Origin of the sequence: Paraburkholderia sp. BL21I4N1, assembly GCF_002973525.1 — a bacterium.
In the GTDB taxonomy this organism is placed as follows: domain Bacteria; phylum Pseudomonadota; class Gammaproteobacteria; order Burkholderiales; family Burkholderiaceae; genus Paraburkholderia.
Map to the genome: position 1 here is coordinate 56,710 of NZ_PVEN01000022.1, position 45,312 is coordinate 102,021.

Sequence of the window (45,312 nt, forward strand, 5' to 3'; positions counted from 1 at the left end):
TCGGCGGGTGCGTCGGTGAGACGCAGCAGCGCGCGGATCTCGTCGTGGGTCATGTCGAGCGCGCGGCAGTTGCGGATGAAGCGCAGCCGCTCGACGTGCTTGCCGGTGTAGCTACGGTAATTGGCCTCGGTGCGGTCCGCTTCGGGCAACAGGCCCTCTTTTTCGTAGAAACGGATCGTTTCGGTCGTGCAATGGGCGATTTTCGCCAGTTCGCCGATTTTCATGGACCCTCCGGATAGCGGCCTTGACCTTGTAGTGGCTTCAAGGTGTTTACTAGACCACAAATCGAACCAGGAAGCCACCATGTCTCACGCCGACCACGCCGAAGCAGACCGTCCCGACCAGGCCAAAGCCTGTGCCCACGGGCACGCCGGGCATGACCACGCTCATGGGAAGACCGCGAAACACGAGCACGAGCACGACGGTCATGACGCGCACGGCCATGACCATGACGGACACGACCACGCCGCGCACGACCACACAGGCCATGACCACGCAAGTCACGCCCACCAACACGCCGACGCAGGCTGCTGCGGCTCGACCGCCGCCACGCTGGCCGCGCCGATCCGCTTGCCGCAATCCGAAGCCGTCGGCAGCGACGTGCGCACCGCCATCCGCATCATGCAGATGGACTGCCCGACCGAAGAAGCGCTGATCCGCAAGAAATTCAGCCGCATGCCGTACGTGCGCAGCATGGACTTCAACCTGATGCAGCGGGTTTTGACCGTCGTGCATGCGCCGGACGCGCTCGAATCGATCCTCGCCGCGCTGCGTTCGCTCGACTTTACGCCCGAACTCGCGGACGCTGGCTCGAACGGTTCACCTGCAACCGCTGCGGCGGCACCCGCCAAGCCGTGGTGGCCGCTCGCCCTCGCCGGCGTCGCTGCGGTGGGCTCAGAGGCCGCTGGCTGGCTCGGCGCGCCGGCCTGGATGGCCGCGGGTCTGGCGGTGATCGCGATCCTCTCCTGCGGCCTCACGACCTACAAGAAAGGCTGGCTCGCGATCCGCAACGGCAACCTGAACATCAACGCGTTGATGAGCATTGCCGTCACTGGGGCGCTGGTCTTGCGCCAATGGCCGGAAGCGGCCATGGTGATGGTGCTCTTCACGATCGCCGAACTGATCGAGGCCAAGTCGCTCGACCGCGCCCGCAACGCGATCCAGGGCTTGATGCAACTCACGCCCGAACAGGCGAGCGTCCAGCAGCCCGACGGCAGCTGGCAAGCCACGGATCTGAAAGCGATCGCGCTCGACGCGGTGGTTCGCGTGAAGCCGGGCGAGCGGATCGCGCTGGATGGTGAGATCGTCGCGGGCCGTTCGAGCGTGGATCAGGCGCCGATCACCGGTGAAAGCCTGCCGGTCGACAAGACCGTGGGCGACGCCGTGTTCGCCGGCACGATCAACCAGGCCGGGTCGTTCGACTATCGGGTCACGGCCGCGGCCAGCAATACGACGCTCGCGCGCATCATCCACGCGGTCGAGGAAGCGCAAGGCACCAAGGCGCCGACACAACGTTTCGTCGATCAGTTCGCTCGGGTGTATACGCCGATCGTGTTCGCCGTGGCGCTGGCGGTGGCGATCGTGCCGCCGCTGCTGTTCAGCGGCGCGTGGCACGAGTGGGTCTACAAGGCGTTGGTCATGCTGGTGATCGCCTGCCCGTGCGCGCTCGTGATCTCGACGCCGGTGACGATCGTCAGCGGGCTTGCGGCGGCCGCCCGCAAAGGCATTCTGATCAAAGGCGGCGCTTATCTGGAGCAAGGCCGCAAGCTGCGCCGCCTCGCGCTCGACAAAACCGGCACGCTGACCCACGGCAAACCGGTGCAAACCGAACTGGCCATCCTCGCCGATGTCGACGACGCCCGTTGCCGCTCGCTCGCGGCGAGTCTTGCGGGACGTTCGGATCATCCGGTGTCGATGGCGATTGCGGCAGCGGCGAAGACCGACGGCGTCGCCAGCATCGCGGTCGACGCGTTCGAAGCCCTCGCGGGACGCGGCGTGCGCGGCGAGATCGACGGCCTCTCTTACTGGCTCGGCAATCATCGGCTGGTCGAGGAACTCGGGCGTTGCTCGGCGTCGCTCGAAGCCCGGCTCGACGCATTGGAGCGGCAAGGCAAAACCGTCGTGATGCTGGTCGACGCGGAGCGCGTGCTCGCGCTGTTCGCCGTCGCCGACACGGTGAAGGAGACGAGCCGCGCCGCCATCGCCGAATTGCAGCGCCTCGGCGTCGCCACGACCATGCTGACCGGCGACAACCCCCACACCGCCGCCGCGATCGCCCAACAAGTCGGGATCGACGAGGCGCGCGGCGATCAGTTGCCGGAAGACAAGCTCAACGCGGTGGCACAGTGGTCGACGGAAGGTGCGACGGTCGGCATGGTCGGCGACGGCATCAACGACGCCCCCGCGCTGGCGCGCGCCGACATCGGTTTCGCGATGGGCGCGATGGGCACCGACACCGCGATCGAAACCGCCGACGTCGCGCTGATGGACGACGATCTGCGCAAGATCCCGTCGTTCATCCGGCTCTCGAAGGCGACGCATGCGGTGCTGGTGCAGAACATCGCGCTGGCGCTCGGCATCAAGAGCGTGTTCCTCGTGCTGACAGTGATGGGGCTCGGCACGATGTGGATGGCCGTGTTCGCGGATGTAGGCGCGAGCCTGCTGGTGGTGGCGAACGGGTTGCGGTTGTTGCGCAAGTAAACCGGCAGCGGCCGATTGTCGCGAGACGATGCGTGACGTGCTTCGTTTGCGGCGTGTCGCTCCAGGCGTCACGCGCCGCCGTCCGCCACTCGCCGTCAATGAGCGAAGGAACGCTTCCCCGCGACGGCCGGTGTCCCCACTGCGGCTTTCAACGTCTCCGACGGCCGCATACCGAACAGCTTGCGGTAATCCGTCGCGAACTGGCTTAGATGCCAGAACCCCCACGCCGCCGCAACGTCTTGCACCGAGCGTGATTCACGTGCCGCATTGGAAAGATCGCGGCGCGCGCCGTTCAGGCGAATCGCGCGGAGATACGTGGCGGGGGCCATTCCCAGCACATCCTGAAAGCAGTACTGCAGCGTGCGCCGGCTCACATGCAGCCGCTCGCATAACTCCGGCACGCTGATCGCCCGGTCGCGATTGACCAGCAGATACTCGCGCGCTTCCGATACGATCGACTGACGGCGCGGACGCGCCGGCATCGGCATCGGCTCCGACGCCGGCAACGCGCCGACATCGAACAGCGAAGCGAGCACCGACGCCTGCAGATTGTTGCGCGCGAACGGCGACAGCGGCGTGCCGCGCGCCGCGCCGTCGTCGAGCAGTTGCCGGAGCGACGCGCACAAGCGCTCCTTGCGTGCCCGGCCGATCGACACCACTTCCGTGTGCGGCACATGATCGGCCAGCCCGACGCGCTCGACATCCGCCGCGTAACGACGCAGCACGTCCCCTTTGACCACCACGCCAAAAATCTCGTAGCCGGCCGACGTCAGCAGTTCAAATTCGACGCCGCCCGGACGGAACGCCAGCGCATCGCCCGCGATCACTTGCGCGTCGATGCGGCCCGAGCCCGCAGGGCACGTCGGAATGCCGAACCAGTAGGCGTCTTTTTGCACCTCGCAGGTTTGCCGCAACGTGTGGCTGGTCGTTTCGACGAACACCTGCATGTGATCGAGGCACAACTCGGTCAGGCCGCCGACGAAACTGCCCGCAGTCAACTGGTCGTAGAGCTGGTTCCAGCCGTGCAGGTTGCGCGCCTGTTCATCGGCGTCGTGCGCGACGCAGGTCTGCACGCGGAAGCTCGGCTGCGGTGTGAGCATCGCACGGGTCTCGCTATCGGATGGGATGTCGATCGTCATACCGGATCTGCGTAAACGGGTATCGAAGCGGGAGAGGAACGCAATTCCCATGCCGAACGGTTTCGCGGGCCGCCCCGCTCTGCCTGAGCGGCTTCGCGTGCGCCACGCTCCTGTTCAATTACTGAACAGCCTTGCACAGGCTGATCAGAAACGGGACGTTCCCGCCTTGCCACCTGAACAGCGCCGCGCCGCACGGCGTGCGCGAGTGCTTGCTGCGCGTGCACGGATCCCCAGCGCGGTGCATTGGCACACTTCTGGCTGTAGCCTCTCGCGGCCAAGCGAAATATCGCGCCGAATATAGCCCATTCAAACATTCACCATGTGAGGAGCACACAGATGAATCACGCAGAAATGCAATTTCTGACCACCGAATTCCCGTACAAAAAGCAGTATGCGAATTTTATCGGCGGCGAATGGGTCAAGCCCGTGGGTGGTGAGTACTTCGACAACGTATCGCCGATCACCGGCGAGGCGTTTACGTCGATCCCGCGTTCGCGCGAGGCCGATATCGAACTTGCGCTCGACGCCGCGCATCGCGCGAAAACGGCTTGGGGAAAAACCTCCACCACCGACCGCTCGAACATCCTGAACCGCATTGCCGACCGGATGGAAGCGAACCTGCAACGTCTCGCGGTCGCCGAAACGATCGACAACGGCAAGCCGCTGCGCGAAACCATGGCGGCCGACATTCCGCTCGCGATCGACCACTTCCGCTATTTCGCCGGCGCCGTGCGCGCACAGGAAGGCTCGATCTCCGAGATCGATCACGACACGGTCGCGTATCACTTTCATGAACCGCTCGGCGTGGTCGGCCAGATCATTCCGTGGAATTTCCCGATTCTGATGGCCGTGTGGAAACTCGCGCCCGCACTCGCCGCCGGCAATTGCGTGGTGCTCAAGCCGGCCGAGCAAACGCCCGCGTCGATTCTCGTGCTGGTCGAACTGATTCACGACCTGCTGCCCGCGGGCGTGCTGAACGTGGTTAACGGCTTCGGCCTCGAAGCCGGCAAGCCGCTCGCGTCGAACAAGCGGATCGCCAAGATCGCGTTTACCGGCGAGACCACCACGGGCCGCCTCATCATGCAGTACGCGAGCCAGAACATCATTCCGGTCACGCTCGAACTGGGCGGCAAGAGCCCGAACATTTTCTTCGACGACGTGATGAACGCCGACGACAGCTATTTCGACAAGGCGCTCGAAGGCTTCACGATGTTCGCGCTGAATCAGGGTGAAGTATGTACGTGTCCGTCGCGCGTGCTGATCGACGAGAAGATCTACGACCGTTTCATGGAACGTGCGTTGAAGCGCGTCGCGGCGATCACGCAAGGGCATCCGCTCGACAGCAAGACGATGATCGGCGCGCAGGCGTCCCAGGAGCAACTGGAGAAGATCCTGTCGTATGTCGACCTCGGCAAGCAGGAGGGTGCCGAATGTTTGATCGGTGGCGAGCGCAATCAACTCGACGGTGAATTGAGCAAAGGCTATTACGTGAAGCCGACCGTGTTCCGCGGCCACAACAAGATGCGCATCTTCCAGGAGGAAATCTTCGGACCGGTGGTGTCGGTCACGACGTTCAAGACCGAAGAAGAAGCGCTCGAGATCGCCAACGACACGTTGTACGGTCTCGGCGCCGGCGTCTGGACGCGCGACGGCACGCGCGCCTATCGCTTCGGCCGTCAGATCCAGGCGGGCCGCGTGTGGACCAACTGCTACCACGCGTATCCGGCGCATGCGGCATTTGGCGGCTACAAGCAATCGGGCATTGGCCGCGAGAATCACAAGATGATGCTCGACCACTATCAGCAGACCAAGAACCTGCTGGTCAGCTATAGCGACAAGCCGCTCGGCTTCTTCTAGGCCTCACGATCCTGTTCGCACGAGCCGCCTTGCGCGGCTCGCGCTTTTTTCAGCGAGGCATGGGATGGTTGACGAGAAAGAAGTGGCCCGCGTAGTCGCGACACCGGCCGCCGTCGAGTTGATCGACAAACTGCGCGCCGAACATGGCGCCGTGCTGTTTCATCAATCGGGTGGCTGCTGCGACGGCAGTGCACCGATGATGTTTCCGCAAGGCGAGTTCATGGTCGGTTCGTCGGACGTGAAACTCGGCACGATTGCCAATGTGCCGTTCTACATGAGCGAATCGCAATTCGAGTACTGGCAGCACACGCAGTTGATTATCGACGCGGTGCCGGGCAATGGCGGCATGTTTTCTTTGGAACGCCCCAGCGGCTTGCGGTTTTTAACGCGCTCGCGACTCTTTGAAGATGCCGAGAACGCGTGGCTGGCAACGCATCCGGTGGAACGCGCCGATACGTGATGGATTTACGTCGCCGCCGTGCCTGATGGATTTGAATTGTCGCTAACGGCGGGCGTTGCCGGCGCACTTTCCAGCAGCGCGTCGCTGTCGTCTTTCAGGCCGACGCCCGTGAGACCCAAACGTCTTGCGTGCGTCAGCAGGTAGTGCAACTTGTGCGCGGCGTGCGGGTAGTCTAGTCCTTCGGGACGCACGTTGGAAATGCAGTTGCGCTGCGCGTCGCTGCAACCGACTTTCGGTGCGTAGGTCAGGTAGATACCGAGACTGTCCGGTGAACTCAGTCCGGGTCTCTCGCCGATCAACATGACCACCAGCCGGCTATTGAGCAACTCGCCGATCTCATCGCCGAGCGCGACCCGCGCCTGGCGCGCAATCACGACCGGCCCAATTTTCCAGTCGGTGAGTTTCGCGCACACGGCCTGTAGCAACGGAATGGATTGCTTCGCCGCGGCGAACGCCGACAGCCCGTCGCCGATCACGAACACCACTTCCGGCGAATCGTTCCGCACCTGCGCAAGCGCTGTGCGGCTCTCTTCCGATAAACGTCGCCCCAAATCGGGACGCCGCAAATAATGCTCGCGATCGGGCGCGGCGCTGTGCGCATCTAGCGTCGTGAAGTTCAGCGCGCGCAGCTGTTCGTGCAGCGCCTCGGCATCGAGCGGATGATGCACGGCGTCGCGCGCTTGCGCATGCGACAGATTGAACGCGAGCAGCGGCGCCGTCGGCAAACTGTTGCCCGCGCGGCCCAACGCAATGCGCGCGTTGGTGAACTGGCGCAACGCGTTCCACGGATTCTTTTCGAGGAACTCGCTCATGCGATTCCCATCCAGTCGTTCGCCCCTTCCAGCAGCGGTTGTTGCGGCGATGCGCTCAGCAATGCGCCGCGCGCGTCGGTGATCTGCATCGACTCCAGCCATTCCTCGAATTCCGGCGCGCGACGCAGGCCGAGCACATCGCGCACGTACAGCGCGTCATGGAACGAGGTGCTTTGATAGTTGAGCATCACGTCGTCCGCGCCCGGAATGCCCATGATGAAATTGATGCCCGCCACACCGAGCAGCGTGAGCAGATTGTCCATGTCGTCCTGATCCGCTTCGGCATGGTTCGTGTAGCAGATGTCGCAACCCATCGGCACGCCGAGCAGCTTGCCGCAGAAGTGATCTTCCAGTCCGGCGCGCGTGATCTGTTTACCGTCGTACAGGTACTCCGGTCCGATGAAACCCACCACCGTATTGACCAGGAATGGGTTGAATTTGCGCGCCACGGCATAGGCGCGCACTTCGCAAGTCTGTTGGTCGACGCCGAAATGCGCGTCCGCCGACAATGCGCTGCCTTGCCCCGTTTCAAAGTACATCAGGTTATTGCCGACGGTGCCGCGCCTTAGCGATAGCCCCGCTTCATACGCCTCCTGCAGCAACGTGAGCGAAATACCGAAGCCCGCGTTCGCCTTCTCCGTGCCTGCAATCGATTGAAACACCAGATCGACGGGCGCGCCTTTTTCGATGGCGGCGATCGTGTTGGTGACGTGCGTCAGCACGCAAGATTGCGTCGGCACCTGATAGCGCAGGCGGAAGTCGTCGATCATTAGCAGCAGTTTCGTGATCGCGGCGAGATTGTCGCTGGCCGGATTGATGCCGATCATCGCGTCGCCGCAACCGTACATCAGGCCGTCGAGCATCGAGGCAGCGATGCCTTTGACGTCGTCGGTCGGATGATTCGGTTGCAGGCGCACCGACATGCGGCCCGGTAAGCCCACCGTATTGCGAAAGCGCGTAATCACCGGGCGTTTGCGCGCCGCCGCGATCAGATCCTGATTGCGCATCAGCTTCGAGACCGCCGCGACCATTTCCGGCGTGAGTCCCGCCGTGATGCGGGTGAGCGCGTCGGCGTCGGTCGTGCTGCTCAGCAGCCAGTTGCGAAAATCGCCCACCGTCAGATGCGAGATCTCGGCGAAGGCTTGCGGCGAGTGGTCGTCGATCACGAGACGCGTGACCTCGTCGCTCTCGTACGGAATCAGCGCTTCGTTGAGAAACGTGTTCAGCGGCACCTGCGCGAGCGCCATCTTGGCGGCGACGCGCTCTTCCTCGCTCGCCGCCGCCACGCCCGCGAGCTGGTCGCCGGAGCGCTGCGGACTGGCCTTCGCCATCAAGGTCTTCAGATCGGCAAAGCGATACGTGCGGCTGCCGATCGTTTCGGTGTAGCTCATCGTTACGACTCCCTCGCCGCGGCCTGCGCAGCGGACCGATCCGTCATTCTTCGAGCAGGGCGTCTGACGGCGCCGCTTCGCGTTGATGGCGCGTCAGCAAAAAGTAGACGTAGCCCAGCGCGAGGAAAATGGCGAACACGACCGCCACCAGGAAATTGAAGTAAACCATCGTGGCCAGACAAATGACAGCGGCCACCAGTGCAAACGCCGGAAAGAACGGAAACAGCGGCGCGCGGAACGGGCGCTCCATGTCCGGCTCGGTACGGCGCAGCTTGAACAGCGACAGCATGCTGATGATATACATCACGATAGCGCCAAATACCGACATCGTCACGATGTTCGCGGTCAGCGTCTGGCCGCCGAACTGGATCAGCTCGTCGCTGTAGATCGCCGCTATGCCGACCACGCCGCCCGCCAGGATCGCGCGATGCGGCGTCTTGAAACGCGGATGCACCTTGGCCAGCCATTCCGGCAGATAGCCCGCGCGAGCCAGCGCGAAAATTTGCCGCGAATAACCGAGGATGATGCCGTGAAACGACGCTACCAGCCCAAACAGCCCGAGCCACACGAGCATATGCATCCAGCCGCTGTGTTCGCCGACGATGAACTTCATGGCTTGCGGCAGGGGGTCGTTGATGTTCGCCAGCTTGGTCCAGTCACCGGCCGCACCGGCAAACACCATCACGCCGATGGCGAGCACGACCAGCGTCAGAATGCCCATGATGTAGGCGATCGGAATGGAACGCTTCGGGTTTTTGGCTTCTTCGGCGGCCATCGCGACGCCTTCGATCGCGAGGAAAAACCAGATCGCGAACGGAATCGCCGCGAACATGCCGTGAAACGAACCCATGCTGAAGGTATCCGCGCCCGACCAGCCGCCCTTCGTGAAGTTCGCCCATTCAAACCCGGGCGACACCACCCCCATGAAGACCAGTAGTTCGAAGATCGCGAGCAGGGTCACGCACAGCTCGAACGCCGCGGCGATCTGCACGCCGACGATATTCAACGCCATGAAGACGAGATACGCGCCCATCGCGGCATGTTTCGGCTCGAGCCCGGGAAACTGCACGTGCAGATACGCGCCGATCGCCAGCGCAATGGCCGGCGGCGCAAACACGAATTCGACCAGCGTGGCGGCTCCCGCCAGATAACCGCCAGTCGAGCCGAACGCATGACGCGCGTAGGCGAACGGGCCGCCAGCGTGCGGAATCGACGTGGTGAGTTCGGTGAAACTGAAAATGAAAGTCGTATACATCGCGGCAATGAACACCGCCGTGATGACGAACCCGAGCGTACCGGCGCTTGCCCAGCCGTAACTCCAGCCGAAATATTCGCCGGAGATCACGAGGCCGACCGCAATGCCCCACAGTTGCCACGTGCCGAGCGTCTGCTTCAACTCGTGATGGGTGACTTTGCCGACGTGCTGACTGTTGGATTCTGATTTCATCGGAGCTCCCTGATATGGCCGCTTGCTCGACGCCGCAAGGCTTTGCGGTGCATGGGCGGACAGGTTTCAACCGATGGTAGTGAGCCATTATTCGAGGTGTTATCGAAATTCGGCAAAGTTCTAGGTGGTCGTCTGCGGGCGCTCTCCGCAGGCGAACGGTGAAGTCCGCAGGATTTGGTAAATGGGCTCGTGGTACTTTCATAGGCATTCAACCAGCCCATTTCATTTTTGGCGTCGTTATGAACGAATCAGCCCATCGGGCGCGCTACGAAACCCGGCTCGGCCGCGTGCTCGATCATATTTACGACCACCTCGACGAACCGCTCGATATCGATCGACTCGCGGAAATCGCGTGTTTGTCGCCATATCACTGGCATCGGATTTATCAGGCCATGTATGGCGAGACGGTCGCGACGACGGTGCGACGTTTGCGCCTGCATCGCGCGGGCGGTTTTCTCGCGAACGGTTCAATGCCGATCACCGAGATTGCTGAGCGCGCCGGCTATAGCAGTTTGCAATCTTTCTCGCGCACGTTTCGCGCGGCGTTCGGCGTGCCGCCGGCGCAGTATCGCAAGCAAGGCACGCATAGCCGGTTTCGTCCGGCACTTTCTGGAGACAATCAAATGACCCTGCGCGAAGTCACGATTCGACACGTGGAGCCAATGGATGTGTTGTCGATCGATCATGTAGGACCGTATATGCAGATCGGCAAAGCGTTCGATGCGCTATTCGGCTGGCTGTCGCAACACAATCTGCTAGCCGGAGAGATGCGCATGATCGGGATTTACTACGACGACCCCGGCGTGGTCGACGAAAACGCATTGCGTTCGAAGGCCGGCGTGTTGTTACCGCATCCGGTTCAGGCTTCGGTGACGGTGAGCCCACCGGCTTCGATCGCGCATGTGAAGGGCGGTGAGTACGCGGTGCTGCGGCACCAGGGCCCGTATAGCGATATGCGTGCTGCGTATGAATGGCTGTACGGGACGTGGCTCGTGCAGTCCGGGCGCGAAGCGGCGGATGCACCGGTGTTCGAGGAATATCTGAACAGCCCGAAGGAGACGGCGCCTGCGGATCTGATTACCGAGATCTGTTTACCGCTGGTTTGAGGCGCCGCGATTGCATTGCCGTTGCACTGCTATTGCGTGGCGGTTTGCCGTTGCTTTGCCTGCTTCGTGCTTGCTTGTGCAGCGCGCTTCGCGGCGACCTCTCTGGTTTTTATAGTCTTTGTATATGTATACGTAGTAATAGTTAACAAGCCTCGCATCCCGCTGTGGATAACTTGAAACTTCGTTTACGGATCAACGCGCTGCGGAATCCATAACCCTGCGGAGCGTGAGCGGACAGCCTGGCGGAGCCTGGGAAAACTTTTGGGCGGCACAGCGTCGCGGCATCTTTATCAAGGTTTCGCCCACAACGTGTCCGATGGCTTTTACAAAGGTTGTCCAGAAGGGGCTGTGGATAAGTTGAAGGGTTTTTGGGCGATGCCTCGACGTTGACAAGGCGCGGCCCGCTCGCTTATTGTCGGCTCGCGGGACGGCTGGTCAAGCACGCCTGAGTTCGGGCAGCCTACGTTCCAGGCACCACGGGGCTACCCCGTGGATTAGCATGATCTCCGCAGTTCGTCGCATGAGCGTCACTTGCGCTTTGCGCAACACGGCTCACGCAGCACAAGACGCGTTGACTGGTCGGCCCGCCCCTCTTCTCTATGCCTTCCTCTTACCTGCAGTACGTTGCCAATGCGATTGCCGACGCCATGCTGGCCGGTCCCGCTCAGCCCGCGTCGATCGTCGAGCGGATGACGCTCGCGTTGGGTGCGCCGGCCGACTGGATGAGCGGATTGGCGCGGCGAATTTCGCGACGATTCGGCAAGCGGTGGGATAGCGTCGGTCGTCATGAACTGTCGGCGGTGATTGCCGAACATGCGCTGTTCGTCGCCGCGTGGCAGAGTGAAAACCGTCCGCGCGTGGTGCGTGTGCTGACGCGACCGCCGGTTCAGCGCCAGGCGCCGCCTTGGTTGCACGGCGTCACGTTGCCCCAGTTGCCCACGCTTGCGGATCTGGCCGACTGGCTGGAAGTCGAGCCGGAGGAACTGGACTGGTTCGCGGATCGCTGGCGGGCACCGTCTCACGCCGCGGCAACACCACTGCACCACTATTCGTACAAGGCGATCGAGAAGCGCGACGGTCGATGCCGAATCATCGAAATTCCGAAATCGCGTTTGCGGACTGTGCAGCGGAAGGTGCTGCATGGCTTGCTCGACCGCATTCCGGTACACGATGCGGCGCATGGGTTCCGGCGCGGCAGGAATACGCTGAGCTTCGCTTCGCCTCATGCGGCGAAAGCGGTGGTGATTCGCTTCGATCTGACGGATTTTTTTGCGTCGGTTCATGCCGGTCGCGTTTACTCAGCGTTTCGTGATTTTGGTTATCCATTGGCAGTTGCTCGCTCACTGACCGCGTTGTGTACCAACCGTGTGCCGAGTGGTCGCCTGCTTGAAGCCGACGTGCGTGAGCGGATCGATTGGCTTGAGCGGCAGCGCTACCGGAACCGACATTTGCCGCAAGGCGCGCCGACCTCGCCTGCGTTGGCGAACCTGTGCGCCTATCGACTCGACCTTCGGCTTGCGGGGCTCGCGCGATCCGTCGGTGCGACTTACACGCGCTATGCCGACGATCTCGCCTTTTCCGGCGATGAAGATCTCGCACGAATTGCCGAGCGCTTATCGATCCGCGTTGCAGCGATTGCGATCGAAGAAGGCTTTTCGCTTAACTTCAGGAAGACGCGCTTAATGCGTCGTGGGGCACGGCAACATCTGGCCGGGGTGGTGGTGAATCGCCATCCGAATCTCGCGCGGCCAACGTTCGATACGCTGAAGGCGATTCTCACCAATTGTGTGAGGCATGGGCCGGAGTCGCAGAACCGTGAGGCGCATGCGGATTTTCGGGCGCATCTCGCGGGACGTGTCGCGCATCTGACGATGCTGAATGCGGGGAGAGGTGCGAAATTGATGGCGATATTCGAGCGGATTGTTTGGGAGCGGGGTGAAGATGGGCCGGTAGTGCGTGAACCGAATGCCTGAAATCAGTGGTTGCAAGCTCCTAATCCCGCCGGCCACGCGAGTACTTCCCGACTTGACTACGATAATTAGATGGGTCGCTGGCGTCTAGCTGCTTGCGACGCAGATCATTGTTTCCTCCGGCCTGCTGTCGAGACCTCAGCAAACCGATCTCGCCATCGTCTATGGTAACAAGGTTCATGTGGACGCCAGCACGTCGTCGCGGCTAGCAGCGCGACTTGACGAGGCGCGTCTGTGCTACGAGAAAGGGCCGTGTCGCGAGATCGTGTTGAATGGCGGCATCGACAAACACGGCACCGATGAAGCGCTCGCCATGAAGCGTGATCTCGTCAGCCTGAGAGTTCCTAGCTTTCGTACAATCGAAAACGCATTAAAGCACCATGATTAATGCGACAGCGAAGAGCAGTGGCGAACAAACTAGCTGTCCAAGGAAATACCTTACCGGCGAACGAAGGCTCAAGCGTGGGCCGACTGCTACGCGAACCACCTTGGCCATATGTGTCGATGATTCCTGAACCGAAGTGGGCAGACGGCGCAGAATCGTAAGATGTCGATTCCTCACGGACAACGACTACCCGCGCTACGGCGATATCCACACTCAAAATTCGTCTGTGCGACGGCGAAACGTTGCATTCCGTGCAATCGAGCGTGCCACGAAGAGCATCGATTCCCGTGTATGTTCGCCGCTTCTTTCAGCATCGCGCCAACGCTCCTGCTCCTTATGCTTTGCAGCATGGAGGTACTCGTCCTTCAGCGCGTCGTCGGCTTGATTTTCCAAGATGAGGACCGGGCCGGAAAGGCGGGTGGATCTACGTCAATGATGCGACACTATCTTCGTCTAGTAGGTCGAGGTGCGTGTCGAACGAGCGCTGTGCTGACCCGGCGATCATGCTAGATGCTCCGATATCTAGTGTCCGCGTACAAGAAACACTACGGGAGGCAATATAGACAGCAAGATGAATGCGAGTAGGCGTAACCGCAGATCGATGCTTCCTACATGGCGTAGAAATCCGTCATCCTCGTTTGTTGATCGCATCAAGCTTGCGAAGCACCAAAGTGAAAAATTGAGCACGAACAGTTCGAGCATAAGTAGAGCGATGCCGGTGCCAGTGAGCCAAGCCGTCCACAACTCGAGTTTTGACAGTGAAGACGGCAGCTGAGCTCCAATTTTTCCGATCAAAAGGCCGATGGCTAAACCACCCATCCCGTAAGTGTTGATCAAAACTTGATATGCCCCGGTAGCAATAAATTTGATCTTCGGGAACAGCACTGCTAGACCGAAAAGTACTAAACCGAGCATACCCACCACGTTCCATATATGTGGACCTATTCCATCAGAAATAGCGGCTTCCAGATAACTAGCGGGTAGTTGGTTTTTGAAGCGTATGATAAACAACACGGCGACCGTAGCCGGTGCCGCCCACCAAAATGCAACCCTCAATCCCTCTATCGGTACGATTGCGGCCCAAAAAAATGAGCGGTTGAACGGGGCCAATTGAGCCTTGAGGTACGAGCGAGCGTTAGATAGCTGGTGCGTGAAGTTTTGCATGCGACGTATGAGAGTTGAGAGCAGCCGTAAAGATCCATCGTATAAGGTTTGAATCGCACCGGGAATCGTGGAGGCCCGCTGGTTTAAGTTAATGCGGGCACGTCAACGATGCTTCTTAGTTGCTCATGGTAGTTTGCCTCAGCTTCAGCGGGCGGGATATAGCTCAGCGGCTCCATCAATCGATGATGGTTGTACCAGGTCACCCATTCCAACGTGGCAAGCTCGACGGATTCCCGCGTTTTCCATGGGGCACGCCGATGAATCAGTTCCGTCTTGTACAGGCCGTTGATCGTTTCAGCCAGCGCGTTGTCGTACTTGTCGCCACGACTGCCGACCGCAGGCTCGATGCCAGCTTCGACCAAACGTTCGCTGTAGCGAATGCTGACCGTATTGGGAACCCTTGGTCGGAATGGTGTATCAACGTCCCGTCCTCGCCTGGTTGCCGCGCATACAGCGCCTGTTCAAGTGCATCCAGAACGAAGTCTGTGGTCATCTACGAAATGACTCGCCAGCCAACGATACGGCGAGCGAACACGTCGATCACGAACGCCACGTAAACCAGCCTTGCCACGTTGAAACGTACGTGAAGTCCGACACTCAGAGCTGATTCGGTCGCTGCGCCTCGAATTGCCGGTTGACCCGGTCCAGCGGGCGCGGTGCGCTCCTGTCGGCAATCGTGGTGCGAATCCGCTTGCCGCGAACTGCGCCACGCAGACCTTGCAGTTTCATTAGTCGACCCACGGTGCAGCGTGCAACCGCAATGCCCTCCCGGTTCATCTGCTTCTAGACCTTCGGCACGCCATAGACCTGCATGTTGGCCTGTCAGACACGACTGATCTCGGGTTGCAGAATCTCATCGCGTTTCGCGCGGGCACAGAGTCTGGACGGATCGAGAAGCTGTGCTGCATGACGTCGGCAGCCCGACGGGGCAATCCGCAAGACCTTGCAGATCGGCTCAACCCCGAAGGTGGCGCGATGCTGATCGACAAAGGCCTTCAGGACTTGAAACGGCGGTCGAGCTCCGCCTTGGCGAAAAACGCGCTTGCGACCTTGAGAATCTCGTTGGGACGACGCAACAGTCCCAACAGATGCCCGCCGCGGCACCTCGAGTAGAAGGCCCCGTTCCCCTAATCGGCCACAAACACTGGCTTGCGATGTTCCCTCTCCAGCTTTCTCGGTAAGCTGACCATCACGAGATAGATGCGAACGAGCAGACCAACAAACCAAAGCGACACTGGCATACCCAGCACCGCCAAGGCGAACAGCACGCCGTCCGGCCCAAAGTTTGACGACAGTAGCCGATCCAGTATCAGATAGAACGGAGCGATACCGAAGACGATATAAGAATAGATTTTTGGAAACGGCGAACGCTCTTTATTGAGCCGCTCGAACTGTGCCATTCCGGCTTGGGTTCGATAACGAAAGTCAGATGCGTTCTCTTCAAAGGCCCGTTTGACGAAAGAGGTTTTCGTGATCGTATGCATCACCATTTGCCTCGACATGACGACCCAGTACAGCGTCAACGCAATCCCGCCCAGAAGGCCCGGCCAACGCAAAACGGATGACATCGGTGCAAACACGAAATAGTAGAAGTAGGCAAATATGCCAAAGAAGAAATACATGGAAATTGTCGCAATCGATAATATCAGACCGCATACCCACAGCAGGTTCGAACGGCGGTACATCATCGAGACGGTCAACGGTAAGAAGAGGCAAACCAGCGTAACCAGTAGTCCGATTTTCCACGGCCATCCGGATACCGCAAAATCGTCAGCATATGCGGCGTACGAAACACCGGTGCCGAGCAAAGGCAGCAACAGGTTCACCGGTGTGGCCCTCTTCGTCATCTCCCAGATCAAATCTTTCGGTTCTACCGGCAACTTCGTTGTCGATGTTAATGTCCGCATCGAAGGTCACTTTCCCGTAGATACACCGAAACGGCATGTACTTCACCCGATAGGCATCGTGGTCCTTGTGTACCCGCTGTTCCAGGTACGTGACCGACACATGTTCTGTAGACTTGCCCCACTCTATACCTATTCAATCAGGACAACGGGCTTGCCCTGCAAACGCTCAAGCGTCAATGGCAAATGAACCATAACCAGGTATTGCCTTACCAGCAGTCCGGCGACCCAAAGTGAGACAGGAAACATGATGACGGCTCCCACGAACAGAGCGCCATGTGATCCGAAGTATGGGGAGAGAATGCGGCCTAACACCAGCGAAAATGGTGCGACAAGCATGACAAGCCACATATGTAGCTTGCCCGAAGGACTTCTTGCCTTGATGAACGCCTCAAGCTTCGCCATATTTGCGAGTTTGTAGTGAAGTGCGTCGCCCACGTCTTCAAACGACTGTCCGACGAACTTCGAAGTTGCGAGTGCCTGGCGCACATCCCGTCCGGTCAACGTCATCCAGTACGCAGTCAACGCCAAACCGCCCCCAACACCTATCACATGAAAAATCACGGGCATCGGCGCGAACAAGAAATAGAAATAGTAGAAGGTCACCCCAAACGTGAAATAGACCGACCCAGTAGCGAAGATTCCGGCCAGACCCGCGGAACGCAGGCGAGATGCTCCCTTATCAGCAAGACCGAACACAACCGGAAATACGATGCAAACAACAAGCATCGCCACCGCCAGTTGTCCCGGCATGAACGATGTTTTGAAAACGCGGCCGTAGAAAAAAAAGGTGATTGCTGCACAGAAGACGTTCAATACGATCGAGATTGGAACAGACCGGAAGATTAGCTTCCAGACTTCACTGCGCATTTTGGGCGACGTCATATTCAGGGCACAAACATCATAGGATAGCCATCGTAATCTTTCGGGTAGTGTTCTTCAAGGTAACTTGCCGCGCTTCTCAGCGCTCCCGCCAGCCGCTTCGTTATGTGAAATTCGTTATCAGCCATGTTGACGAAATACCCGATGACAATCGTCACTCCGACGGTCGCGGCGGCAATGGCCCACACTGGTGCCGTCGCGATCGCACCCGTAACAAGCAGTGCCGTGGTGGCAAGTCCAACTACGGCGGTGGCTACTGCAGCCGTTAGGCCCGCCGCGATGAGATCGACGCCGATTTTGGTGAAGAGGTCGAAGAAGTCCTTTGTTGGGCGTCCATCCGGGCCCCTCTGCTCGTAGTCGTGATACCACTCTGCCGTATCTAGCACAATGGTGAAAACTAACGCCAAGCCCCCCGCCTTTTTGAAGGCTCCTTTCGTTGCCTCCCAGGAAGCTGCAGTCGCCGACTCGAGCGTACCGGTGCCTGCCGTGATCGCAAGAATCTTGGAGCTTTTTGCACCGTATCGCGTCCCTGTAATCACTTTCCTTAAAGCGCTGTTGCCCTTGAATGCGACGTAGGTCTTCACGCCGGCTTTCGGATGGGTCATCTTGATCAGCCTGAAACTTCGGTTCCAGAGGTCCCGCAACTCGCCAAAGTTATCCTTCGCGAACGCCGTACCACCGGCTAACTGACCGATCAACCAGTTGCGCGTGGCCACCTTGTTTGTATCGATTGCGGTATCTTCGCCCCCGCTCCCCAATGCATGCCAAACTTCAGCGGGCGCCGTGGACAGTTCCACCTCGAATACATGAACGACCGTCTCCTCTTCCCCGTGTCCTGGCGCGGCGACAGGCGAGTTCGCGCTAGCCTGAGTTGGAGAACTCGGCGGAGTTAGCTTCAGGGGTAGCAGTGGATTCCACCATGTACCGTCAACGCCAGCCGGATTAGCGCTACTACAGATAAGCGGAGCACTCTGGCCGAACATGCTCCCGGCCGTCTGCGACGTCGCAAACGGAGTAGAGGCGGTGTGTCCCGCGGCAGCGCTCGGATGCGACCCCAGTGTCAGAATAATCGGCGCAGGCTTTGCCTTCGGATCCGAACTGCCCTCCACAAGGTTCAGACCAGCCATCGAATAACGCTGCAGGACAATGCCGTTCAGTTTGAGCAGTAGGTGACCCTTGAAATCCCTGCTAATCCAGATGTGATAACGCTGACCGTCCTGGAACTGTCCCTGCTTGACGCGCTTTTTCTTGACCACGTCGTAAATCCAGTCCTCACTTGCTTCGACGGTATAGGTTGCACCCTTTTTCACCTGAATATCGAAGATCACGTCGCGGTGCTTGCGTAGCAGAACGGTGATATCAGTCTCGGCCCAGCATTCGACCGGTTCACCCGGTAAATCGATGCACACGGTATGTTGGATCAGGGGACGGTCGCCCATTGTTATTCTCCACTTCGCTTGATTTGGTCTGCCACGAACTTGCCGAAATCGATGCCCTTCAGTTCGCCTTTGCCCTCACCATCGAGAACGACGTTATGCAGCGCACCATCCTCCGACGCCAGCTTGATCGGTTCACCTTCGGGCACTTTGCCCTCCGCATCCATGTAGCGGATGCGCATGTCGGCTTTCTTGCCTTCCGCGTTGTAAGTTCGATCGAGACTCGTCGGGCCGCTGAAAGCATGCTGGGCTCCTTTGATGTCAATCTTTCCCGGCGCATGAATCTCGATGTTGCCGCCGGAAATGCGCACGTATGCGCCACCCGACGTGAGAAGAATTTCCTGCTTGGCAGCCGCATCGATTTTCTCGGTCGCGGAGAGCAACTTCAGCGACTTCTGGGCGGTGATTTCAAGGTTATCGCCTTGCGCCTGGATTTCGACTTTTCCTTTCGCCGCGAAAAGCTTCATACCCGCGTTCTGTGCGAACAGGCTGATCTTTTCGGCAACGCTCACGAGCAGCGACTTGCCGGTTGCGATGTGGGTGCTCTGGCCGCTGACGAGGTTGACATGCTCGGTCGCGGCGACGTGTGCTGACCGTTGCGTCGACATCCCGATGCCCGATGGCGTCGCGAACAGCATGATCGGCTCCTTGAATCCGTTGGCATTGCCAGTGCCACCGCCTGCGGTATTGCCACCGCTACCTGTTGCGCCCGCTACGCTGCTCTGTGTCGCATCGGTAAAAGTTTTGAGCGAGTCGTGACCGTCTTTCAGGGTTTCTGCCTGATGGGTTTCGCTTGCCTGGCTTAGCGCTTCGATCACGCTTTCCGAATTGGCCAACTGATTACTCGCGTCTCGGACGTCGAGAGGCTGGCTTGATGTCCCAGTCGTTGGATGCGTCGACACATACAAGCCTTGTCCCGCCCGGACCGCACCATATGCATCGGACTTCAGATCGAAACCGGTCCCGAGATAGGCGCCGCGCGAGTTGCCTGTTTGCGCGATCAGATATCCAAGATGCAGTTGGGAGTCTGCGCTGCTGCTGTACATCTGCAAGCGGCTCTGGCCGGTGGCATCGTCCATCACCATCTGGTTGTAGCCGCTGCCCTGGTACTCCTTCGACTTGTAGCCCGACAGGATGCCGTTCGAATGCCAGTCCGGCTTCTTGGCACCGTTGTACACGCGACCGGTGACGATCGGCTTGTCGCAGTCGTTATCGAGGAACGACACGATCACTTCTTCGCCGACGCGCGGTACGTGCACCGCGCCATAGCTACCGCCAGTGTCGGACTGCGCGACCCGCATCCAGCATGACGCGTTTTCATCGCCGTCGTTGAGACGATCCCAGTGCATCAGGACTTTGATGCGGTTCAGCGGGTCCGTGTACACCTCTTCATTCGCCGGACCGACAACGGTCGCGGTTTGCATCGACATTTCGGGCTTGTGATGCTCGAACGGACTGCGGAACGGGATGGTTTTGCGTTGCGCCTCGACGGCGGCCATGAAGAAGCCTTCGCTGCCGTCGCTGGCTTTGACGGTCAGCGCGGCGTCCGCGCTGTGTGCGGCACGCGCTGCGGCGACCGCGCCTTTCAGGCTGTGCGGGAAGTCTGTCGTCCCGCCTGAAACGGGCAGGTTGTTCTCGATGACCCAGTCGAGCGCAATGACCGCGAACTGGCGCTCCTGTTCGCTGCCCGTGCTGTGGTCGGGGTGATCCTGCAGTTCGAACCAGCGGCCCGCGTCAATGCGGCGTACTGCGCCCACGCCGTGGAAGCGCTTTGCGCGCGATTCCCATTCTTCCATTCGGACCCTGGCGAGCTGGTCGCCACGGTCCTGCTTGCCGTAGGTGTAGGCGCCGGTGTACTCGTACACCTCGGCCTGCTGCGGCAGCTCGCCCTGTGTGGCGAGCGTCGGGATCGTCGTGCTCTTGGGATTGGCCGGTGCCGACGGAGCCTTGTAGTCGAACGTGCGGGTCGTGAGCGTCGTGCTCTGTAGCGTGCGCGTGCCGCTCCATTGCACGAAGGCGTCGGTTTCGCTGTTCGTGCCTGAGCGGTAAAAGTCGACCGCCTGCGGCGAGAGTGCCGGGAGGCTGCCGATGTCGTCCGTGATGACCAGCGTGTGCGATTTACCATCCGTGGCCTGCTCGAAATAACCGAACAGGCCTTCGGTTTCCATCAGCCGGTGACAGAAAGTCCAGTCGTCCTCGTATTGCACGCAGAATGAACGCTGCGGTAGGGTATTTCGTAAAGCAAAGCGGAATGCACCCTGCGCCTGGGGGTGCATATTGAATACGTCGGTGATGATTTCATCGGCCGGTTTATCCTGCCAGATTCGTGCATCTTTTCTGAAACGCAGGAAATGCATCCACGACACAAACCCGATCTGATAACTGGTCAGCGCGCTGTCCGAGCCCAGACGGCGCGCTGTATGGACATAACCGTGATGCGGGGCGTACGACTGGTCGGCTTGCTGGATCCACAGCGTGACGGGCTGGGCAATCAGCTTCTTGAGTTCGATATTGTCGTTGGTGGAAACGGTGTCCAGCGTGAATTCGTAATCACGGCCCAGACGTGAATGGCCCACCAGTCTTTGCGGCAACAGGACATTTGCGCCCAATGGCGTGTCCAGTTTCAGCAGACGGTCACTTTGCAGCAATCCGCCTTTTATCGCCGCAATTAAGTCCTGTGCCCCCATACCGCCTCTTATTTATGCAATTGCGCCCCCGCGCTGTCGCGCAATAATACAAACAATCAGACGTTTACAGCAATCGATTCAATAGAAATAAATGTTAAATCGGAATTTATTTCGAGTGTTGGCTTGGTGATTTTAGAATCGGTAAAAAAAGCATCCCGGGGCTTTCGTGGCTTATCGAGGGTTACGCGTCCGTGGACATCATCTGCTGCGACGCCACTAATCGAGGCGGCGGATGGCAACCGCAAATACAGAGATCGTCGTTTAATGCGGCATGCCTTCCGTCCGGTGCTGTCATCACCTGGCGCGGGCCGTCGCATTGAATTTTCCCTGTTGTGTTGCATGCTGGACACGCGACGGGATCCCCTTCGTGGGCGACGTCTTTATCGCTCAATTGAATGGACGTCGGCACGGCCTGGACGGTGCCGTTGGCTGTCGTCTTGTCGCCGTTTAGAATTAGATATCGTTTCATGAGGTATCTCGGGAGTGACGAAGTTGCTCAGACTTCGACGCCGTTTCTGATTAGAAGATCGTGCAAACACACCGAGCAAACGGCTGTGGACTTCGCCATTAACGTTTCTCGGAACCGCGCGTCGTCTAGTCGGAGCGCTGAAGAAGTTAGATCGAGTTCGGGACCCAGCACGTTACGCAAAAAATCGGCATCAAACCAGAACACGCTTTCACGCTCGCTGGATACGAGGACGGTTTTGATCAATCGACTGCTCGGCCTCGCTTCTCGCGAATCGATTGCTCTCGATATCTGCGGAGATGTTGTTTTCTTAAACACAACCCCGTGTATAGGGCAGACAACATCTCTTTCCGGCACATTGGCGTCTTTGGCGACCATCGCGGTGTCGAATGCGCTTTCCAGTGACGTAGGGGCGGCCGGTTCTTCACCGGAACGCACCAATAATTCGTCCATGCAACGCGCGCACACGTGAACCAGCGACCTCTCGATTGCCGCCATGGTTGGAAAGTCTTTTAGATGCGCGATTTTCCCCACGTAAGTGATCAGATGCGCATGGTCCGCAAGTTCGTTGCGATCCATCCATATCTCTCTGCTTCTCTTCGGTCGATCAAATGACACTCTGACGAGTTGGTCAGCCTCAAACTGGCCCCTCGCGCTGATGCGGGCAGCGATGTTCGGTGAGGCCAAAGCATTGGCCTGAAGACCATGGCGGGGGCAAAGCACGCGGGACATCATTTCTGGATACCTCGACGAGAATCTATCGTGCGCGCGGGCCCAAACCCGCTTTAGTCAGGAAAGCCCAAGCTCGATGACCCGTGGACGGTGCCTGAACGCCGCCAGCGTTGAGTACGTCCGTGACATGGGTCATACAACTATTGTTGGCGACATCATAAGCGCCATCACCGTCCTCGTCCCTGATCTTGCCGCGCTGAAACTTCTGCGCGGCATCGACATCGGGCATGTCGAATGTGGCGGTGTTGGCCGGTTCTCGATTGTCCAGCGCACTCACCTTGGCAATTCCGGTTTGAGTGTAGTCGGGCGACACCTCCTGTTCGGTATGCAGACTACCCGTTCCGGAGACTGTTTTGACGCTATAGTGGCCGGTTGATTCATCAGTTTTATACCAGTAGATCGTGCACTTTCCCCTTGCCAACCCCAACGGATCGACATACAAAATCGGGTTCGGCGCATATTGATACACATTCATGCCGCCCAGCAATCCGATCGGATCCTGGCTGAGAAACCGGCCATGCTGAGCATCGTAGTACCGGAAACGGTTATACGCATAGCCCGTCTCCTCATCCCACTGCTGCCCCTGAAAGCGGATTGGATTATGAGGTGCAATCTTTGCGACCTCCGAAACGCGCGCATTCACTTCGCGCGCCTCACCCCAAACTTTGTACTTCGCACCCCACACCACTTCGCCTGACTCATCGGTCAACAGTTGCGGCGTGCCGATCTGATCGCAGTGGTAGAAGAAAACGTGCACAGCAGCCGACGTTGCAAGCGGCGATCGCTGCAGCGGATCATCTTCAGGCGCGTACCTGTCGGTCGACGTCCATTGCGGAGTTTGAATCCCGACGACCGGATCTGCTATGTACTGCGCGATCGGTACGGTCGAGTCCTTCTCATACAGGTAATGGATGCTGGACTCGTCAGTCGTTTCGAAAGCCAGCGCGTCGCCGTCCCAGCCGAAGACAGTGCGAACGCCGTCGACTTCCTTACCGATGCGCCGCCCCAGCGCGTCGTAGAAATAGCGTGCATGGTGCTGACGGGTTGCCTCGTCGACCGTCGCCGTTTCGAGTCGGTTGAACTCGTCCCATGTGTAGCGTTGACGACCCGTCGAAGACTGCTTTGCAACCAGATTGCCCCGCGCGTCGTATTCGAATCGCGTGCCCGCGTAATTCGTTAGCAGATTGCCCAGCACGCGAGATACCTGCTCAGGCATAGTAGTCTGCGGCATGCTGTCTGCGCGCGTGCTCTCGGCGGTGCTGAAGTCGATCAGATTGCTGGCGGGATCGTAAGCGAACCGTTCGCGATCCAGCGGCCCCGCAGCTTCTATCAACCGACCGACCGGATCATATCGATAGGTTGTGATGCCCTGCCGACTGTCTTCGACCTGCAGGAGTTGCCCACTGCCATCGTAACGGTAGCTGCGCGCAGCCACCGCCGCCGGCGCTCCAATTCGCTTCAACGACTGCGCTGCAATGCGTCCTGTCGGCTCGTACTGGATCAGTTGCTCAATGCGATTCGATAATGTCCGTTGGGTCTCGCGGTGCAAATCGTCCCGTTCAAACTGGATCAGCTCCCGGTCGTCGAGCATCATGCCGTGTACGTGACCGGATCCATACGTCAGCCAGTCCACCACGTGGCCATCCGGACGCACTGTTCTGATACGTGTGCCGATCTCGTCATAATCATGACGCCATACATAGCTGCGCTCTTCGCCGAACAATCGATAAGCGTGGTGCTCGCGCACCAGATTGCCGACGGCATCGAAGAAGAGTTGCACGCGGCTGTGGCTGTTCTGCGCATCGATTAAACGGCCGCTACTATCGTACGCGAGGCGTTCTTCCGCAGCCTCTGTTGCACGTGAGAGGAGCCGGCCGCCTCTGTCATACGCAACCCGTGTAGCGGCACCCGCTTCCCGGATGGACTTGAGCTTGCCGTCCATCTGATTGTAGTCGTAGCTCGTGATCTTGCCGTCGAATCCAACTGTTTCAGTCATCCGGCCGATGGGATCGTGGCTGAACCGATAGGTCGCCTGGTTTGGGTCCGTCAGCGCAATCAGCCGTCCAACCGGATCATGGCGGTACGTGACGAGTCGTCCCGCCGCGTCGCTTCGATGTGCAATTCGGCCCGCCGCGTCATAGGAAAATCGTGTCGTGCGATCAAGTGGGTCGGTGTGCGTGAGGAGACGACCCTCGGCGTCGAAAACAAACTTCTCGATGCCGGCAGGCGTCTGCATGGCGGTCAGGCCACCGTTGTCGCCGTAGCGATAAGTCGTCGTCCGCCCAATCGGATCTTTGCTTTCAAGCAGACGACCCGTGTCGTCATAGCGCCACTGCGTCTTCTTGCCGGAACAATCGGTGTAGCTTTCGATCTGTCCGTTCAGGCCATAGGTGAGAACCTTCGAACCACCTTTCGCATCGGTGATTGTCTCGGGTAAGCCTTGCTTGTTGTAGCTATACGCTGTCTGGTGACCCAACGGGTCGATCTGTGTGATGACATGACCCGCGTCGTCATATTCACGCTGCCAACGGTGACCGTGTGCGTCGACAATCGACGTGATCTGGTCCTTCGCGTCGTATTCCATGTGTACGACGCTGCCGTCCGCTCGCCGCTGCTCGAGCGGATTGCCGCGGTCGTCATAACTGAATTGATCGACACCGCCGTCAGGGTAGGTGTGCTGCGTCAGATTATGGCTGACATCGCGGTAAAACCATTCTTCTCCGTTGTCAGGATGAATGATCCGGTACGTGTAGCCGTTGATGTCAAAATAGTGACGGGAGACATGGCCAAGTGCATCGGTGACGGATACCAGACGGATATCCGGATGCCAGGAAAGGCGGATTTCATCGCTGCCGTCATCGGCGTATTCGCGGACACATTTCGCCTTCGGCTCGACACCGCTCCATTCGAGATTGATGCCGCGGCCGGTTCGGTCGGTATAGCGCGTGACGAGATGATGCTGGTACGTATACTCGCGCCGGTTGCCGTAGCGGTCGGTCGCGGTGACAAGATCGCCGTGTTCGTCGTAGACGTAGCGCGCAAGCTGACCGACGTATTCACCTTCAGGGTCGAAATAATTCGCTTCGATCAGACGTCCACGCGCATCGTGCGAGAAGGCGACTATCGCCTGTTCCGAGACGACACGCGTGAGACGATGTTCGGCATCGTAGTCGAGCGTGATCTGGCCGCCCGAACGACGTTTAACGAACGCCAGCCGGAACGCGTTGCCACGTTTCTCGTACGCTTCAAGCACCTCATGGCCACGCGTCAACGTCAGCCATTGCTCGTCGAGTCGCGCGAGCGTGATGTTTTCGTTCAGATCCTCGTGCGTTGCACCCGCACCAAGCAACGGATAGTCGAGACTGCGCCCAGTCGGATCGTGATAAACAAGTTTTGCTTCGTGAATATCAACTCGAGTCGTGTAGGGCGTAATCCAGCGCGCGCCGAGTTCGCTCCGATCGTATGCATCGAGGAAGGAACGGTAGGTCCGGCGCCAGACGATCGGAACTGCACCAGGCAGAATAAAATCTTCGTGATCGATACGCTCGTCGCCAAGTGCATAACCCACGGAATGTTTGCCGTTACTGACTTTCGGGCAATTCTTGCAATCGTTCGGGCCCGGATGCTGTGCATTTGCCTGAGAGCTGACCGTCTCCAACTGACCATCGGCTCGTCGACGTTCCGCGCTCGACTTGCCGGCTTCCTTGATACCCACGCGCTGGGCGTTCCGATGTGTCTGCTTTGCTCGCCATACGGCGACAGACTGGCTTAGCGCGTTCAGCAACCACATCAGGCCACCGACATCCGAACTGTTCAGTCCTTTGATTTTCTGGGTGACGAACGGAATCGCGTGACGCGCATCCACCGCCATCTGCTGCAGCCGTCCTTTTGTCGACGGTGAGACTTCGTTTGCTACGCGAGTCGCCAGATTGGCCGCGTCCTTAACGAAAACTTTCGTTCCGTCCTTCAGGTACGACCAGATGCTATCGGCGACTTTGCGCGCGTCGTGAGCCGCGAATCCTGCACTGGCCTGCTGCATATGCAAGTCTGCAGCGTGGAGGTTACCCGTGGTATCGAACAGGCGACCCGATGCCGCGCCCTCGAAAATTTGAGCCAGCCCTTCCAACAGTTGGCGCGCGTGATCGGCACAAGCATCCAGCAATTCCGCGAGCTTGGCCTGAACTTCCTTGACGAACGCATCGATCTCGCCAGCGAACTTGGTACTAAGATGCGCGACGAGAACGGAGATGATCGCGTCGGAGATCATCTGGCCACCGGCTTCCGCGATCGACCTGCCGCTCTTCATCAATTCCTCACGAGCGAGCTTGAGCATCGGGCGGGCGCCCATGCGGAATTCGCCCATGACCGGCGGCAACGGAATCACGCCGATCAGATCTATACCCAGATTCAGATAGTCGAATAGGTCTCGTGCTTCTACCTCGATCAGCCGCTTGATATCCATCACGACGTCGATCGCCGAGAGGATGTTCGACACGACAGGCACCGCGTTGGCGAGTTGCTCGACGCGTTCGAGCGTGATGTAGCCGTCACTGGCACTTTTCAGCCACGCGTCGAATTGTTCGAGCGCAGATCCCGCATCCTCTTTGACGATGGTGACAAGCGGGGCGATGGCCACTTCGGTTTTGACGACGCCGGTAGTCGGGGCGGAGGCTGCGCTCATACTGATCAGATCGATGGTTTAGTTGTTGGAGAAAAGCTGGTCGTATCCGCATCCAAGCAGAAGCCAGCCTGGACTTTCGTCCTGATCGACGAGCAATCTGATTTCTTTCTTACCCACCGCCTTGCGATAGTCGACGCCGTGCCAGTGCAACTTCTCCCGCATCGCCACCGTGCCGCTGTCCTCATGCATGTCGCCGATGCGAGCTGCCCATTGGTTTGCCGTGTCGATTTCCTGGCCTACCGGTGCAGGAATGGCGAGCAGCATCTCACGTGGCGAAACGAGTGAAACGAGATTCGACGTCGCGCCCCACGCGGTAATCGGCTTCCTGGTTTGCCATGCGAGATCTACGCCCTTGGGCCGTGAGGGCAGACTCACGAAATCCGGTACGCCGTTGCTATCCATCCGGTCGATAAAACGCTGGATTTGCCGTGCATCGAGTTTGCACTCGACGAAGCCCGCGATCGTTTTCATGTCGGAGACCGATTGCGCATGGGCGAGTGGTGTCATGGCGACGCAGCAGACTACGATCGACAGAGTCAAAAAGTGTTTCATTGGCGGCTTACCTGAATTTGCAGTCGGTCGCAGCGGGATAGGTCGTCGAGTACGCACCGAAGCAATGCAGCGTCACTTTCTGACCGATTCGAGGACGGACCTTGTCGGCGCTCGCTTTGTCGGCAAAGCTCACGCGCACTGCCGTGTCGGGATCGTCACCAAGCTTTCCGACCACGTCGTCATCCGTGAGGCCTGATTCCAGTGAGAGAAGCTTGCCTGTCAACGCGAGCGGCTTGTCGGTAAACTTCGAGGCCGCGTCCGACTCGCTGTCGTACTGCGAAGCCATCGCGGCCGCGGTGATCTTCAGTTCGGCCGCACCGGATGCCGTCGAGGCGATGAAGAGGGCGAGCGCCAAGAACATCGTTTTTTTCATGTCGAGTACGAGAGGGGTCGAGTGGAGGTCGATCGGTGCGGCATCAAACAATGCCTTTGAGCGCGGGCACTGCGCCGCGGGCGGATTGCGCGATCGAACTGATTTCCTTCGCGGCGCTGGCGACCTGACTGGCTTGTGATAACCCTGCGCTCGCACCGGCGGGTAGCGCCTTGGTGAGTGCGTTTTGGGCAAGCCCCATGGCCTGGCCTTTCGCCATCGCGGCGAGGCCGCTGGCGCCTTGTGAAGCCGTACCAGCCAGGCTGGCCAGTTGCGACGCGCTGCTTGTGGCGGAACTCATGGCGCCGCCTGCCGTGCTCATTGCGCTCGTTGCGGCGCCGGCCGCTGAGCCTGCGCCTCCGGCCGCGCCAGGCAAGAAGGACGCCATTTGCGCTGCGGATGCCGCATCGCCCGACACGCTGAGTGGCTCGGGCGGCCATTTGATGCTCTTGAAATAGTTGGCCGGCTGCGACGGATCGCGCGGATCGTTGCCGAACTGCACCTGTGCCACGCCTGGCGGCAAGCCGCTCACGGTCATGCGGCCGTTAGCATCAAGGGCGCCTTGGCGCAGCATCCCGCCGTTTGCATCGAGTACGGAAAATTGGCCACCTTTGACGGGCTCACCGTTCGCGTATTGATGGAGCAGGTCAAGTTGCCCTGGCTGATCGGGGCGCGCCGCCGGCAGCGGGTATCCTTGGCTCGTCGGACCATTGAAGCTGTGCTGCGCACCTTTGACATCGATTTTGCCCGGCGCGTGAATATCGATGTTGCCGCCTGAGATGCGGATGTACGCGCCACCGCTCGTCAACAGGATTTCCTGATCGGCGGCGACCTCGATTTTTTCGGTGGCCGAGAGCAATCGGAATGTTTTCTGCGCGGTGAATTCCACATTGTCGGACTGCGCTTTGATCTCGACTTTTCCCTTGGCCGCGAAGAACTTCATGCCCGCGTTCTGCACGAACAGGCTGATCTTTTCGCCCACGCTCGCTAGCAGCGATTTGCCGGTCGCGATGTGCGTGCTCTGGCCGCTGACCAGATTGACGTGCTCGTTCGCCGCGATGTGGCTCGACTTCTGCGTCGACATGGCGATGCCGGCCGGTGTCGCGAACAGCAGGATCGGTTCCCTGAACGTGTTCGCGTTGCCCGTGCCGCCGCCTGCTGTGTTGCCGCTGCTGCTGCCGGTGGCTCCGGATACGCTGTTCCGGGTGGCGTCGGTGAATGACTTCAGTGAGTTGTAACCGTCTTTCAGGCTCCCGGCCTGGTGCGTTTCGCTCGCCTGGCTCAGCGACTCGATCACGCTCTCCGAATTGACCAGTTGGCTGTTTGCGTCGCGTACGTCCAGAGGTTGGCTCGATGCGCCCGTTGTCGGATGCGTCGATACGACCATGCCCTGTGCGGCCCTGATCGCGCCATACGCGTCTGACTTGAGATCGAAGCCGCTGCCCAGATACTCGCCGCGCGCGTTGCCGCTTTGCGCAATCAGATAACCCAGGTGCAACTGCGCATTCGTGCTGCTGCTGTAAAGCTGCACGCGATTCTGACCGGTGGCGTCGTCCATCACCATCTGGTTGTAGCCGCTGCCCTGGTACTCCTTCGACTTGTAGCCCGACAGGATGCCGTTCGAATGCCAGTCCGGCTTCTTGGCACCGTTGTACACGCGACCGGTGACGATCGGCTTGTCGCAGTCGTTATCGAGGAACGACACGATCACTTCTTCGCCGACGCGCGGTACGTGCACCGCGCCATAGCTACCGCCAGTGTCGGACTGCGCGACCCGCATCCAGCATGACGCGTTTTCATCGCCGTCGTTGAGACGATCCCAGTGCATCAGGACTTTGATGCGGTTCAGCGGGTCCGTGTACACCTCTTCATTCGCCGGACCGACAACGGTCGCGGTTTGCATCGACATTTCGGGCTTGTGATGCTCGAACGGACTGCGGAACGGGATGGTTTTGCGTTGCGCCTCGACGGCGGCCATGAAGAAGCCTTCGCTGCCGTCGCTGGCTTTGACGGTCAGCGCGGCGTCCGCGCTGTGTGCGGCACGCGCTGCGGCGACCGCGCCTTTCAGGCTGTGCGGGAAGTCTGTCGTCCCGCCTGAAACGGGCAGGTTGTTCTCGATGACCCAGTCGAGCGCAATGACCGCGAACTGGCGCTCCTGTTCGCTGCCCGTGCTGTGGTCGGGGTGATCCTGCAGTTCGAACCAGCGGCCCGCGTCAATGCGGCGTACTGCGCCCACGCCGTGGAAGCGCTTTGCGCGCGATTCCCATTCTTCCATTCGGACCCTGGCGAGCTGGTCGCCACGGTCCTGCTTGCCGTAGGTGTAGGCGCCGGTGTACTCGTACACCTCGGCCTGCTGCGGCAGCTCGCCCTGTGTGGCGAGCGTCGGGATCGTCGTGCTCTTGGGATTGGCCGGTGCCGACGGAGCCTTGTAGTCGAACGTGCGGGTCGTGAGCGTCGTGCTCTGTAGCGTGCGCGTGCCGCTCCATTGCACGAAGGCGTCGGTTTCGCTGTTCGTGCCTGAGCGGTAAAAGTCGACCGCCTGCGGCGAGAGTGCCGGGAGGCTGCCGATGTCGTCCGTGATGACCAGCGTGTGCGATTTACCATCCGTGGCCTGCTCGAAATAACCGAACAGGCCTTCGGTTTCCATCAGCCGGTGACAGAAAGTCCAGTCGTCCTCGTATTGCACGCAGAATGAACGCTGCGGCAGGGTATTTCGTAAAGCAAAGCGGAATGCACCCTGCGCCTGGGGGTGCATATTGAATACGTCGGTGATGATTTCATCGGCCGGTTTATCCTGCCAGATTCGTGCATCTTTTCTGAAACGCAGGAAATGCATCCACGACACAAACCCGATCTGATAACTGGTCAGCGCGCTGTCCGAGCCCAGACGGCGCGCTGTATGGACATAACCGTGATGCGGGGCGTACGACTGGTCGGCTTGCTGGATCCACAGCGTGACGGGCTGGGCAATCAGCTTCTTGAGTTCGATATTGTCGTTGGTGGAAACGGTGTCCAGCGTGAATTCGTAATCACGGCCCAGACGTGAATGGCCCACCAGTCTTTGCGGCAACAGGACATTTGCGCCCAATGGCGTGTCCAGTTTCAGCAGACGGTCGCTTTGCAACAATCCGCCTTTTATCGCCGTGATTAAGTCCTGTGCCCCCATACCGCCTCTTATTTACGCAATTGCGCCCCCGCGCTGTCGCGCAATAATACAAAAGATTAGCGGGTTAGCGCAATCAAGATGGTTGGTGCAATTGTTAATTCGGAATTTATTGCGGATTTATTTAATGCTGATTAGGTAACGGAAAAATATCCCGGATTAAAAGAGAGGAATGGGGTTGGGCGCTTATTTATCGATGCCCGCGCACACTTACCATGCCAACGCGAATGCGGCTTGGTCGAACTATCAAGAAAAAAGACCCATAAGCTTCTTAGCTTATGGGTCTCAGATTTTCAGGCTATGCGTTCAGCTACAGATCAAACATCAATATTCCCCGCCCGCAACGCATTCGACTCAATAAACGCTCTCCGCGGCTCCACATCATCGCCCATGAGCGTCGTAAAGATCCCATCAGCCGCAATAGCATCCTCAATCTGCACACGAAGCAAACGACGCACGGTCGGATCCATCGTCGTTTCCCAAAGCTGCCCAGGATTCATCTCCCCGAGCCCCTTATAGCGCTGCTTGGAAATATTGCGCTCAGCATCAGCCAGCAACCACTTCATGGCACTCTTGAAGTCGGTAACAGCCATACTCCGCTCACCGCGCTTAATCACCGCCCCAGCCTGGATCAACCCCTTAAACGTATTAGCCGTATTAAGCAGCTGTCGATAATCCGCAGTCAGTTGAAACTCTTCATCCAGCACAAAAATCTTCTGATTCCCGTGATGCGACCGCGCGACGCGCAACGAGCGCAGCTCACGCACTTCGTCATACATCGTCGTCACGCGAACTTCAGGCTTCAGCGGTTCATCGCGCAACTTCGCTTCCATAGCCTGAGCCGAAGCCTCGGCCGCTTCCTCGCTGGACAGGTCCATCACGACCCCATCCATCACCGCCTCAAGCGCGCCAGCGTCATACAACCGGCTCAACCGATTCACCACCGCCTGCGCGAGCAAATAAGCACGAGCCAACTCACCCAGCGCATCGCCAGTAATCGGCGTAGCGCCTTCAGCCGGCACCAGTTCCGAGCCCTGCAACGCCAGCTTCAAGATATGAGCATTAACCTCGGACTCATCCTTCAAATACCGCTCATCCTTACCCGCCTTGATCTTGAACAGCGGTGGTTGCGCGATATAAATAAAACCACGCTCGATCATCTCCGGCATTTGACGATAGAAGAACGTCAGCAACAGCGTTCGAATATGCGCGCCGTCCACGTCAGCATCGGTCATGATGATGATGCGGTGATAACGCAGCTTCTCCAGGTTGTAATCGTCTTTGCCGATCCCACAACCCAGCGCGGTAATCAGCGTGACGATCTGTTCCGAAGAAATCAGCTTATCGAACCGCGCTTTTTCAACGTTCAGCACCTTGCCGCGCAGCGGCAAAATCGCCTGAAACTTCCGATCACGACCCTGCTTCGCCGAGCCACCTGCCGAGTCACCCTCGACGATATAAATCTCGGACTTCGCCGGATCCTTCTCCTGGCAATCCGCGAGCTTCCCGGGCAAGCCAACGCCGTCGAGCACGCCCTTACGACGCGTCATTTCCCGCGCCTTGCGAGCCGCATCCCGCGCGCGAGCCGCGTCGACGATCTTGCCGACAATGATCTTCGCGTCATTCGGCGTTTCGAGCAGGTACTCTTCGAGCGCCTTCGCAACCACATCTTCCACCGGCGCGCGCACTTCCGACGAAACCAGCTTGTCTTTCGTTTGCGCGCTGAACTTCGGCTCCGGCACCTTCACCGACAACACGCACGACAACCCTTCGCGCATATCGTCACCCGACGTCTCGACCTTCGCCTTCTTCGCGATGTCGTGATCGTTGATGTATTTGTTCAGCACGCGCGTCATTGCCGCACGCAACCCGGTCAGGTGCGAACCACCGTCGCGCTGCGGAATGTTATTGGTGAAGCACAGCACGTTTTCGTTGTAGCTGTCGTTCCACTGCATGGCGACTTCAACGGCAATGCCGTCTTTCTCGCCGCTCACATGGAAAATATTCGGGTGCAGCACAGCCTTGTTCTTGTTGATGTACTCAACAAAACCCTTCACGCCGCCCACGAACGCGAAATCTTCTTCCTTACCCGAACGCTGATCCGTCAAACGAATCCGCACACCGTTATTCAGGAACGACAGTTCGCGAATCCGCTTGGCCAGTATGTCGTAGTGATATTCGACGTTGCCGAAAATCGTCTCATCAGCGAGGAAGTGCACTTCGGTACCGCGGTTCTCGGTATCGCCCACCACCTGAATCGGCGAGACGGCCACACCATCGATTTCTTCGATAATGCGGTTCTGCGGCACACCACGGTGAAACTCCATGAAGTGCTTCTTGCCGTCGCGGCGAATCACGAGACGCAACCACGCCGACAGCGCGTTCACGCACGACACACCCACGCCGTGCAAACCACCGGATACCTTGTAGCTGTTCTGGTCGAACTTGCCGCCGGCGTGCAGCTCCGTCATCACGATTTCAGCGGCGCTGCGCTTCGGATCGTGTTTGTCGTCCATCTTCAGACCGGTCGGCACGCCGCGGCCGTTGTCGGTGATCGAAATGGAGTTATCCGCGTGAATGATCACCTGGATGTCGTTGCAATGCCCGGCCAATGCTTCGTCGATCGAGTTGTCGAGCACCTCGAACACGAGGTGATGCAAACCGGTGCCATCCGATGTATCCCCGATGTACATCCCCGGCCGCTTGCGCACCGCCTCCAGACCTTCGAGGATCTGAATGGACGAGGCGCCGTAGCTGTTGTCGGGTTGCGTATTGTTCGTTTCAGTCATGGATTTTTTCCGGTTCTGCGTTACTGCAAGGTTGCTGCTCGGGACTTTTCAAAACACCATAAAAACGCCAAAGGGGCACTGCGCCCCTTGGTGTCTTCTCGGTATTGGACGCGTTAGATGCGCATCGGCATCACTACGTATTTGAACTCGTCGTTCTCGGGAATCGTGATCAACGCGCTGGAGCTGGCGTCGCCCAGGCTCACTTGCAACATGTCGACCTTCAGGTTCGCGAGCACGTCGAGCAGATACGTGACGTTGAACCCGATATCGACGCTGTCGCCGTCGTACGCGATTTCCAGTTCTTCCTGCGCCTCTTCCTGATCGGCGTTGGTCGACATGATCTTCAACTGACCCGGCTCGATAATGCAGCGCACGCCCTTGAATTTGTCCGACGTCAAAATCGCGGCGCGTTGCAGCGAGCGCTGCAGTTCTTCACGGCCGATCAAAAATTGATTCTTGTGCGACTTCGGAATCACGCGCTGGAAGTCCGGGAATTTGCCTTCCACCAGTTTCGACACCAGTTCGACCTGGCCGAACGTGAACTTCACCTGCGTTTGCGCGATGTCGATCTTCAGCGTGTCGTCGATGTCTTCCAGCAAACGCTGCAATTCCAGAATCGTCTTGCGCGGAATGATCACTTCCTGACGCGCGAACGTGCCTTCGATCTTCATCGACGAGAACGCCAGGCGGTGGCCGTCGGTTGCGACTGCCATCAGCTGGTCGCCATCCACCACCAGCAGCATGCCGTTCAGGTAATAGCGAATGTCCTGCTGGGCCATCGAAAAATGGACCATGCCGAGCAACTGGCGGAACGCCTTCTGGGGAACCACGAGGTTCGCGCCGTAGTCTTTAGCTTGCGCGACCGTCGGAAATTCGTCTGCGGCGAGCGTTTGCAGCGCAAAACGGCTCTTGCCGGATTGCACGGTCAGACGCTTGTCGTTCAGCGTGAGCGTGACTTGCCCGTCGGGCATGGCGCGCAGAATGTCGAGGAGCTTTCTTGCTGCCACCGTGGTCGCCACCGAATCGCCGCCCACGCCGAAATCGGCACGCGTGGTGATCTGCAACTCGAGGTCGGTGGACAGGAACGACACGTCAGGGCCGTTCTTGGTAATCAGCAAATTGGCGAGGATCGGCAACGTATGGCGGCGTTCGACGATGCCGCTCACGGTTTGCAGCGGCCTGAGGAGGTTATCGCGTTCGGTCTTGACCAGTTGCATAGAGTTCCTTCGTTGATATAACGGCCTGCGCGCCTTGCCAGGCAAGCGTTCCAGCTCACAGCCGTGGCCCCCCGCCGGCGCCACGCAGCACCTGCCACAGCGTGAAATCCGCCCGCGGCCGCCGGGCGGTTAAACCTGTATTGTGCCTGAAAACAGAACCGCCTCACTAAAATGGGGGCGAGTTTGGAAATAAACAGGTCGTTTTTCCCAGTCGACTTGCTTAGCCCTTCAGCGTCTGCTCCAGCACGTGCAATTCGTGGTTCAGTTGCGCGTCCTTGCTGCGCTCGTCGGCGATCTTGCGCACTGCGTGCAGCACCGTGGTGTGGTCGCGCCCGCCGAACAGTTCGCCGATTTCCGGCAAGCTCTTCTGCGTCAGCTCCTTCGCCAGATACATCGCGATCTGCCGCGGCCGCGCGATGTTCGCCGGACGCTTCTTCGAATACATGTCCGCGACCTTGATGCTGTAGAAGTCCGCGACCGTCTTCTGGATGTTTTCCACCGAAATCTGGCGGTTCTGCACCGTCAGCAGGTCTTTCAGTGCTTCCTTGGTCAATTCGATCGTGATTTCGCGGCCGTGGAACTTCGAATACGCGAGGATCTTGCGCAGCGCGCCTTCCAGCTCACGCACGTTCGAGCGCAAGTGTTTCGCGACGAAGAACGCGACGTCTTCATTCAGGCTCACGAACTCCGATTGCGCCTTGCGCATCAGGATCGCGACGCGCATTTCCAGCTCGGGCGGCTCGATCGCCACCGTCAGACCGGAGTCGAAGCGCGAGATCAGGCGGTCGTCGATGCCCGAGATTTCCTTCGGATACGTGTCGCTGGTGATAATCACCTGCGCCTTGTTCGCGACCAACGCCTCGAACGCGTAGAAGAATTCCTCTTGTGTGCGCGACTTGCCCGAGAAGAATTGAATATCGTCGATTAGCAGCAGGTCGAGCGAGTGGTAGTAGCGCTTGAAATCGTCGAAGGCCTTGCGCTGGTACGCCTTCACCACGTCGGACACATACTGTTCTGCGTGGATGTAGCGAATCCGCGCGCCGGCCTTGTCCATCAGAAGCTGGTTGCCGATCGCGTGAATCAGGTGGGTCTTGCCAAGGCCGACGCCGCCATACAGGAACAGCGGGTTGTACGAGATGCCTGGATTGTCCGCGACCTGAATCGCCGCGGCGCGCGCCAACTGGTTGGCCTTACCGGTCACGAAGTTGTCGAAGGTCAGCACCGGGTTGAGCTTCGAGCGCTCGTACATCGAGTCGTTTTCGCCATTGCCGTTCGAGCTCGCGCTCTGGCCCGGACGCCACGTGCGACGGGCGGCCGCGGCTTCGTTCGCGTCGAGGCTGGGCAGATCGAGGTCGGCGGCGTCTTCGGCGGCGGCCGATGCCGCGCGCGCGTTCGCATGCTGCTGCGCGGCGGCGTTCACGCCGCCAGCGCGCGCGGCATGCGCCGCTTGCACGGCGCCGACGGCCGCGTCGACTGCAGCGCCACCGCCAGAATTACCGCCCATCGGCGCGGATGATGCTGAAACAGGGCGCGTCGAACCCGGCGACGACGTGGCCTGCGGCGCCCGCATGCCGGCTTTCGGGTCCAACACGAACTGTACGTCGACCGGGGCTTGCCAGAAATCGCGGGCCATATCCGCGATGCGGCCGGAGAACTGGCTCTTGACCCAGTCGAGCTTGAAGCGGTTCGGCGCGGCAATGCTAAGCGTGTTCGCAGCGGCGTCGAAGGCGACCGGGGCCAACGGTTTGATCCACGTCACGTACTGCTGGGGCGTAAGCTCACGCTCCAGCAATGCGGAACAGTGTTGCCAGAAATCGTTCATCGAGTTGCTGTCGTTATGGTGTGCACGGCGGTCGCCGCTGCCCCTGTCGCGTGCGCGCAACAAGGCCCTGAGCAGCCAGGCGTAACGGCTCCAGGCGCTTGTGCCACAAGGGTTTGCGGGGCAAGCGAGCCGGAGCGGCGTGCAGGATTTTTGGGAAGTAAGGCGAGATTCTAACGCCAAATGCTACCCGGAAGGGAGTTATCCACAGGGACGGATCATCCGCCCGAGCCAGCGGCGTCGCAGGCCGGCGAGCGCTAAACTATTGACGGCCAACAGAAAACCGGTTTAAATAGCGGGTTCCGCGAAAACCAATTCTGTAAACCTCCGGCCATTGCCGCTTCAGCGATGATCGTGCGGTTATTTTTCGATCAGTCGATCAAGTGAGAGCAACATGAAACGTACTTACCAACCTTCCGTTACCCGTCGCAAGCGCACCCACGGCTTCCGCGTTCGCATGAAGACCGCAGGCGGCCGCAAGGTCATCAACGCACGTCGCGCGAAGGGCCGCAAGCGCCTCGCCATCTAAGGTTGGCGAGCGGATTGCACGCTCTGTCTGTGCCAACTGGCGAAGCCCGCGGTAATGCGGGAACGGCTGGGGCGACGCAACTGGGCTCGCTTCCGTTGCGAGCGCAAGCCGCCTTCCCCAAAGCCGCAAGGCTACTGAAAACGGATGAATTTTCATCCGTTTTTCGTTTGCGCCCGTGGCGCCGCACCGCGCACTTTGTGGTGTACGGCCGGCCCACCGGCAACGACGCACGTCTTGGCCTCGTGATCGGCAAGAAGTACGCGCCGCGCGCGGCCACGCGTAATCTGGTACGTCGAATCGCGCGCGATGCCTTCCGGCTGCGGCGCGCGGAATTCGGCGGTTGGGATGTGCTGCTGCGTTTGCACACGCGCTTCGACAAAAAAGCTTTGCCGAGCGCTTCGTCGCCGCCATTGAAGGCGCTGTGCCGCAGCGAAATCGAGGCGTTGCTCGACAAGGCAGCGCGCGAAATTGTCCGTCGCCAGGCGCCGCCCGCGGAAGCGCCCCAAACGGAATGACGCTCAAGTGACTGCCCGTTGCGCCGCTTTGCGGCTCCCGTAGCCTTGCTGCGCGGGCATCACCCGGACCTCCACGTTGCGCGGCGCAGTGAGCCGCACCAGCCATGCAAACGGTACTTTTCGCTTTATTGCGTTTCTACAAGATTGCCGTGAGCCCAATACTCGGCAACCGGTGCCGTTTTTACCCTTCCTGCTCTGATTACGCGCGCGAAGCAATCCAGTATCATGGCGCCGCGCGCGGGACTTATCTCGCCGCCAGGCGTATTTGCCGTTGCCACCCGTTTTCCGCGGGCGGCATCGATCTCGTCCCGCCTCCCACTTCTGAAAAGCGCTGACGCGCCGTTCCATCGACACTGAGACAACGCATGGATATCAAACGCACCGTCCTATGGGTCATCTTTTTCATGTCAGCGGTCATGCTGTTCGACAACTGGCAACGCGACCACGGACGCCCGTCGATGTTCTTCCCGAGCGCGACGCCGACGCACACCGTCGGTAGCGCCGAACCGGGAACCACGACGCCGGGAACCCAGCCCGCCGATTTGCCGGCCACGAACGCAGCGGCTCCGGGCAACGCGCCGGCCGCCGCGCAATCGCAACTCATCAAGTTCAGCACCGACGTCTATAACGGCGAGATCGACACCCGCGGCGGCACGCTGTCGAAGTTGTCGCTCGTGAAGCAAGGCGACGGCAAGACGCCGGATCTGGTGATCACGCTGTTCGACCGCACCGCGAACCATACGTATCTGGCGCGCACGGGTCTGCTCGGCGGCGATTTCCCGAACCACAACGACATCTACACGCCGCTGCCGAACCAGCCGCACGATCTGACGGGCGACGAAAAATCGTTCCAGCTCAGCTTCGAATCGCCGGTGAAGGGTGGCGTGAAGGTCATCAAGACCTACACGTTCACGCGTGGCAGCTATGTGATCGGCGTCGACACGAAGATCCAGAACGTCGGCACCGCACCGGTGACGCCGTCGGTCTATATGGAACTGGTGCGTGACGATCAGCCGGTGGAAACGCCGCGCTTCTCGCACACGTTCATCGGGCCGGCTGTCTACACCGACCAGCATCACTTCCAGAAGATGACGTTCAGCGACATCGACAAGAACAAGCAGGATTACGCGACCGCGGCCGACAACGGCTGGATCGCGATGGTCCAACACTACTTCGCGTCAGCCTGGATTCCGCAGCAGGGCGTGAAGCGCGACATTTACGTCGAGAAGATCGATCCGGCGCTGTATCGCGTCGGCGTGAAGGAACCGGTGGCCACGATTGCCCCGGGTCAAACGGTCGACGTCTCCGCGCGCCTGTTCGCCGGTCCGGAAGAAGAGCGCATGCTCGAAGGCATCGCGCCGGGTCTGGAACTGGTCAAGGACTACGGTTGGGTCACGATCATCGCGAAGCCGCTGTTCTGGCTGCTCGAGAAGATCCATAGCTATGTCGGCAACTGGGGCTGGTCGATCGTGCTGCTCACGCTGCTGATCAAGGCGGTGTTCTTCCCGCTGTCGGCCGCGAGCTATAAGTCGATGGCGCGCATGAAGGCGATCACGCCGCGCATGCAAGCGCTGCGCGAACGCTTCAAGGGCGATCCGCAGAAGATGAACTCGGCGCTGATGGAGTTGTACAAGACCGAGAAGGTCAATCCGTTCGGCGGCTGTCTGCCGGTCGTCATCCAGATTCCGGTGTTCATCTCGCTGTACTGGGTGCTGCTGTCGTCGGTGGAAATGCGCGGCGCGCCGTGGATTCTGTGGATTCACGATCTGTCGCAACAGGACCCGTTCTTCATCCTGCCGGTGCTGATGGCCGTGTCGATGTTCCTGCAAACGCGTCTGAACCCGACGCCGCCGGACCCAGTTCAGGCCAAGATGATGATGTTCATGCCGATCGCGTTCTCGGTTATGTTCTTCTTCTTCCCTGCCGGTCTGGTGCTGTACTACGTGGTGAACAACGTGCTGTCGATCGCCCAGCAGTACTACATCACGCGGATGATGGGTCAGTCGAAGACGAAAGCGGCCTGAGATCGGGTCTGATGGCGGGCGGTAATGCGCTCGCTGTCCACAAGACCGATTCACGCCGACGCAAGCTGTTCGCGGTACTGAAAACCGCAGCAACGCGTAAAAAAACAAAGCCGCCCGGAGCAACCCGGGCGGCTTTTTTCATGGTCAACGCGTTAGCGTTCGGCCGGCGAACGCCGCGGCTATTCGCCCGCCGTATCCTCGCCGTAAAAGCGCACAATCATTTCTTCCACGAGGAATCGGTCCTTCGGCGTAAGCGATTCGATCTTCGACGCCAACTCGATCGTTTCAGGTGAAGGCGGATACTTTTCGCCCCGCGCGAGCGGCCTGGCATTCGCGCCCGGCGCCGGTCCGTAATGGAGCCAATGCTCCTTCACGTTCAGCCATTCGGCCAGCATGCGCAGCTTGTCCGGCTTCGGAATCGTCGCGCCCGACAGCCACTTGTGGGCGGCTTGCGTCGTAACCGGACGCTCGCCGTGATAACGAAGATTAAACTGTTCGGCGAGTTTGGTCCCGCCGCGAATTTTCAGCGGTTCTAGCAGGTCACGCAGCCTCTTGGCAAAGGCCGCTTTCTCTTGTTTGGTCGGCATGGACCAGATTGTGCAATTCAGCGTCTAACCAGTTGACAACCATGCAGGCTATGATTTAGCGTATTTGAGATAGATTTAGCTTGTATCCCGTGTCGCACCAGCCGTTTCGCAGAATTCAAATTTTTTGATTTTTCTTTGTGTGGCGGGCGTATCGATGGCATAGCCGTCGCAAGAAATCTTAATCAGTCTCACGAATTGCAGTAACAATCCTAGCTTAGTTAGGATAAATCTGAATCGCTGGAAAAAATGGTGCCCGAGTCGCGAAGAGTCTAGCCAAGGCCAGCCACACCACTCGTCCCCGGCAACGCGCACTAAGTCCCACCCTGCCCCTCTTCCGCGTCCTCACCGTAAAACCGCACAATCATCTCCTCAACCAGAAAGCGGTCCTTCGGATTCAGCGCGCCGATCTTGGAAGCCAGTTCGATGACTTCAGGCGACGGTGGATATTTCTCGTCACGTGCGAGCGGCTTCGCGGCCATGCCCGGCGACGGTCCATAGCGAAGCCAATGTTCGGTCACCAGCAACCACTCGGCCAACGTGCGCAATTTGTCGGGCATCGGAATGGTGGTGCCCGAGTGCCACTTATGCGCAGTTTGCGGCGTGACCGGTTCGCCACGATAGTGTTTGTTGAATTCCTTGGCGAGTTTCGTCCCACCGCGGATCTTGAGCGGTTCCAGCAGGCCCTTCAGCCTCTTGGCGAAGGCGGCTTTTTCTTGTTTGGTCGGCATGCGCCGGATTGTGCAATTCGGCGTCCGATCTGTTGACAACCCCGCGAGCTATGCCGTGGCGTAATTGAGATAAATTTAGCTTGTCCGCCGCTCCGTGCAGCGCGTTCCGTCGATTTCAACTCTTTTGATCTTTTCTTTATTGGGTGGCCTTCTAGCGCATTCGGCCGACCTACGCGATCCCAATTACTCTCAAAAACTACAGACGCATTCCTAGCTTATTTAAGATAAATCCCACTCAGCGGGATAAGTGATTGAGGAGACGCGCCGCCGAACCGGCAAGCCGCCCGCCGTCAACGCGGGCAAACGCTCGCGTTACAATGCCTCGCGCCGCGTCGGCCCACGCTAAGTCGCGCCGCCCTTCCCCCGTTTTTAGCCAAACCCGCCATGCTCACCACCGATTCCGATCCCATCGTCGCCATTGCCACCGCGCCCGGTCGAGGCGGCATCGGCGTCGTGCGGATATCGTTCGGTCGCGCGGCGGAAGCGGCGGCTCAGCCGCTCATGCAGGCGCTCACCGGCCAGTTGCTCGCCCCGCGCCACGCGAGCTACGTGCCGTTTCTCGACGGCGGCGACAACGTGCTCGACCGCGGCATCGCGCTGTACTTTCCGGCGCCGCATTCGTACACCGGCGAACACGTGCTCGAACTACAAGGCCACGGCGGTCCGGTCGTGCTGCAACTCGTGTTGCAGCGCTGCGTCGACGCCGGCCGCGCGTTCGGCCTGCGTCTCGCGGAGCCGGGCGAATTCACGCGCCGTGCCTTCCTCAACGACAAGCTGGATCTGGCGCAGGCCGAAGCCGTCGCCGATCTGATCGAGGCCAGCACCGAAGCCGCCGCGCGTTCGGCTGGCCGCTCGCTAGACGGCGCGTTTTCACGCGACATCCACGCGCTGGTCGAAGACGTGATTACGCTGCGCATGCTGGTCGAAGCCACGCTCGACTTTCCCGAAGAAGAAATCGACTTCCTCGAAGCCGCCGACGCCCGCGGCAAGCTCACCCGGATTCGCGAACGCCTTGCGCACGTGTTGAGCGAAGCGCGCCAGGGCGCGCTGCTGCGCGAGGGCTTGTCGGTGGTGCTGGCGGGACAGCCGAACGTCGGCAAGTCGTCGTTGCTGAACGCGCTGGCCGGCGCGGAACTGGCGATCGTCACGCCGATCGCCGGCACGACACGAGACAAGGTCGCGCAGACCATCCAGATCGAAGGCATTCCGCTGCACGTGATCGACACGGCGGGTCTGCGCGATACCGAGGACGAAGTCGAAAAGATCGGCATTGCGCGCACTTGGGGCGAAATCGAGCGCGCGGACGTGGTGTTGCATCTGCTCGATGCGCGCATCGGCATGACAGCCGAAGACGAAACGATCGCCGCCCGCTTCCCAGTTGGCGTGCCGGTGGTGCGCGTGCTGAACAAGACCGACCTGACCGGCCTCGCGCCGGCAGCCCAAGCACTCGATGCCGACGCCGAGCTTAGCGAGGTGCGTCTGTCGGCGAAACAGGGCGATGGCGTGGCGCTGCTGCGCGACGAGCTGCTGAGGATCGCCGGCTGGCAAGCGGGCGCGGAGAGCGTCTACCTGGCGCGCGAACGGCATCTGATCGCCCTGCGTTCCGCCGAGGAGCATCTCGCGACGGCGGCCGCGCATGCGGATCAGAACTCGCAGGCGTTGGATCTGTTTGCTGAAGAACTGCGGCTCGCCCAGGATCAGCTGAATTCGATTACGGGTGAATTCAGTTCGGACGATCTGCTTGGAGTGATTTTCAGCAGGTTCTGTATTGGGAAGTAGAGAGCGCTTGGGGTTTTGGGATAGATTAATGTAATCCTCGTTGAAAAAAGGCTTATTAGATCATCGCCACATGCCGTCCCGCTAACTTGAACCCATCTTTTGTGGTGCCAAAAAACCGCTAATCTTTGGTACACAGTGAGAATAAGCGCTAAAATCCCGCTGCCTAAGTACCCGCGATCCCAGCATGCCCCGACTCGCCGTCCCGCTCACCGAAAGCCAGATTCGCGCGCTCGAACCGCGCGCCACCCGCTATTGCGTTGCGGACGGCAACGGCCTCGTCATCGAAGTCATGACGACCGGCACCAAGGTCTGGCGCTTCCGCTATTCGCTGAACGGCCGCCGCCAGCCGCTCGCCACGATCGGCGACTATCGGATGATTTCGCTGCGTGTCGCGCGCGCCAAGGCGCAGAAGTATGCGGAGATGGTCGCGCAAGGCGTCTCACCGGTCGCGACGGCGCGCCGGGACCGCGGCGCCGAAAGCAAGGCCGACGTGTTGCGCGAAGCCGCCGAGCTGTATCTGGCAACGGAAATGGCGGGCAAATCAGCCGAATATCGCCGCACCACCCGTCGCGCGCTCGACAAGGACGTGTTGCCGGCCATCGGCGGCATGGCCATCAAAGCAGTAACCGCGGACGACGTCGTCGCGATCTGCGAGCGCATCAAAAGTCGTGGTTCGCCGAAAATGGCGCTGCACACGCGCAACGTGATCAAGCGCCTCTACGCCTATCTGATCGCCCGGCAACTCGCGACCAGCAACCCGGCCGAAGTCGTTCCGGCGCGCTCCATCGCCACCTTCGACAGCCGCACCCGCGTGCTTTCCGGCGGCGAGATCGGCGCCATGCTGCGCGCTATCGACGCGTCGAACATTCGCCGGCCGCTGAAACTGGCGCTGCATCTGCTGGTGCTGACCATGGCCCGCAAATCGGATCTGGTGGAGTCGCGCTGGGACGAATTCGATCTGGACCGCGCACGCTGGACGATCCCGGCTACACGTCTGAACAAAGAGCAGGACCAACGGGTGCATCTGTCGCGTCAGGCCGTGTCGATGCTCCGCGAGCTTCAGCAAGCCAGGGCGAGCCGACACTTTGTATTCCCGAGCGTCAGGGGCGGCGACAAACCCATCGCGAAAAGCACGCTGAATCAGGCGGTCAAAGCGTTGGGGCTGGAGGTGGAGCATTTCGTCCTGCACGACTTCCGGCGCACGGCCGCAGCCCATTTGCGGAACATGACACACTCGACTGACGCGCGAGATGAAACCGCCGGCCAGGACGCGGACCAAGAAGATGTCGCAGAGCAGCGTGAACGAGTGCAGAGCTGGGCAGACTTCGTCGATTCGCAAATCGAGGAGAGCCGGAAAGCAATGGTGAGCAGCGTCTAGCGATTGGCGCTTCCCGCTCGACACCCGCTTCAAGAACCTGTGACGAGGCGGTTTTTCGGTACACAAGACCCAAACTAACCGACTCAACTCATTGCCATAAAAAGAAAATCAGCGTCTTCACCGGGTTTCCAAAGGTGAGGAGAATAAGACGCCTCCAGACACATCACGTCGCCCTTCTCTCCCGCGATTCATCGCCTAAACTGAAAGTCCGACGCAACCCGATACGGGGGCTCCCATGTCTGAATCGTTGTTGGCTTATTTGCTGGGACCCGCTGTCATGCTGCTGGTCGGCGTGGTTATCTGGGCAGCGTCCCACTATCACCACAAGACCAAGCCGCCAAGGTTCGAGCGCTGGCTCGATACGCACTACGCGGAGTGGCTGCATCACCGGCACTGAGCGGCCTATGCAACAAAAAGCCGTCGCTTCACAAGGCGACGGCTTTTTTAATGGTTGTGACCCGTCCTGAAATAAGTTGACACCTGATCCTGCGGGAAGAAGGAGAGTCAATTGGAAACGGGTTCGAAGCGAACGCAGCGTGATTACACGTTGGCTTTTAAACTGTCGGTGGTCGAGCAGGTAGAAAAAGGCGAACTGAGCTACAAGGATGCCCAGCGTCGTTACGGGATACAGGGACGTTCGACC

At 59.6% G+C, this 45,312-nt stretch carries 35 protein-coding genes, 2 pseudogenes and 1 other annotated feature (1 of these 38 only partly in view); of the genes and pseudogenes, 14 read left to right on the plus strand and 23 right to left on the minus strand.

What is annotated here, in order from left to right; genetic code table 11:
• On the minus strand, window positions 1–224 hold the 5' portion of the coding sequence (cadR, locus tag B0G83_RS33985) for a Cd(II)/Pb(II)-responsive transcriptional regulator (RefSeq protein ID WP_105511697.1). The gene continues 208 nt to the left of window position 1, outside the view; the window shows 224 of its 432 coding nt (coding positions 1–224); it begins with the start codon at window positions 222–224; its stop codon lies off the left edge, out of view.
• Here cadR and B0G83_RS33995 point away from each other — a divergent pair.
• Window positions 223–2,700, plus strand: coding sequence for a heavy metal translocating P-type ATPase (locus B0G83_RS33995; RefSeq protein WP_374954964.1), 2,478 nt, complete (start codon window positions 223–225; stop codon window positions 2,698–2,700). The genes cadR and B0G83_RS33995 overlap by 2 nt on opposite strands.
• 95 nt (window positions 2,701–2,795) lie before the next feature.
• Here the strand turns inward: B0G83_RS33995 and B0G83_RS34000 are convergent, their stop codons facing one another.
• Complete coding sequence (locus B0G83_RS34000; RefSeq protein ID WP_105511699.1) at window positions 2,796–3,839, minus strand: helix-turn-helix domain-containing protein; 1,044 nt, start codon at window positions 3,837–3,839, stop codon at window positions 2,796–2,798.
• 336 nt (window positions 3,840–4,175) lie between these two features.
• Between B0G83_RS34000 and adh the strand changes: the two genes are divergently transcribed.
• Window positions 4,176–5,696 carry an aldehyde dehydrogenase gene (gene adh / locus B0G83_RS34005; RefSeq protein WP_105511700.1) on the plus strand — a complete coding sequence of 507 codons (1,521 nt, stop codon included), beginning with the start codon at window positions 4,176–4,178 and terminating at the stop codon, window positions 5,694–5,696.
• A gap of 64 nt (window positions 5,697–5,760) precedes the next feature.
• Window positions 5,761–6,156, plus strand: coding sequence for a DUF779 domain-containing protein (locus B0G83_RS34010; protein ID WP_105511701.1), 396 nt, complete (start codon window positions 5,761–5,763; stop codon window positions 6,154–6,156).
• 5 nt (window positions 6,157–6,161) lie between these two features.
• Here the strand turns inward: B0G83_RS34010 and eutC are convergent, their stop codons facing one another.
• Genes eutC through eat form a run of 3 tightly spaced genes read right to left on the minus strand, consistent with a single transcriptional unit; the run spans window position 6,162 to window position 9,806 of the window.
• Window positions 6,162–6,968 (minus strand): ethanolamine ammonia-lyase subunit EutC, encoded by an 807-nt coding sequence (gene eutC, locus B0G83_RS34015; protein WP_105511702.1) that lies wholly within the window; start codon window positions 6,966–6,968, stop codon window positions 6,162–6,164.
• On the minus strand, window positions 6,965–8,359 hold the full coding sequence (locus B0G83_RS34020; protein WP_105511703.1) for an ethanolamine ammonia-lyase subunit EutB: 1,395 nt from the start codon (window positions 8,357–8,359) through the stop codon (window positions 6,965–6,967). Before B0G83_RS34020 ends, eutC begins: the two co-directional genes overlap by 4 nt.
• A 43-nt stretch (window positions 8,360–8,402) precedes the next feature.
• Window positions 8,403–9,806: an ethanolamine permease gene (gene eat / locus B0G83_RS34025; protein ID WP_105511704.1), complete on the minus strand. Its 1,404-nt coding sequence runs from the start codon at window positions 9,804–9,806 to the stop codon at window positions 8,403–8,405.
• Between the two features lie 239 nt (window positions 9,807–10,045).
• On the opposite strand from eat, the gene B0G83_RS34030 reads away from it, so the two are divergent.
• From B0G83_RS34030 to B0G83_RS39630, 3 genes are all read left to right on the plus strand, one after another.
• A complete protein-coding gene (locus tag B0G83_RS34030; protein WP_105511705.1) occupies window positions 10,046–10,912 on the plus strand; it encodes a GyrI-like domain-containing protein in 867 nt (288 codons plus the stop codon).
• Window positions 10,913–11,511: 599 nt separating this feature from the next.
• A complete protein-coding gene (locus tag B0G83_RS34035; protein ID WP_105511706.1) occupies window positions 11,512–12,885 on the plus strand; it encodes a reverse transcriptase family protein in 1,374 nt (457 codons plus the stop codon).
• Window positions 12,886–13,039: 154 nt separating this feature from the next.
• A complete protein-coding gene (locus B0G83_RS39630; protein ID WP_374954965.1) occupies window positions 13,040–13,270 on the plus strand; it encodes an ElyC/SanA/YdcF family protein in 231 nt (76 codons plus the stop codon).
• Window positions 13,271–13,480: 210 nt separating this feature from the next.
• Here the strand turns inward: B0G83_RS39630 and B0G83_RS34045 are convergent, their stop codons facing one another.
• The 16 genes and pseudogenes from B0G83_RS34045 to dnaA all read right to left on the minus strand — a co-directional run bounded on the left by B0G83_RS34045 (window position 13,481) and on the right by dnaA (window position 37,132).
• Window positions 13,481–13,660, minus strand: coding sequence for a hypothetical protein (locus B0G83_RS34045; RefSeq protein ID WP_105511708.1), 180 nt, complete (start codon window positions 13,658–13,660; stop codon window positions 13,481–13,483).
• 129 nt (window positions 13,661–13,789) lie between these two features.
• A complete protein-coding gene (locus tag B0G83_RS34050) occupies window positions 13,790–14,431 on the minus strand; it encodes a hypothetical protein (protein WP_105511709.1) in 642 nt (213 codons plus the stop codon).
• A gap of 83 nt (window positions 14,432–14,514) precedes the next feature.
• Window positions 14,515–15,507, minus strand: a pseudogene (locus B0G83_RS34055) (IS3 family transposase); the annotation flags it as partial.
• Window positions 15,356–15,472: a sequence feature (AL1L pseudoknot), on the minus strand. (Overlaps the previous pseudogene by 117 nt.)
• A 51-nt stretch (window positions 15,508–15,558) precedes the next feature.
• Window positions 15,559–16,278, minus strand: a complete 720-nt coding sequence (locus tag B0G83_RS34060) for a hypothetical protein (protein ID WP_258168442.1) — start codon at window positions 16,276–16,278, stop codon at window positions 15,559–15,561.
• Between the two features lie 189 nt (window positions 16,279–16,467).
• Window positions 16,468–17,220: a hypothetical protein gene (locus B0G83_RS34065; protein ID WP_105511711.1), complete on the minus strand. Its 753-nt coding sequence runs from the start codon at window positions 17,218–17,220 to the stop codon at window positions 16,468–16,470.
• 2 nt (window positions 17,221–17,222) lie between these two features.
• The gene (locus B0G83_RS34070; protein ID WP_105511712.1) at window positions 17,223–18,656 is read right to left on the minus strand and encodes a hypothetical protein; all 1,434 of its coding nucleotides are present in this window, start codon (window positions 18,654–18,656) and stop codon (window positions 17,223–17,225) included.
• A gap of 2 nt (window positions 18,657–18,658) precedes the next feature.
• The gene (locus tag B0G83_RS34075; protein ID WP_105511713.1) at window positions 18,659–21,340 is read right to left on the minus strand and encodes a type VI secretion system Vgr family protein; all 2,682 of its coding nucleotides are present in this window, start codon (window positions 21,338–21,340) and stop codon (window positions 18,659–18,661) included.
• Window positions 21,341–21,521: 181 nt separating this feature from the next.
• A complete protein-coding gene (locus B0G83_RS34080; RefSeq protein WP_105511714.1) occupies window positions 21,522–21,809 on the minus strand; it encodes a PAAR domain-containing protein in 288 nt (95 codons plus the stop codon).
• Between the two features lie 27 nt (window positions 21,810–21,836).
• The gene (locus B0G83_RS34085; protein WP_105511715.1) at window positions 21,837–22,385 is read right to left on the minus strand and encodes a hypothetical protein; all 549 of its coding nucleotides are present in this window, start codon (window positions 22,383–22,385) and stop codon (window positions 21,837–21,839) included.
• Window positions 22,386–22,563: 178 nt separating this feature from the next.
• Entirely contained in the window at window positions 22,564–27,219 is a 4,656-nt protein-coding gene (locus tag B0G83_RS34090) for an RHS repeat-associated core domain-containing protein (RefSeq protein WP_105511716.1), read from the minus strand.
• Window positions 27,220–27,237: 18 nt separating this feature from the next.
• On the minus strand, window positions 27,238–27,771 hold the full coding sequence (locus B0G83_RS34095; RefSeq protein WP_146120333.1) for a hypothetical protein: 534 nt from the start codon (window positions 27,769–27,771) through the stop codon (window positions 27,238–27,240).
• Between the two features lie 7 nt (window positions 27,772–27,778).
• Window positions 27,779–28,144 carry a hypothetical protein gene (locus B0G83_RS34100; RefSeq protein WP_105511718.1) on the minus strand — a complete coding sequence of 122 codons (366 nt, stop codon included), beginning with the start codon at window positions 28,142–28,144 and terminating at the stop codon, window positions 27,779–27,781.
• A gap of 43 nt (window positions 28,145–28,187) precedes the next feature.
• Window positions 28,188–31,307, minus strand: coding sequence for a type VI secretion system Vgr family protein (locus tag B0G83_RS34105; protein ID WP_105511719.1), 3,120 nt, complete (start codon window positions 31,305–31,307; stop codon window positions 28,188–28,190).
• A 314-nt stretch (window positions 31,308–31,621) separates the two neighbouring features.
• A complete protein-coding gene (gene gyrB / locus B0G83_RS34110) occupies window positions 31,622–34,093 on the minus strand; it encodes a DNA topoisomerase (ATP-hydrolyzing) subunit B (RefSeq protein ID WP_105511720.1) in 2,472 nt (823 codons plus the stop codon).
• Window positions 34,094–34,206: 113 nt separating this feature from the next.
• Complete coding sequence (dnaN, locus tag B0G83_RS34120; RefSeq protein WP_105511721.1) at window positions 34,207–35,310, minus strand: DNA polymerase III subunit beta; 1,104 nt, start codon at window positions 35,308–35,310, stop codon at window positions 34,207–34,209.
• A 220-nt stretch (window positions 35,311–35,530) separates the two neighbouring features.
• Window positions 35,531–37,132: a chromosomal replication initiator protein DnaA gene (gene dnaA / locus B0G83_RS34125; RefSeq protein ID WP_219849054.1), complete on the minus strand. Its 1,602-nt coding sequence runs from the start codon at window positions 37,130–37,132 to the stop codon at window positions 35,531–35,533.
• A gap of 391 nt (window positions 37,133–37,523) precedes the next feature.
• Here dnaA and rpmH point away from each other — a divergent pair, with 391 nt between their 5' ends.
• The 4 genes from rpmH (at window position 37,524) to yidC (ending at window position 40,197) form a co-directional block, all read left to right on the plus strand.
• On the plus strand, window positions 37,524–37,658 hold the full coding sequence (gene rpmH / locus B0G83_RS34130) for a 50S ribosomal protein L34 (protein WP_004198824.1): 135 nt from the start codon (window positions 37,524–37,526) through the stop codon (window positions 37,656–37,658).
• Between the two features lie 29 nt (window positions 37,659–37,687).
• Window positions 37,688–38,173 (plus strand): ribonuclease P protein component, encoded by a 486-nt coding sequence (locus B0G83_RS34135; protein ID WP_105511723.1) that lies wholly within the window; start codon window positions 37,688–37,690, stop codon window positions 38,171–38,173.
• 104 nt (window positions 38,174–38,277) lie between these two features.
• Entirely contained in the window at window positions 38,278–38,508 is a 231-nt protein-coding gene (yidD, locus tag B0G83_RS34140; protein WP_105511724.1) for a membrane protein insertion efficiency factor YidD, read from the plus strand.
• 30 nt (window positions 38,509–38,538) lie between these two features.
• A complete protein-coding gene (gene yidC, locus B0G83_RS34145; RefSeq protein WP_105511725.1) occupies window positions 38,539–40,197 on the plus strand; it encodes a membrane protein insertase YidC in 1,659 nt (552 codons plus the stop codon).
• Window positions 40,198–40,376: 179 nt separating this feature from the next.
• Here the strand turns inward: yidC and B0G83_RS34150 are convergent, their stop codons facing one another.
• A complete protein-coding gene (locus tag B0G83_RS34150; protein WP_105511726.1) occupies window positions 40,377–40,784 on the minus strand; it encodes a transcriptional regulator in 408 nt (135 codons plus the stop codon).
• Window positions 40,785–41,095: 311 nt separating this feature from the next.
• Window positions 41,096–41,512, minus strand: coding sequence for a transcriptional regulator (locus tag B0G83_RS34155; protein WP_105511727.1), 417 nt, complete (start codon window positions 41,510–41,512; stop codon window positions 41,096–41,098).
• A gap of 384 nt (window positions 41,513–41,896) precedes the next feature.
• On the opposite strand from B0G83_RS34155, the gene mnmE reads away from it, so the two are divergent.
• From mnmE to B0G83_RS34170, 4 genes and pseudogenes are all read left to right on the plus strand, one after another.
• Window positions 41,897–43,291, plus strand: coding sequence for a tRNA uridine-5-carboxymethylaminomethyl(34) synthesis GTPase MnmE (gene mnmE / locus B0G83_RS34160; protein WP_105511728.1), 1,395 nt, complete (start codon window positions 41,897–41,899; stop codon window positions 43,289–43,291).
• Window positions 43,292–43,475: 184 nt separating this feature from the next.
• Window positions 43,476–44,669: an integrase arm-type DNA-binding domain-containing protein gene (locus B0G83_RS34165; protein WP_105511729.1), complete on the plus strand. Its 1,194-nt coding sequence runs from the start codon at window positions 43,476–43,478 to the stop codon at window positions 44,667–44,669.
• A gap of 235 nt (window positions 44,670–44,904) precedes the next feature.
• Window positions 44,905–45,066: a hypothetical protein gene (locus B0G83_RS38810; protein WP_181157156.1), complete on the plus strand. Its 162-nt coding sequence runs from the start codon at window positions 44,905–44,907 to the stop codon at window positions 45,064–45,066.
• Between the two features lie 111 nt (window positions 45,067–45,177).
• Window positions 45,178–45,312 (plus strand): annotated as a pseudogene (locus B0G83_RS34170) (IS3 family transposase); the annotation flags it as partial.

Excerpts from the sequence above, each read along its gene's own strand:
- B0G83_RS34010 (WP_105511701.1), top strand. The coding sequence starts at position 5,761 with ATGGTTGACGAGAAAGAAGTGGCCCGCGTAGTCGCGACACCGGCCGCC.
- B0G83_RS34105 (WP_105511719.1), bottom strand. The coding sequence starts at position 31,307 with ATGGGGGCACAGGACTTAATCACGGCGATAAAAGGCGGATTGTTGCAA.
- B0G83_RS34060 (WP_258168442.1), bottom strand. The coding sequence starts at position 16,278 with ATGACGAAGAGGGCCACACCGGTGAACCTGTTGCTGCCTTTGCTCGGC.
- B0G83_RS34020 (WP_105511703.1), bottom strand. The coding sequence starts at position 8,359 with ATGAGCTACACCGAAACGATCGGCAGCCGCACGTATCGCTTTGCCGAT.
- B0G83_RS33995 (WP_374954964.1), top strand. The coding sequence starts at position 223 with ATGGACCCTCCGGATAGCGGCCTTGACCTTGTAGTGGCTTCAAGGTGT.
- eutC (WP_105511702.1), bottom strand. The coding sequence starts at position 6,968 with ATGAGCGAGTTCCTCGAAAAGAATCCGTGGAACGCGTTGCGCCAGTTC.
- yidD (WP_105511724.1), top strand. The coding sequence starts at position 38,278 with ATGCAAACGGTACTTTTCGCTTTATTGCGTTTCTACAAGATTGCCGTG.
- B0G83_RS34000 (WP_105511699.1), bottom strand. The coding sequence starts at position 3,839 with ATGACGATCGACATCCCATCCGATAGCGAGACCCGTGCGATGCTCACA.
- mnmE (WP_105511728.1), top strand. The coding sequence starts at position 41,897 with ATGCTCACCACCGATTCCGATCCCATCGTCGCCATTGCCACCGCGCCC.
- rpmH (WP_004198824.1), top strand. The coding sequence starts at position 37,524 with ATGAAACGTACTTACCAACCTTCCGTTACCCGTCGCAAGCGCACCCAC.
- B0G83_RS34065 (WP_105511711.1), bottom strand. The coding sequence starts at position 17,220 with ATGACGTCGCCCAAAATGCGCAGTGAAGTCTGGAAGCTAATCTTCCGG.
- gyrB (WP_105511720.1), bottom strand. The coding sequence starts at position 34,093 with ATGACTGAAACGAACAATACGCAACCCGACAACAGCTACGGCGCCTCG.
- dnaN (WP_105511721.1), bottom strand. The coding sequence starts at position 35,310 with ATGCAACTGGTCAAGACCGAACGCGATAACCTCCTCAGGCCGCTGCAA.
- adh (WP_105511700.1), top strand. The coding sequence starts at position 4,176 with ATGAATCACGCAGAAATGCAATTTCTGACCACCGAATTCCCGTACAAA.
- B0G83_RS34070 (WP_105511712.1), bottom strand. The coding sequence starts at position 18,656 with ATGGGCGACCGTCCCCTGATCCAACATACCGTGTGCATCGATTTACCG.
- B0G83_RS38810 (WP_181157156.1), top strand. The coding sequence starts at position 44,905 with ATGTCTGAATCGTTGTTGGCTTATTTGCTGGGACCCGCTGTCATGCTG.
- B0G83_RS34050 (WP_105511709.1), bottom strand. The coding sequence starts at position 14,431 with ATGCAAAACTTCACGCACCAGCTATCTAACGCTCGCTCGTACCTCAAG.
- B0G83_RS34075 (WP_105511713.1), bottom strand. The coding sequence starts at position 21,340 with ATGGGGGCACAGGACTTAATTGCGGCGATAAAAGGCGGATTGCTGCAA.
- yidC (WP_105511725.1), top strand. The coding sequence starts at position 38,539 with ATGGATATCAAACGCACCGTCCTATGGGTCATCTTTTTCATGTCAGCG.
- B0G83_RS34095 (WP_146120333.1), bottom strand. The coding sequence starts at position 27,771 with ATGAAACACTTTTTGACTCTGTCGATCGTAGTCTGCTGCGTCGCCATG.
- dnaA (WP_219849054.1), bottom strand. The coding sequence starts at position 37,132 with ATGAACGATTTCTGGCAACACTGTTCCGCATTGCTGGAGCGTGAGCTT.
- B0G83_RS34150 (WP_105511726.1), bottom strand. The coding sequence starts at position 40,784 with ATGCCGACCAAACAAGAGAAAGCGGCCTTTGCCAAGAGGCTGCGTGAC.
- B0G83_RS34035 (WP_105511706.1), top strand. The coding sequence starts at position 11,512 with ATGCCTTCCTCTTACCTGCAGTACGTTGCCAATGCGATTGCCGACGCC.
- B0G83_RS34165 (WP_105511729.1), top strand. The coding sequence starts at position 43,476 with ATGCCCCGACTCGCCGTCCCGCTCACCGAAAGCCAGATTCGCGCGCTC.
- B0G83_RS34100 (WP_105511718.1), bottom strand. The coding sequence starts at position 28,144 with ATGAAAAAAACGATGTTCTTGGCGCTCGCCCTCTTCATCGCCTCGACG.
- B0G83_RS34085 (WP_105511715.1), bottom strand. The coding sequence starts at position 22,385 with ATGGATCGCAACGAACTTGCGGACCATGCGCATCTGATCACTTACGTG.
- B0G83_RS34090 (WP_105511716.1), bottom strand. The coding sequence starts at position 27,219 with ATGAGCGCAGCCTCCGCCCCGACTACCGGCGTCGTCAAAACCGAAGTG.
- eat (WP_105511704.1), bottom strand. The coding sequence starts at position 9,806 with ATGAAATCAGAATCCAACAGTCAGCACGTCGGCAAAGTCACCCATCAC.
- B0G83_RS34030 (WP_105511705.1), top strand. The coding sequence starts at position 10,046 with ATGAACGAATCAGCCCATCGGGCGCGCTACGAAACCCGGCTCGGCCGC.
- B0G83_RS34155 (WP_105511727.1), bottom strand. The coding sequence starts at position 41,512 with ATGCCGACCAAACAAGAAAAAGCCGCCTTCGCCAAGAGGCTGAAGGGC.
- B0G83_RS34080 (WP_105511714.1), bottom strand. The coding sequence starts at position 21,809 with ATGAAACGATATCTAATTCTAAACGGCGACAAGACGACAGCCAACGGC.